At 35.5% G+C, this 57,671-nt stretch carries 43 protein-coding genes, 1 tRNA gene and 1 pseudogene (1 of these 45 running past the window's edge); 40 read left to right on the top strand and 5 right to left on the bottom strand.

What is annotated here, in order from left to right; translation table 11 throughout:
- From rfbC to IGL36_RS08945, 5 genes are all read left to right on the top strand, one after another.
- Positions 1-5, top strand: the final stretch of a protein-coding gene (rfbC, locus tag IGL36_RS08965) for a dTDP-4-dehydrorhamnose 3,5-epimerase (protein WP_002356893.1). Its footprint begins 568 nt before the window's first position; only the last 5 of its 573 coding nucleotides appear in the window; the start codon falls outside the window, past its left edge; the stop codon is at positions 3-5.
- A 24-nt stretch (positions 6-29) separates the two neighbouring features.
- Positions 30-1,058: a dTDP-glucose 4,6-dehydratase gene (gene rfbB / locus IGL36_RS08960; RefSeq protein ID WP_002359895.1), complete on the top strand. Its 1,029-nt coding sequence runs from the start codon at positions 30-32 to the stop codon at positions 1,056-1,058.
- Positions 1,059-1,150: 92 nt separating this feature from the next.
- Positions 1,151-1,993 (top strand): dTDP-4-dehydrorhamnose reductase, encoded by an 843-nt coding sequence (gene rfbD, locus IGL36_RS08955; protein WP_002370379.1) that lies wholly within the window; start codon positions 1,151-1,153, stop codon positions 1,991-1,993.
- 58 nt (positions 1,994-2,051) lie between these two features.
- Complete coding sequence (locus IGL36_RS08950) at positions 2,052-2,777, top strand: glycosyltransferase family 2 protein (RefSeq protein WP_002359897.1); 726 nt, start codon at positions 2,052-2,054, stop codon at positions 2,775-2,777.
- On the top strand, positions 2,777-3,127 hold the full coding sequence (locus IGL36_RS08945) for a DUF2304 domain-containing protein (RefSeq protein WP_002370376.1): 351 nt from the start codon (positions 2,777-2,779) through the stop codon (positions 3,125-3,127). The genes IGL36_RS08950 and IGL36_RS08945 overlap by 1 nt, the downstream gene beginning before the upstream one ends.
- A gap of 73 nt (positions 3,128-3,200) precedes the next feature.
- Here the strand turns inward: IGL36_RS08945 and IGL36_RS08940 are convergent, their stop codons facing one another.
- Positions 3,201-3,542 carry an EamA family transporter gene (locus IGL36_RS08940; RefSeq protein WP_002356899.1) on the bottom strand — a complete coding sequence of 114 codons (342 nt, stop codon included), beginning with the start codon at positions 3,540-3,542 and terminating at the stop codon, positions 3,201-3,203.
- A gap of 247 nt (positions 3,543-3,789) precedes the next feature.
- Between IGL36_RS08940 and IGL36_RS08935 the strand changes: the two genes are divergently transcribed.
- The 24 genes and pseudogenes from IGL36_RS08935 (at position 3,790) to glnA (ending at position 37,663) form a co-directional block, all read left to right on the top strand.
- Positions 3,790-4,584 (top strand): ABC transporter permease, encoded by a 795-nt coding sequence (locus tag IGL36_RS08935; RefSeq protein ID WP_002356900.1) that lies wholly within the window; start codon positions 3,790-3,792, stop codon positions 4,582-4,584.
- Between the two features lie 12 nt (positions 4,585-4,596).
- The gene (locus IGL36_RS08930; protein ID WP_002356901.1) at positions 4,597-5,814 is read left to right on the top strand and encodes an ABC transporter ATP-binding protein; all 1,218 of its coding nucleotides are present in this window, start codon (positions 4,597-4,599) and stop codon (positions 5,812-5,814) included.
- A complete protein-coding gene (locus tag IGL36_RS08925; protein WP_010717058.1) occupies positions 5,804-8,947 on the top strand; it encodes a glycosyltransferase in 3,144 nt (1,047 codons plus the stop codon). The genes IGL36_RS08930 and IGL36_RS08925 overlap by 11 nt, the downstream gene beginning before the upstream one ends.
- Before the next feature lie 11 nt (positions 8,948-8,958).
- Positions 8,959-11,100, top strand: coding sequence for a glycosyltransferase family 2 protein (locus tag IGL36_RS08920; protein ID WP_010717057.1), 2,142 nt, complete (start codon positions 8,959-8,961; stop codon positions 11,098-11,100).
- Complete coding sequence (locus IGL36_RS08915) at positions 11,101-13,104, top strand: DUF7657 domain-containing protein (protein ID WP_002398210.1); 2,004 nt, start codon at positions 11,101-11,103, stop codon at positions 13,102-13,104.
- 28 nt (positions 13,105-13,132) lie between these two features.
- Positions 13,133-14,434: an EpaQ family protein gene (locus IGL36_RS08910; protein WP_002378510.1), complete on the top strand. Its 1,302-nt coding sequence runs from the start codon at positions 13,133-13,135 to the stop codon at positions 14,432-14,434.
- A gap of 105 nt (positions 14,435-14,539) precedes the next feature.
- Positions 14,540-15,937, top strand: a complete 1,398-nt coding sequence (locus tag IGL36_RS08905) for a sugar transferase (RefSeq protein WP_002356909.1) — start codon at positions 14,540-14,542, stop codon at positions 15,935-15,937.
- Positions 15,938-16,071: 134 nt separating this feature from the next.
- Positions 16,072-16,830 (top strand): glycosyltransferase family 2 protein, encoded by a 759-nt coding sequence (locus tag IGL36_RS08900; RefSeq protein ID WP_002396066.1) that lies wholly within the window; start codon positions 16,072-16,074, stop codon positions 16,828-16,830.
- Between the two features lie 27 nt (positions 16,831-16,857).
- Positions 16,858-17,049, top strand: a pseudogene (locus tag IGL36_RS08895) (LicD family protein); the annotation flags it as partial.
- Positions 17,050-17,292: 243 nt separating this feature from the next.
- Complete coding sequence (locus tag IGL36_RS08890) at positions 17,293-19,749, top strand: DUF5776 domain-containing protein (protein ID WP_104846296.1); 2,457 nt, start codon at positions 17,293-17,295, stop codon at positions 19,747-19,749.
- Between the two features lie 1,440 nt (positions 19,750-21,189).
- Complete coding sequence (locus tag IGL36_RS08885; RefSeq protein WP_002398061.1) at positions 21,190-22,167, top strand: glycosyltransferase family 2 protein; 978 nt, start codon at positions 21,190-21,192, stop codon at positions 22,165-22,167.
- A 10-nt stretch (positions 22,168-22,177) separates the two neighbouring features.
- A complete protein-coding gene (locus IGL36_RS08880; protein ID WP_002398062.1) occupies positions 22,178-23,158 on the top strand; it encodes a glycosyltransferase family 2 protein in 981 nt (326 codons plus the stop codon).
- 25 nt (positions 23,159-23,183) lie between these two features.
- On the top strand, positions 23,184-24,389 hold the full coding sequence (locus tag IGL36_RS08875; RefSeq protein WP_002398063.1) for a CDP-glycerol glycerophosphotransferase family protein: 1,206 nt from the start codon (positions 23,184-23,186) through the stop codon (positions 24,387-24,389).
- Positions 24,390-24,417: 28 nt separating this feature from the next.
- Positions 24,418-24,819 carry a glycerol-3-phosphate cytidylyltransferase gene (gene tagD, locus IGL36_RS08870; protein WP_002356917.1) on the top strand — a complete coding sequence of 134 codons (402 nt, stop codon included), beginning with the start codon at positions 24,418-24,420 and terminating at the stop codon, positions 24,817-24,819.
- A gap of 45 nt (positions 24,820-24,864) precedes the next feature.
- Entirely contained in the window at positions 24,865-26,076 is a 1,212-nt protein-coding gene (locus tag IGL36_RS08865) for a CDP-glycerol glycerophosphotransferase family protein (RefSeq protein ID WP_002385799.1), read from the top strand.
- Between the two features lie 14 nt (positions 26,077-26,090).
- The gene (locus IGL36_RS08860) at positions 26,091-27,476 is read left to right on the top strand and encodes an O-antigen ligase family protein (protein WP_010717053.1); all 1,386 of its coding nucleotides are present in this window, start codon (positions 26,091-26,093) and stop codon (positions 27,474-27,476) included.
- Between the two features lie 47 nt (positions 27,477-27,523).
- Entirely contained in the window at positions 27,524-28,948 is a 1,425-nt protein-coding gene (locus IGL36_RS08855; protein WP_002385800.1) for a lipopolysaccharide biosynthesis protein, read from the top strand.
- Positions 28,949-30,589: 1,641 nt separating this feature from the next.
- Positions 30,590-31,540 (top strand): GDP-mannose 4,6-dehydratase, encoded by a 951-nt coding sequence (locus IGL36_RS08850; protein ID WP_002372081.1) that lies wholly within the window; start codon positions 30,590-30,592, stop codon positions 31,538-31,540.
- A gap of 132 nt (positions 31,541-31,672) precedes the next feature.
- Positions 31,673-32,653, top strand: coding sequence for a glycosyltransferase family 2 protein (locus IGL36_RS08845; RefSeq protein WP_002372079.1), 981 nt, complete (start codon positions 31,673-31,675; stop codon positions 32,651-32,653).
- A 119-nt stretch (positions 32,654-32,772) separates the two neighbouring features.
- On the top strand, positions 32,773-33,519 hold the full coding sequence (locus IGL36_RS08840) for a glycerophosphodiester phosphodiesterase (RefSeq protein WP_002374486.1): 747 nt from the start codon (positions 32,773-32,775) through the stop codon (positions 33,517-33,519).
- Positions 33,520-34,449: a tRNA (adenosine(37)-N6)-dimethylallyltransferase MiaA gene (gene miaA / locus IGL36_RS08835; protein WP_002395447.1), complete on the top strand. Its 930-nt coding sequence runs from the start codon at positions 33,520-33,522 to the stop codon at positions 34,447-34,449.
- Positions 34,450-34,452: 3 nt separating this feature from the next.
- A complete protein-coding gene (hflX, locus tag IGL36_RS08830; RefSeq protein WP_002398066.1) occupies positions 34,453-35,694 on the top strand; it encodes a GTPase HflX in 1,242 nt (413 codons plus the stop codon).
- A gap of 202 nt (positions 35,695-35,896) precedes the next feature.
- A complete protein-coding gene (locus IGL36_RS08825) occupies positions 35,897-36,280 on the top strand; it encodes a MerR family transcriptional regulator (protein WP_002388239.1) in 384 nt (127 codons plus the stop codon).
- Between the two features lie 42 nt (positions 36,281-36,322).
- Positions 36,323-37,663: a type I glutamate--ammonia ligase gene (gene glnA / locus IGL36_RS08820; RefSeq protein WP_002356929.1), complete on the top strand. Its 1,341-nt coding sequence runs from the start codon at positions 36,323-36,325 to the stop codon at positions 37,661-37,663.
- 25 nt (positions 37,664-37,688) lie between these two features.
- Here glnA and IGL36_RS08815 read toward each other — a convergent pair whose 3' ends face one another.
- Positions 37,689-39,191 carry a DUF6056 family protein gene (locus tag IGL36_RS08815; RefSeq protein WP_002391473.1) on the bottom strand — a complete coding sequence of 501 codons (1,503 nt, stop codon included), beginning with the start codon at positions 39,189-39,191 and terminating at the stop codon, positions 37,689-37,691.
- Between the two features lie 160 nt (positions 39,192-39,351).
- Between IGL36_RS08815 and nifJ the strand changes: the two genes are divergently transcribed.
- The 11 genes from nifJ (at position 39,352) to IGL36_RS08760 (ending at position 55,376) form a co-directional block, all read left to right on the top strand.
- Positions 39,352-43,083: a pyruvate:ferredoxin (flavodoxin) oxidoreductase gene (gene nifJ / locus IGL36_RS08810; protein WP_002398067.1), complete on the top strand. Its 3,732-nt coding sequence runs from the start codon at positions 39,352-39,354 to the stop codon at positions 43,081-43,083.
- Between the two features lie 196 nt (positions 43,084-43,279).
- The gene (cdaA, locus tag IGL36_RS08805) at positions 43,280-44,164 is read left to right on the top strand and encodes a diadenylate cyclase CdaA (RefSeq protein WP_002389035.1); all 885 of its coding nucleotides are present in this window, start codon (positions 43,280-43,282) and stop codon (positions 44,162-44,164) included.
- A complete protein-coding gene (locus tag IGL36_RS08800) occupies positions 44,161-45,324 on the top strand; it encodes a CdaR family protein (RefSeq protein ID WP_002405085.1) in 1,164 nt (387 codons plus the stop codon). Before cdaA ends, IGL36_RS08800 begins: the two co-directional genes overlap by 4 nt.
- On the top strand, positions 45,317-46,672 hold the full coding sequence (gene glmM / locus IGL36_RS08795; protein ID WP_002356936.1) for a phosphoglucosamine mutase: 1,356 nt from the start codon (positions 45,317-45,319) through the stop codon (positions 46,670-46,672). Before IGL36_RS08800 ends, glmM begins: the two co-directional genes overlap by 8 nt.
- Before the next feature lie 229 nt (positions 46,673-46,901).
- Complete coding sequence (locus IGL36_RS08790) at positions 46,902-47,453, top strand: ECF-type riboflavin transporter substrate-binding protein (protein WP_002356937.1); 552 nt, start codon at positions 46,902-46,904, stop codon at positions 47,451-47,453.
- Positions 47,454-47,553: 100 nt separating this feature from the next.
- On the top strand, positions 47,554-49,260 hold the full coding sequence (locus IGL36_RS08785) for an ABC transporter ATP-binding protein (RefSeq protein ID WP_002372067.1): 1,707 nt from the start codon (positions 47,554-47,556) through the stop codon (positions 49,258-49,260).
- Positions 49,257-50,090 (top strand): energy-coupling factor transporter transmembrane component T family protein, encoded by an 834-nt coding sequence (locus IGL36_RS08780; RefSeq protein ID WP_002356939.1) that lies wholly within the window; start codon positions 49,257-49,259, stop codon positions 50,088-50,090. Before IGL36_RS08785 ends, IGL36_RS08780 begins: the two co-directional genes overlap by 4 nt.
- 442 nt (positions 50,091-50,532) lie before the next feature.
- On the top strand, positions 50,533-52,341 hold the full coding sequence (gene glmS, locus IGL36_RS08775) for a glutamine--fructose-6-phosphate transaminase (isomerizing) (protein WP_002356940.1): 1,809 nt from the start codon (positions 50,533-50,535) through the stop codon (positions 52,339-52,341).
- 316 nt (positions 52,342-52,657) lie between these two features.
- Positions 52,658-53,896, top strand: coding sequence for an aminoacyltransferase (locus IGL36_RS08770; protein WP_002359935.1), 1,239 nt, complete (start codon positions 52,658-52,660; stop codon positions 53,894-53,896).
- A 48-nt stretch (positions 53,897-53,944) separates the two neighbouring features.
- Complete coding sequence (locus IGL36_RS08765) at positions 53,945-54,235, top strand: hypothetical protein (RefSeq protein ID WP_002356942.1); 291 nt, start codon at positions 53,945-53,947, stop codon at positions 54,233-54,235.
- 175 nt (positions 54,236-54,410) lie between these two features.
- Positions 54,411-55,376, top strand: coding sequence for a hypothetical protein (locus IGL36_RS08760; RefSeq protein ID WP_002364261.1), 966 nt, complete (start codon positions 54,411-54,413; stop codon positions 55,374-55,376).
- Between the two features lie 87 nt (positions 55,377-55,463).
- Here the strand turns inward: IGL36_RS08760 and IGL36_RS08755 are convergent, their stop codons facing one another.
- The 3 genes from IGL36_RS08755 to IGL36_RS08745 form a co-directional block, all read right to left on the bottom strand.
- Positions 55,464-55,643, bottom strand: coding sequence for a hypothetical protein (locus tag IGL36_RS08755; RefSeq protein ID WP_002383739.1), 180 nt, complete (start codon positions 55,641-55,643; stop codon positions 55,464-55,466).
- A gap of 212 nt (positions 55,644-55,855) precedes the next feature.
- Positions 55,856-57,346 (bottom strand): glucosyltransferase domain-containing protein, encoded by a 1,491-nt coding sequence (locus IGL36_RS08750; protein WP_002398069.1) that lies wholly within the window; start codon positions 57,344-57,346, stop codon positions 55,856-55,858.
- Positions 57,347-57,502: 156 nt separating this feature from the next.
- Positions 57,503-57,575, bottom strand: a tRNA-Thr gene (locus IGL36_RS08745).
- Positions 57,576-57,671 lie beyond the last annotated feature (96 nt).

Genomic DNA, 57,671 nt, shown 5'->3' with positions numbered 1-57,671 from the left:
TTTAAGAAAAAAGTAGGAGAGTTTCAATTATGAAAAAAATCATCGTAACAGGTGGAGCTGGTTTTATCGGCTCAAATTTTGTTCATTATGTTGTAAAGAATCATCCAGAAGTTCATGTAACTGTATTAGATAAATTAACGTATGCAGGAAATGAAAAAAATCTTGAAGGTCTACCAAGTGATCGCGTGGAATTAGTCGTAGGAGATATCGCTGATGCTGAATTAGTTAATCGTTTAGTTGCTGAAACAGATGCGGTCGTTCACTATGCTGCTGAATCGCATAACGACAACTCATTAAACGACCCATTCCCATTTGTACAAACCAATCTGATTGGGACGTACACATTGATCGAAGCTTGCCGTAAAAACAATGTTCGTTACCACCATGTATCGACTGATGAAGTTTATGGCGATTTACCTTTAAGAGAAGATTTACCAGGACATGGAGAAGGCGAAGGGGAAAAATTCACTGCCGAAACGCCTTACAATCCTTCAAGTCCTTATTCTTCAACAAAAGCAGGATCTGACTTGTTAGTCAAAGCGTGGGTTCGTTCTTTCAACTTACAAGCAACAATTTCAAACTGTTCAAATAACTATGGGCCATATCAACATATTGAAAAATTTATTCCTCGTCAAATTACCAATGTCTTAAGTGGCATTACACCAAAACTTTATGGTGCTGGTAAAAATGTTCGTGACTGGATTCATACAAACGACCATTCTTCGGCTGTTTGGGCAATTTTAACAAAAGGGCAAATTGGCGAAACATATTTAATCGGAGCCGATGGTGAAGAAGACAATAAAACAGTGATGGAATTAATTTTAGAATTAATGGGACAACCTGTTGATGCCTATGAGCATGTCAACGATCGTGCAGGACATGACTTACGTTATGCGATTGATTCAACCAGATTACGCGAAGAATTAGGTTGGGAACCAGAATTCACGAATTTCCGTGAAGGCTTGGCAGAAACAATCAAGTGGTATACAGAAAATGAAGACTGGTGGCGTGCAGATAAAGAAGCTGTTGAAGCAAAATATGCACAAAATGGTCAGTAATTTTTTCTGACATGTGAGATAACAGTCGAAAGGCGATGGCAAAGTACAAAAGCTACTTTGCCCTGCCTTTTTTTCAAGAAGGAGCGAAAAAAATGATTTTAATTACTGGTGGAAATGGCCAATTGGGCACAGAATTACGTCACCTATTAGACGAACAAGGAATTGAGTATGTTTCAACGGATTCCAAAGAATTAGATATTACTGATGCGGATAGTACGTTGGCAAAAGTGAAAGAAATTCAACCAAGCGTCATTTATCATTGTGCTGCTTATACAGCTGTTGATAAAGCAGAAGACGAAGGCAAGGAATTAGATGAAAAAGTGAATGTAGATGGCACACGTCATGTTGCAGAAGCTGCTAAAGCAGTGGGGGCGACACTTGTTTACGTAAGTACAGATTATATTTTTGATGGAACTAAAAAAGAAGGCGTCTATGCGATTGATGATCAACCGAATCCTTTAAATGAGTATGGTCGGACGAAGTTATTAGGTGAACAAGCGGTCCAAGAAATCCTGGACGACTATTATATTATTCGAACATCATGGGTATTTGGTCAATACGGTCATAACTTTGTCTTTACCATGCAAAAATTAGCGGAAACAAGAGACCAACTAACGGTAGTGGACGATCAGTTTGGCCGCCCGACTTGGACAAGAACGTTAGCCGAATTTATGGCATTTGTTATTGCAGAAAAAGCGCCATTTGGTGTTTATCATTTGTCTAATGAAAACAGCTGTAGCTGGTATCAGTTTGCTAAAGAAATTTTAAAAGATACTGAAGTGGAAGTATTGCCAGTGGATTCAACTCAATTTCCACAAAAGGCGCAAAGACCACAATATTCTGTCATGGATTTAAGTAAAACAGAAGCGTTAGGCTTTAAAATTCCTACTTGGCAAGAAGCCTTAGCACAAATGTTAGAAAATGTTCAACAATAAATTGTTTTGTGTAAGTGAGGGGTTTTGTTAGAGAAAAAGTGGAAAGGTGTTTCTCTTTATGAAGGTACTTTTGATCATTCCTGCTTACAATGAGGAAGAAAACATTTTGCGGACGATTGCTTCCATTGAAACATTTAAACAGGAAGTTACGCATTTTCAACATGAATTGGATTATGTGGTAATTAATGATGGCTCGACAGATGGAACCAAACAAATTTTAGAAGTCAACCAAATTAATGCCATTCATTTAGTGTTGAATTTAGGTATTGGCGGGGCGGTACAGACCGGCTATAAATATGCCTTAGAAAATGAGTATGATGTGGCGGTTCAGTTTGATGGTGATGGTCAACATGATATCAATAGTTTACCTATTTTACTGGAACCATTAGCAGAGGGTAAATGTGATTTTTCGATTGGCTCTCGTTTCATTCCTGGAAACGAAGCGGCTTTTCAAAGTACGAAAATGCGCCGTTTTGGTATTCGTTTGTTATCCTTTTGTATTCGAATGGCTTCTGGTAAAACAATTTATGATGTGACTTCTGGTTATCGAGCGGGAAATCGGAAAGTGATTGCTTTTTTTGCAAAGCGTTATCCGACAAATTATCCTGAGCCAGAATCGATTGTTCACTTAATTAAAAAACGTTTTGTGATTGTTGAAAGACCTGTCAATATGATGGAACGGCTTGGTGGTGTTTCTTCGATTCGTGCCTTGGCTTCTGTGAAGTATATGCTAGAAGTCGGCTCAGCAATTCTGATTGCTGCCTTTATGAAGGAGGGAGATTAATGCTACCAACCGTGTTATGGCTAGCTTTATTTTTATTTGCAATTGGCTTTTTCTTATACATTATTCGAGGGATTAATAAAAATATTTTTCTCCTAAAAAATGCTTTGATTTGGTTATTAATCTCAATTGTCTTAATTATTTTTGCTATTTTCCCGCATGTGGCAGAATGGTTAGCAATGGTCTTTGGGTTTGAAACAACATCAAACTTCTTATTATCAGCTGCGGTGATTGTCCTTTTAATTATGGAAATTAAAAATTCTGTGTTGATTTCAAAACACGAAAATCGCATTAAAACATTATTGCAAGAATTATCTATCATGAAATCTGAAGAAAATAAAAAAGATCGCTAATGTGTAGTGACCCTTAAAAGTTGGACCTGAAAGTCTAATATTTAAGGGTCAGCTCGATGAATAGCGATCTTTTTTATTTAAGATTCATAATCACAATGCCGACAATAATAACCACAGCACCAATAAGGGCATTCGTTGTGATTGTCTCTTTTAGAATAAGATTTGAAGCAATTAAAATAGCGATGTTTGTACAGGCAACGCCTAAAGGAACAATGTAAGAAACATCAGAACGACTAATAATTAACATCCATAAAATAAAACTAATTAAATAACAAAATAAACCTAATAAAGATATAAGTGAGATATTCATTGAAAAGATTGTTTGTTGGAGTTGGATGTTCAAACTGCTAGAACCTAGTTTAAATAAGACCAGACCAGCAGAAGACAGAAATACGTAAATAATAAAAAGAACCATAATTTCCCTTCTCTCAAAAATAGTTTCCGTGCAAAAAAATGCAAGACCTCCATTATTGTAGCATAATCTCCTAAAAATTGGACAAGTTTTTTTAATATAGCGAAATCAGTTAAATTTTTCTTTATAAAAAGGGGTCTACTATTGAAAAGCTAGGCGTTTATCGATAAAATAGAAATGTTGTTTAAAATGGCATTTTTGTATCCAAAAATTTTAGATAAAAATAGTTTATTACGGAAGGAATAAGTATATGTTTAAAGAAACATTTTCAATTTTCAAGAATATTTTTCAGAACAAAAAATTGTTATTACAATTTTCATTTAATGATTTTAAGGCCAAGTATGCTGGTTCAGCACTAGGAATTGTCTGGGCGTTTTTAACGCCATTAGTAACTGTTTTGACGTATTGGTTTGTCTTTTCTGTAGGCCTTCGTTCTAGAGCTGGCGACAATATGCCATTCATTGTCTATTTAGTAACAGGGATGGTACCTTGGTTCTTCTTTTCAGATTCGTTATTATCAGCCACGAATGTGTTTCGTGAATATAGTTATTTAGTTAAAAAAGTCGTGTTTAATGTACAAATTTTACCAACATCTAAAATTTTATCGAACTTGTACACCCACTTGTTTTTCATTCTAATTGGTTTTGTAATTACTACAGCTAACGGTTATTACCCAAGTCTGTACAGTTTGCAATTAATTTACTACTTAGCTTGTTTATTAGTCTTTTTAACAGCAATTACGTGGATTACTGCTTCAACACAACCATTTTTACCTGATATTATGCAATTTATCAATATCATTATGCAAACAGTTATGTGGACATTACCAATTTTATGGCAACCAACTGGAATGATTGCGACAATCTTAAAAATCAATCCATTATATTATATTGTTCAAGGATACCGCGAATCTTATTTAGGCGGTGCATGGTTCTGGGAACATTGGCAATATAGCTTATATTTCTGGGGAGTTACTATTGTTTTACTATTAATTGGCTCAACCGTGTTTAGACGCTTAAAACCACATTTTTCAGATGTACTATAAGGAGAGAACGACATGTCAGAATATGCAATCGATATCCAACATATTACCAAAACATACAACATGTATAAAAAGCCGTCCGATCGGTTTAAAGAAGCGCTTAGTCCAACCAAAAAATCCTACCACGATTTGTTTTATGCGTTAGACGATGTCACGATGCAAATTAAAAAAGGCGAGATGATTGGTTTTGTCGGCGAAAATGGCTCTGGGAAATCAACCATGTTAAAAATTATTACAGGAGTATTAACGCCAACCTCCGGGTCCATGGTGATTAATGGGAAAATTTCAGCGTTGCTTGAATTAGGTTCAGGTTTTAACCCTGAATATTCAGGATATGAAAATATTTTCTTAAATGGAATGGTCCTAGGTTTTTCCCGAGAAGAGATGGAAGAGCGTGTCCAAGATGTCATTGATTTTGCTGACATCGGCGATCATTTGTATCAACCAGTTAAAACGTACTCTAGTGGTATGTTTGTCCGCTTGGCATTTGCGGTAGCCATTAACGTGGATCCCGATATTTTAATTGTCGATGAAGCGTTGGCAGTCGGGGATTTAGAGTTTCAATTAAAATGTATGGAAAAATTTACGGAAATTAAAAATTCTGGTAAAACAATTTTATTTGTTTCTCACGATGTAAACTCCATTCGTCGTTTTTGTGACAGAACTTTTTGGTTGCAACACGGGAAAGTCGTTGAATATGGAGATACGATGGACGTGACGACCAACTACGAAAACTTTTTGAAAAAGAAATCAATTAAAACGGTTGACCGCGAAGCAACCATGAAAGATGAAACCCCAACGCCAGATATTATTGAAGTGGATCATGCGGAACTTTTAAATGCGGATTATGAACCATTAGAAATGGTAACGCAAGATGAAAAAGTGATTGTAAAAATTGAATATACTGTCAAAAATGACCAAATTAAGAAGCCTGTTTGTGGGGTCGCTATTCGAACAGTGGACAACCATTATGTCTGTGGCTTAAATACGTTATTAGATGGCGTGCAAATTCCTTGGAAAAAAGGACGGAATGTTTTTTATTTAGAATATGAAAAAATGTCATTATTAACAGGTGAATATTATTTTGATATTGCTTTCTTTGAGGAACATGCAACAGTCCCATTAGTCTACAAAACAAAATACGTGACGATGTTTATTACCGGTCGTTATGCCGGAGAAGGAATTGTCATCTTAGATCATAAATGGAAGGATACGACAAAAGATGAAGTATGATTTTGAAATGGAAACAGACGAGAGTACCAGTGTTGGGAAAATCGTAGCACAAATCAAAGAAAATAGTGATGTCTTGGAATTTGGTCCAGGTAATGGGCGAATGACTAGCTATTTGATGGAAGAAAAAAAGTGCCGGGTCTCAATTGTTGAATTAGACAAAGAACTTTATGATCATGTCAGTCAATTTTCAACAGATGCCTTTTATGGCAATATTGATGAAAATGATTGGGTCGAATACTTTGCTGGTAAGACGTTTGATTATATCGTTTTTGCGGATGTGTTGGAACATTTAATGAATCCTCAAAGCGCCTTAGCAAAAGTTAAACCATTTTTAAAACCAGGCGGTCAAATTTTAATCACGTTCCCCAATTTGGCGCATAATTCGGTCTTAATTGATTTATTTAATAATCGTTTAACATGGAATGAAACTGGGCTGTTGGATGCTACGCATAAATCATTCTATTTACAAGAAGGATTTGAAAAAGTTTTTGCAGAAGTTGGTTTGTACATTGCCAAAGAAGATTTTACATTTAATCAAGTTGGCTACAACGAAATTCCTACGACGTATGAAGCGTTACCTGTAGAAGTACAAGCAGCTTTTAAAGCGCGTCCCTTTGGCGAAGTGTATCAGTACTTTTTTGCCTTGACTGCTGAACCAGTAGAACAGCCAGAGCGAGTGACACCAGTAAATTCATACAATGAAAAAAACGTTCATATTTTAATTAATTGCGGCGAAGAAAAAGAGACTGAGTTGGATCAACCAGTTGATTTACAAAAACCTGAAACAAAACAGTTCCAACTGAAGATACCAGAAGACGTCCAACTGATAAAATTATTCCCAAGTTTAACGGGGGCAATTGTCAAATTATCCATGACGATAGACGGGGAGACAGTCCCAGTCGCAGCCACGAATGCTTTTCTGGTACAAGAGAATGTCTATTATTTCTTAGATACGCAAGTCCCTGTAATCGAAGTAACCGATGCACAAATGGCAGGCAAAGACCTGACAGTAGCCATTGATTATTTCTTTGAAGGCAACTATTCAGAACGTGAAAATACCTTTATTCATGCACTGTTAGATGAAAGAAATCAATTTTTAGAAGAAATGAATAAACAGACGGAGACTGCCCCTATGCCTACTGGAAAATATAAACGAATCACGTTAACTAAATTTGATAAAATGATTAATTTAACCATCGACGATATTGCTCGCGATGTAGAAAATAACGTTTCTGTTATCAGAGGGTGGGCGTATGACAAACAAACAAATTATCCGCTAAGATTCAGCATTGCAGAAGCTAGTGAATCAGTCACTTATACGGTGGAAACAGAATATCGTCGGGATGTTATTGATATGTTTGAATTAGAAGGCGATCAAGATTATGGTTTTATCATTACGATTAAAGACCCAGAAGATTTACCAGCCTACACGCTAAACATTGACACCAAATCAGGCCAGAAGGTTCAATACGTGGTGGAACGTCCAAACATGGTTCAACCAGGCACGAAATTTGATCGAGCATGGCGTTCGATTCAGACACGTGGTTTCATGGGCTCAGTGAAGTGGTACTTTAAACGACAAGAAAAAGCAGAAGCCCCTGTTGACGTGGAGGCAGTTTTAGCGGAAATTAAAACGTTCCAATTCCAGCCTAAAATTTCTGTCGCTGTGCCTGTTTATAATGTCGAAGAAAAATGGCTTGCAGCATGTGTCTCTTCTTTACAAAATCAGTACTATGAAAATTGGGAGTTATGTTTAGCAGATGATGCATCGCCAAGCGAACATATTAAGCCCATGCTAGAAAAATATAAAGAACTAGATCAACGAATCAAAGTTATTTATCGCGAAGAAAACGGACATATTTCAGAAGCAACTAACTCAGCTTTGTCGATTGCTACTGGCGATTTTGTTGGTTTCATGGATAACGATGATGAATTAGCGCCACAAGCATTATATGAAGTGGTCAAAGCTTTAAATACAGACCCAACGATTGATTTTCTTTATACTGATGAAGATAAAATTACAGAAAATGGTCGTCGCTTCAACGCGTTTTACAAATCGGACTGGAATCCAGAACTGATTTTAAACCATAATTACATTACACACTTTGTTGTTGTGAAACGTGATTTATTAGAAAAAGTAGGCGGATTGAACTCAGCATATAACGGTGCTCAAGACTATGATTTCGTATTACGAGCAACGGAACAAGCAACGAAAATCAAGCATATTCCTGGTATGATGTATCATTGGCGTGCCATTGAATCATCGACTGCTCTAAACCCTGAAAGCAAAGGTTACGCCTATGTAGCTGGTCAAAAAGCGGTCCAAGCGGCAACGGAACGCCGTGGCTTAAAAGCACAAGTAGAGATTGCCGAATTTTATGGTTCCTATAAAATTAACTATCTTTATGATCATGTGCCGATGGTATCATTGATTATTACGAATGATACAGAGAATATGAGTAGCTACTTACGTCAATTATTAGAAAAAACTGCCCATACAAATTATGAAATTCTATTGCCTGCACGCTTCGAGAATCAAATAAATATCCAAAATGACCGTCTTCGTTATGTTTTAACAGAAACTCGTCATGGCATGATTCAAGCTGCTAAGGGAGAATATGTGGCTTTATTAAATGCTGGATTGGTACCAACGAAAAATGATTGGTTAAAAGAGTTAATGAACATTGGTCAACAAGAGACCTCTGGTTTAGTGACTGGCCGCGTAGTTGACGCACGCTATCGCGTGGAAACAGTGGGAGTATCAGTTGATACAGACAAAGGTCGATTACTTTATCCTGAAAAAGGCACCCCTGGTAAAAGCTTAGGTTACTATTACAGAATTGCTTTACCAAGAAATATTCAAGCAGCAACTGAAGACTGCTTACTATTCAACAAACAACTTTACCTAAATTTAGAAGGAATTAACGAAAACTTAGGTAAAGAGTGGATGGGTGTCGATTTATCGTTACAATTTGCTAGCGCTGGTAAACGAAATGTATATGTGTCCTATGCAATTTTGAAAGCAGACGAAAAAATGCAAAACCATGATAAAAAAGGATCTTATAAAGAACTTGCGGAAAAATGGACCGCGGAAGCTTTAGTTGATCCCTACCGAAATCCGAAACATCTATAAGGAGAATGCACATGAATGAAGACATTAAGGTGATCTTTGATAGTATCTATCGCGACAAAACAACAAATAATTTAACCATTACAGGTTGGGCGTTAGATACAATCACTAAAGAAAGCCCAACTTTCACAATTAATAATGAAAACCAAGTGTCCGCTTATAACATTCAGCGCGTTTTACGTGAAGATGTTAATCAAATTTATCAAACAGAGCCTGCGATTGAAGCTGGCTTTGTTGTTACACTTGAAGGAATTAAACAAAAAAAAGTACTCCCTTTTCATTTTCAATCATCAGCACATGTTATAACGGTGGATTTTCCCTTGAATAAAAAATATCCAGTGATTCCAGGGACAGAAGATAAAGTAACTCGTCTTTGGATAAAAGCCAAAAAAGGATTTAAGTATATGGCTAAAAATGGTATTTCTCATACCATTCAACGAGCGAAAATTGAGAAACTAAGAAATCAAGCTTCGTATCCTAACTGGTTAGCTAGAAATGAAGTACTAGACATAGAATCGATGACGCAAGAAATCGCAACATTTCATTATCAGCCTAAAATTTCCATTGCGATGCCAGTGTATAATGTTGAAGAAAAATGGCTTCGGTTGTGCATTGATTCTATTTTGAATCAAGTCTATACTAACTGGGAATTATGTATGGCCGATGACGCCTCAACAGATCCTAATGTCAAAAAGATTTTAACAGAGTACCAGCAATTGGATGAGCGAATTCGGGTCGTCTTTCGTGAACAAAATGGTCATATTTCCGAAGCAACCAACTCTGCTTTAGCGATTGCTACCGGAGAATTTGTCGCCTTACTAGACAACGATGATGAATTAGCAATCAACGCTTTTTATGAAGTGGTTAAAGTGCTTAATGAAAACCCAGAACTGGACTTAATTTATAGTGATGAAGATAAGATTGACATGGATGGAAATCGTTCTGATCCAGCCTTTAAACCAGATTGGTCACCTGATTTACTTTTAGGAACGAATTACATTTCGCATTTAGGCGTGTATCGTCGGAGTATTCTAGAAGAAATTGGCGGCTTTCGAAAAGGTTACGAAGGTTCTCAAGACTACGATTTAGTCTTAAGATTTACTGAAAAAACGACAAAAGAACGCATCACACATATTCCAAAAGTTCTTTACTATTGGCGGATGCTGCCAACCTCAACAGCAGTGGATCAGGGCTCAAAAGGTTATGCTTTTGAAGCGGGGCTAAGAGCCGTGCAAGATGCGCTCGTTCGTCGAGGAATTAATGGTCATGCAACGCATGGGGCGGCGAATGGCTTATACGATGTTTATTATGACATTGAATCTGAAAAGTTAGTCTCAATTATTATTCCAACTAAAAATGGCTATAAAGACGTACAACGTTGTGTTTCATCGATTATTGAAAAAACAACTTACCAAAATTACGAGATTATTATGGCTGATAATGGAAGTACAGATCCAAAAATGCACGAATTGTATGCAGAATTTGAACAACAATTACCTGGCCGCTTTTTCGTTGAATCAATCGATATTCCATTCAATTTCTCAACTATTAACAATCGTGCAGCGAAAAAAGCGCACGGAGAGTATTTATTATTTTTAAATAATGATACCGAAGTGATTACAGAGAATTGGTTAACTTTGATGGTTTCATTTGCTCAGCAAGAACGGATTGGCTGTGTAGGTGCGAAATTATTGTATCCAAATAATACGGTCCAACACGCAGGCGTTATTTTAGGATTAGGTGGTGTTGCTGGACATGGTCATTATGGTTATCCCCATGGTGACTTAGGCTATTTTGGTCGGTTAGCTATTAATGTTAATTATTCAGCAGTAACTGCCGCATGCTTACTTATGAAAAAAGCAGATTTTGATGCAGTTGGTGGTTTTGAAGAAGCGTTTACTGTAGCTTTCAATGATGTTGATTTATGCCTGAAAGTCCAAGCTTTAGGACGTGACAATGTCTGGCTTCATGAAGCAGAGCTTTATCATTTTGAATCTCAAACTCGTGGATATGATGATAAAGGCAAAAAGAAAAAACGTTTTGAACAAGAAAAAGTGATGATGGAAGAAAAATGGGGACCTTTAATTGAAAATGATCCATTTTATAATCCTAATCTGACAAGGGATATTCCCAACTTTTCATTACGAATTGACTAGATGCAATTGCGGATGACGAAATGGAGCGAAAAGATGGAACAACAACTAACTACAAGAAAAGAAAAACAACCATTACGCAACCAAGCTGAGCAGAGCGCTCGCTTGGTTGATCATTTGTTACGCTGGCGCTATCTGCTAGCGGCAGTCATTTTTATTTTACTGGTAGCCTTTAAAGTCCATGGTAGTTCATTAAACATGTGGGATGCGTATGTTTCTGAATATGCGGATGGTCAAAAAAGTTCATTAATTGCTGGTGAACCAAGAGGTGTTCGCTCAGATGAATGGCTCGTTCAAACCCCATTTAGCCTCTCACAAACACAAACAGGTTTGAAAACACATAATGATGTGATTACGTTAAATGGGCAAGACATGGTGGTAGGCTATAATTCACCAGCGTGGAATTTGGCCACGTTAGCGAAACCTTTTACGTGGGGCTATGTACTATTAGGCAAAGAATATGGCTTATCATGGTATTGGAATCTTAAATTAATTGGCTTAATTTTATTTTCTTTTGAAATTGGCTTGATCGTCACACGGCGGAATAAATATTTAGCTTTGTTAGCAAGTGTTTGGATTCCGTTTTCTTCGGCCCTTCAATGGTGGTTTGTCTCGCCAGTTGGAGATTTAGTATTTTTTGGCTTAGGTTTTTTAGTGGGAATTTATAATTATTTCTATTATCATAGTAGTGTTCGACGTCGTGTAATTTGTGCGATAACGGCTGTTATTATGGCCTCAGGATTTGTTTTAGTTATTTATCCTGCGTTACAAGTACCACTTGGTTATTTGATTTTATTATTTTTAATTTTATTCTTTTTAGAATTTCGTAAAAAAATTAAGTTGGATAAGTGGGATGGGGTCCTGATAGGTGGGGCACTCTTGATTACGGCGATTATTGTTGGCGGATCGCTATATGGCTCATTGGATTCCTTAAAAGCAGTAATGGATACCGCTTATCCAGGAAAACGGGTAAGTTTAGGTGGAGATATGCCTAAACGCGATATTTTGTTATTTTTAACAAATTGGAAAATGCCGTTTCAAGATGTTCCATATTCAAATAATTCGGAAATCAGTAGTTTTTATCAATTATTTTTTGTTATTTTGCCGCTCTCACCATTTATTTTTTATAAAAAAATCAAAGAAAACATTTACGGTTTTGTCTTATTCGTGTATTGTTTATTTAACTTAGTTTGGATGAGCGTGCAATTTCCAACCATTTTTGCTAAGTTGACATTGTGGTCTTATGTGCCAGAACAACGGGCGATGTTATCCTTTGGGTTTGCCGCTGTGTTGTTAAGTTTATGGTTCATCGATTATTTATGGAATCGCCAAGCAAAAATTCCAATGATGGCCTGGTTAGGGGCGCTAGGATTAAATGTTGTTCTGTATTTCTTTGTTTTATATACGGGCAATTTACGGTTATACGTTACACGAATGGACATCATTGGTGTCTTGGTTGTCGCTACCGTTTTAATTGTTGCTTTATTTAAACGTTGGCGCACGTTATTTGTCCTTGTCTTATTAGGAATCATTATGGTTTCTGGTGCCTTTGTTAATCCAATTTCTCGAGGCGTTTCTGCTGTCTATGGTAAAAAATTAGCGGTAGAAGTGGAAGAAATTAACAAAAAAGACCCCAACCAATTGTGGGTGGGCGAACGCTTGATGTATGGCTATTTGCCAATGTTAGGTGTGCATACATTTAACGGTGTTGCTTTTACGCCTGACTTAGAGGCTTGGAAACCATTAGATCCAAAAGGAAAAGACACATTTATTTATAATCGCTATGCGCACATCAATGTTGAAGTAGGAAATCAGGCCCCTGTTTTAGAGTTGATGCAAAAAGATGCGATTATTGCTCGTTTATCTCCAGAAAAATTAAAAGAATATGGGATTAAATATGCGGTCGTTTATAAACCATTAGAACCGTTAGACACACCAACGATTCATTTTGAAAAATTATATGGACCTGATCAGAACGGGGCATATATTTATCGAATAAACGACTAGTGATTCATTCATGGAATGAGGTTTGAATATGGGAAAAGTATTGAATAGAATCGGTCGACTTATTTTATTAGTTACAATGATCGGCTCGTATACGATGTGGGTCGTAGGAATTGATGCGCCAGTCACAAAATATATGTATGCCAATAGTTCAATTTTATTATTAATAGCAGTAATACTTGTACTGCTATTAAATTGTACGAAATTAAAATTTATTGACTGGCTAACCGTTGCGTTGGCGTTAGCCACCTGGCTCTTGTTTCACTTTACGGAATCAATCCGTCATAGCACAATGCAAACAGATACAATGATTCCTTTAATTATTTTGTTGGTCCTTTGTTTTAAAGTTTGTGTCTTTGACCGTGTGGATCAAACGCTTTTATTAATTGTCTCTTTAGTTGCTTTGAGTGCGACTTTGTATCGGATGTCCGTGGAGTTGCCTCAGTTGATTCCAGCAGACGAAATTTTTAAAGAATCAAATAAACTAGAAAGTATTTGGATTAATACCAATACGATTGGTGCAACGTTGATGTTTTCAACAATGATGGCCAGTAGTTTGATCAAAGCATATAGAAATAAGGTTTTTAACCTACTACTTTTACCTGTATACATTGGTGGTGTTTTAGGTACATGGGTCAGTCAATCCAAAACCTCTTTTGCCATTTTAGTTGGTTTTATTCTGGTGGATAATCTTTTACCAAAACGTTTCTTGCAACGTTCGAAAGTTTGGCTATTTGGTTTTGTCGGAGTAGCTGCATTGGGACCATTGTTATTTTACTTATGTGCGGAATCGGATACTGTTGATTTATTTACAGGAAGAGAACGGATTTGGCATGAGTTTTTTGCTAAATGGTTATCTGATCCTCAACATATTAAAGTCGGTATGGAACCTTTTGTGGCCTCATGGAAACCGCTGGGGACACATAATGCTTTTCTATTTACGTTAAGTAATTTTGGTGTCATTGGCTATCTGATTTTATTTGGTTTTTTAGTCAGTATGATTTTATTGATTGGTTTCCGCAAAAAAACATTGGATCGTTTGCAAGTTAGTTTACTTTTAGGCTTCCTTTTAATCTGGATTCATTCATTTATGGAAGATATTTTATTAGCGCCTCATTGGATGCCGATTGTTTATAGTTTCCTTGGGCTAGCCTTCTACTTCCGGCCAGAGAAAAAACGAGGAAGACATGAAAGACCAACGACACCTAAAAGAAGAAAACGAGTGAAACAAACAAGTCCTGTTAGCAATGAAGAGCGCCCGATAGCACCTGTTGACGAAGAGGGCTGGGATCAACCTGAAGAATTAAGTCGTGTCCAAAGACATCGCAGATAATTTTCATCCTATAGAACTTTCTTGTCCGCTGACATTATGGTAATATAGGGGTTGCATGTTATTACAAATAATGTAATTACTGGAAGTGAAGAGAGGAAGTTTTTAATGACATCAAAAAGTGAATGGAGTAATGCAAGACGGATTGTAATTATTTTAGCAGACGTTTTGCTCTATAATTTATCAATCATCTTAGGGTTTATGGTGAAATTTGGCCGAGAAATTCCTTCATTTAACTTTGTGGCTTATGAAAAATCTGCAATTTACATTTCAATCTTTTTTATCTTTTTGAATTTGTTGTTAGGTGCGTATATTTTTTATAATCGCAAAATTAGTGACATCATTTTTGTCACGGTGATTGGTCAAATTTTAATGACTTTAACGATTATGATTGTGACATTTGCCGGACGTTGGTTTACGTTCCCGCGTTCTGTTTTAGGATATTCCTTTATAATCGGAATTATTGTTCTAAGTCTTTGGCGAATTCTTGTTTATTATCTTTACTTAAAGGTCAGCAATGAGCGAAAAGTCGTTTTACTAGGTAAAGAAAATCAAGTTATGCGGTCAATTCAAAACTTTATGTCTGATAAAAATAACAAGCATAAAGTAACGAGCGTTGTTGTCAGCAATTACTATGAAAACTTAAAAAAAATTATCGATGAAATCGATATTGTTTATATTTCAAGTAATGTTGATGAGAACGAAAAAGTAAAATTGTATCAATTAATTGTCAAACACAAGAAAAAAATCTTTTTAGATACAAGTTTTGAAAATCTAATTATGTTAAAACCAAACATGATGAACTTTGAAGATGAAAGTATTATCGAAGTCTCAAATTTTGAAATCCAACCAGAAGAGAATTTTATTAAACGTTTATTCGATATTTTAGTCTCTGTTTGCCTATTTGTGATTACCTCACCCTTAATGCTTATTGCAGCGATTTTAGTCAAAGCAACCTCACCGGGACCAGTGATTTACAAACAAACTCGGATTACATTAGATCAACGTGAGTTCTCGATTTTAAAATTTAGAACGATGTCGGCAACAGCGGAAGCAAAATCAGGTCCAGTCTTATCTACAAGTAACGACAGTCGCGTCACTACAGTTGGTAAATACTTGCGCGCTTTACGTATTGATGAGTTGCCACAACTAATCAATGTTATTCGCGGGGATATGTCCATTGTCGGACCACGTCCTGAACGACCATTCTTTGTTGATCAATTTAATCAGGAAAACCCGAATTACTATTTACGTCACAATGTACGTGCGGGGATTACTGGCTATGCCCAAGTTTATGGGAAGTATGCTTCTGACTACAATAGTAAATTGAACTTTGATTTACTGTACATCAAGAATTATTCATTGCTATTGGATATGAAAATCCTGCTTCAAACCATCAAAATTCTCTTTGATAAAGTATCATCAAGAGGATTGGATGAGTCTGAAGAACGTGAAGAATTGACGATGGATTATTGTAAAGAGAATGCTATTAGAATTTACCGTTAAAAGTTTGAGACATAAGTTATTTAAGCTTATGTCTCAAACTTTTTTTGGAAACAAGGAACGTTGAAATAATAAAAGAGCTATGCGATAATATAAACTGTTACATTCTTACATAAAATGCAACGAGGAGTGAACAAATGGAAACAGCACTTGTTTCAATTATTATGCCCATGTACAATGCAGGCAAATTTTTATCAAAATCTATTGAAAGCGTTCTGGAACAAACCTATCAGAATTGGGAATTATTACTCATTGATGATGGAAGTAAAGATAATTCTATTGATATTGCACTTGCCTTTATGGAAAAAGATTCAAGAATCTTTTTACTGAAAAATGAACAGAACATGGGTATTGCAAAGACCAGAAATAAAGGAATTGAAGCTTCAAAGGGACAATATATTGCCTTTTTAGATAGTGATGATTTATGGCTTCCTAATAAATTAGAAGTTCAAATCAAGTGGATGGAAGAAAAAAAACTTTTATTTACATGTAGTTCTTATTTTGTATGTAATGAAAATGGCAACATTACTCATGAGCGTAATTTTAGTGAAGGACCACAAACCTATCAAGATCTTTTAAAAACAAATACTATCGGCTGCTTAACAGTCGTAGTCGAATCTAATCTGCTTAAACGCCATTTAATGCCGGATTTAAAACATGAAGACTATGCTACTTGGTTAAACATTTTGAAAGAAATAAATACGGTCTATTTTATTAACGAAAAATTAGCCATTTATCGTAAGCTAACCACCTCTACATCTTCTAACAAATGGAATACAATCAGTTGGGTTTGGAAAATTTTGCGTCAAAATGAACAGTTTTCAGTTATTAAAAGTTCATTCTACTTAATGCGTTTTTTATTCTATACAACATTTAAATATGCAAAGAATGAATAGGGAGGAAAAGGAAAAGTGGAACAAATAGCAGATTTTAAATCTGCTATTTTTGTTCCGTTTGAAGATACAAAAATGCCAATACCAGTGGACTACAAGCGCTACTTAACACAGGTTTTTGGGGATTATATGCAATTGCCACCAGAGGAAGATCGCCAACCCCATCATGAAGCGCTAATTGTTGATGCTAAAAAATCGTACACAGAATATCTTAAAAAATAAATAAAAGATGAAAACAATCGATTAAAGATCTGTTTTCATCTTTTTACCATTTAAAAGTAAAAAATTGATATAGGAATGTTAAAAAAGCGTAATTGAATTTGAAATAAAGGTATGAGATAATAATTGGTGTTAGTTTTAAAATGTGAAAACAATTAGTTGAAGGTTATAGGATACACATTTTTCGAGAGCGAATGGCAAGTGTTTAAGAAAGATACATATTATTAAATATATAAGGAGAGTTTCATGAAAAAAATCATTTCAGGTATGTTAATTTGTACTGTATTATTAAATAGTTTTAGTGTGATTGCATCAGGAGAAGAGCTTGTAAAAACAGAAACAACGGGGGAGACTGGCTTGGTCACTCAAGCTACGTCAGAAACAACGACTAATTCAACGGAGGATACATCTTCTGTTACAGAAGAAAATACCTCTGAAAGAGATAGTTCTACTTCAAGCACAAAAGAAGAGTCTCTTGATTCTTCAACAAATAGTACAACGGAAGAACATTCTTCTGTTTCAGAAACAAACACAACAGATAGTAAAACAGAAGCATCACAAAGCTCTGAAGTAGAAAAAAAGACCATTGACCAAGATGAAGCGGATTATCAAGAAGCAGCACGTGAAGGAACGAACCATAAAAAAGGAACATATGCTATGAAAAACGGCCTTTCTTCTAGGGTAGCGCGAGCAACAGTTGCGAACGTCTATGCGAATGATCCTAATTTGCCTGGCAAGAATTTTATTGACGTTTCTAGTTGGAATGGAGACATTTCAGTAGCTGAATATCAAAAAATTAAAAGCTATGGTGTAACAGGTGTCTCGGTTAAATTAACAGAAGGAACTTGGTATGTTAATCCATATGCTGCGGGCCAAATTAGAAATGCCAAAGCTGCGGGCTTAAAAGTTTCAGCATATCACTATAGTATGTATGTCTCTGCTGCGACAGCACAAGATGAAGCAAGATATTTTGCTCAGGCAGCGGCTAACTCTGGCTTAGATAAAAATACCATAATGTTTAATGATGCGGAAGATCCAACGCTTACAAACAATGGGCGAAACGCCCATGCTAATTCTGTTGCGTTTAACCAGCAATTAAAGGCACTAGGGTATAAAAATGATGCGTTGTATGTTGGCAAATGGTGGTTAACAAATGGCTATATCGACACCTCCGCCTTCGGAAGAGACAGAGTATGGGTAGCGCAATATCCATATACTCCAGATAGTTCCATGCAGTGGAATAATGACCATGGTGCTTGGCAATGGTCTTCGCAAATGTATTTCCCTGGTTTAGCTAATTATGAAGGGCGTCCGTTTGATATTTCCATGACCTATAGTAATTTTTTAAATATGGGTAATAGTAGTGGGCCTGACTTAAGTAAGTATTACACAACTAATCCAGGTCGAGTAGTAGTAATGAAAGATGAAACATTTTATAACAACGCCGACTTTACAAGCAAAGGTGCCGCAGTGAAAAAGAATACACTAGTAGAAGTGCAAGGGATTGAGTACTCATCAACTGGGTACCCCCGTTTGGTAACACCTCAAGGATATTTAACGGCAAGAAAAGATATCGTTTTAGCGGCAATCAGTAATATTGATAAGTATTACACAGTTAATCCAGGTCGAGTAGTAGTAATGAAAGATGAAACATTTTATAACAATGCCGACTTTACAAGCAAAGGTGCCGCAGTGAAAAAGAATACACTAGTAGAAGTGCAAGGAATTGAATATTCATCAACTGGGTACCCTCGTTTGGTAACACCTCAAGGATATTTGACAGCGAGAAAAGATATCGTTTTAGCGGCAATCAGTAATATTGATAAGTATTACACAGCTAATCCAGGTCGAGTAGTAGTAATGAAAGATGAAACATTTTATAACAATGCCGACTTTACAAGAAAAGGTGCCGCAGTGAAAAAGAATACACTAGTAGAAGTGCAAGGAATTGAATATTCATCAACTGGGTACCCCCGTTTAGTAACACCTCAAGGATATTTGACAGCAAGAAAAGATATCGTTTTAGCAGCAATCAGTAATATTGATAAGTATTACACAGCTAATCCAGGTCGAGTAGTAGTAATGAAAGATGAAACATTTTATAACAATGCCGACTTTACAAGCAAAGGTGCCGCAGTGAAAAAGAATACACTAGTAGAAGTGCAAGGAATTGAATATTCATCAACTGGGTACCCTCGTTTGGTAACACCTCAAGGATATTTGACAGCAAGAAAAGATATCGTTTTAGCAGCAATCAGTAATATTGATAAGTATTACACAGCTAATCCAGGTCGAGTAGTAGTAATGAAAGATGAAACATTTTATAACAATGCCGACTTTACAAGCAAAGGTGCCGCAGTGAAAAAGAATACACTAGTAGAAGTGCAAGGAATTGAATATTCATCTAATGGATATCCCCGCTTGGTAACAAGAAAAGGATATTTAACGGCAAGAAAAGATATCGTTTCAGCAGCAATCAGTAATATTGACAACTACTATACAGAAAATCCAGTAAAAATTGTAATGCTTGTCAATGATCGTTATTATACTGATTTAGAATTTAAAACACCTGGATCTCCAGTAAAAAAAGGAACTACTATTAGAGTGCAAGGAATTGAATATAGTAAAAATGGTTATCCAAGATTAAAAACATCACAAGGGTATATCACTTCAAATAAACGTTATGTACAAAAAGTGAATTAGTTAAGTAACTTAAAAAGACTCTTTGTCAAATAATATCGGGAAAGAGGAATTATAGAATCGTGTCAAATCCAGAGGATAAAATCCTCTGGATCTTTTCTATTTGAACGTTTTCCCGCACAGACAGTGGAAAACGATTAAAATAACGTTCTAAGCAAGGCAGTTGTCGGTTTTCAACAATATCAAATAATTTTCTTGTTTGCCCATTAAAAATTAGGAAACTCATGGCATCAGACACATGACGAACGGATAAAAATCCGTAAAAGTGAAGAAGTTGGTAAGAGCGTTTAGTTATTTGTGAGAAAAAAAACGGCGAATGTCACCTAATACACCAATAATGAGTCCTGCAGAGAGTTTACTAATTCCTAGAATACTTTCGAATTATTCCGTCTGTTTGGCTGCTTCAACTAGCAGTTTGCTTAATTGTTCTAGTGAAGGAGACTGTTTTTTTGTGTGGGGCTCGAAGTCAAAGAGGCTATGTTCGGTCATCCTTTCACTTACAACTCTACGCTTAAAAGAGCAATAGAGGGGAAATTCATCCGTCAATGCATTTCCCCTCTAATCTTAGTATGTTTTTATTACAGAGAGATAAAACTGTGGATAATCATTATAAAAGATTAATTGAAATATATGTATGCGTATGAGATAATATGGGGTGTTATTTACCTAGTAAGCAATAAAGTAAGAGCAGGGGTGAATGGATGGAAAAGATACTTGTATCAGCTATTATGCCTGTTTATAATTCCAATATATATCTTGAATGCGATAGAAAGTATCGGAAAGCAAACTTATAAAAATTGGAAATTAATAGTTAATGAGAATGGTAGTAGAGATCGATTGATTTTTGTTACTAACAAGTACATTAAAAAAATAAGCATATCAAGTTGATAAAGAATAATAAAAATCTAGGGATTGTAAAAATAAGGAATTATAGAGTTGAAAAAAGCTACTATAGAATGTATTGCTTTTCTTATAGTGATGATGTTTAGTATCCCGAAAAATAAACATTCCAGATAACGTTGATGCAAGAATAAAAACTTAATTTTTCTGGTACAGCGTGTTCCATAGTCAATGGAGAAGGACATAAAGCTGGCCCGCGATTATTAAAAGAAAGCTATAAGATTTATTAAAAATTAATTTTATAGGCTGTTTGACAGTTATAAGGAATTACTATGACTATACCATATACCAGAAGTCAAAAACAGATGCTATGTATCTTGGCTTATGTTACTAAAGAAGATTATAAAGTTTATGCAATTAATTAGGAACTATCTATTTATATCATGAGAGAATTCAATATCAGCTAATAAATATAATACAATTAGACGAGCTTGAAATATCTATAGAGATATTTTAAAGATCTATTGTGCTCAATCATTTTGTACATGTAAATTTCCTTGAGCATGAGAACGTTAAAATATATTAATAAAATGAGGGAAAAGTGTGGAAAAAGAAAATTTAAAGTTAAGCGTGGTTATTCCAGTATATAATGTGATGACCACGTTAACTCGTGCAGTAACTAGCGTTTTGAACCAAGATTTATCAGTTCCTTATGAAATAATTTTGGTTAATGATGGTTCTTCTGATGACAGTGGCAAATTAGCTGAAAAATTAGCAGAAGAACATAAAAATATAAAAGTGTACCATAAAAAAAACGGTGGACTTGCTTCTGCAAGGAACTATGGTTTGAAGTATGCCGAAGGTACCCTTATTGCCTTTTTAGATAGTGATGATTATTTTTTACCAAGCATTTTAGATAAAGCGGTCCAAGCTTTTGATTCTCCTGAAATAGATGTAGTAGTGTTTGGTCTGATAAAGGGTAACGAAACCAAAGAAATTTCTTTGATTCCTAAAGAGCAAATAATTACTGACAAAGAGGCAATCATCCGCTCTCTCTTTGTTGATAAAGGAATAGATTTTTACGCTTGGAATAAGATATACCGCAATCACCTTTTTGATGAAGTACGTTTTCCTGAAGGTAAATTATATGAAGACATAGTGCCTACCTATGAGGTTATGAAACGAGCCAAAGCCGTTAATTACTTAGCCATGCCAGGGATTTATTATTACCAAAATCATTCGAGTATAGTACATCAAAAATTTAACGAGAAACAATACGATAATGTTACTCAACGGGAGATTTTGTTAAATAAAATAGTAGAGGAGTATCCTGCTTTATCGTCACTAGCTTTAGATAAAGTATTAGATGGATATTTATCTACAGGATTTAAAATAACAAGTAAACCTAGAGGGGAAATCAATAAAAAATATCTGGATTTTTCTAGAAAAAGGATTAGAAAAAATCTCGTTGAGTTAATGAAAAATACTAAAACAAGTAGTGCCAAAAAAATGGGTTTACTTCTATATTTAGTAAATGGTCCATTATATAATTTTATGTATCGAAAAATTTTAGGGAAGTAAGGAGTTAAAGATGTCAGAAATTAGTATAATTGTTCCTGTTTATAATGTCGAAAATTATTTGAAAAAATGTGTTGAATCAATACTTTCACAAACCTTTACTGATTTTGAATTATTATTAGTAGATGATGGTTCTACAGATTCATCAGGAGAAATGTGTGACGAATTAAAGAGATTAGATGAGCGGATAAAAGTAATTCATAAAGAAAATGGTGGATTAAGTTCTGCACGAAATGCAGGGATTGATGTTGCTAAAGGGAAGTATCTAACTTTTGTAGATAGTGATGACTATATTGATACACATATGCTAGAAGTATTGTACAAAAATATGATACAGGAAGATGCTGATTTATCCATTGTGGGGGTAACAAGTGTTTATTCTGGTCAAGAGCCTGAGATAACTCCTTCTGAAAAATATGTAGTTACCCAAAAAGAAGCAACTAAAATGATTTTAATCGGTAAACAAGCATCTGTTTATGCGGTGGCTAAACTATATAAGAGGAATATATTTGATGACTTAAGATATCCAGTTGGTAAGGCCCACGAAGACGTTTATGTAATTATGGATGTTTTAAATCAATGTAAAAAGGTAGTTGTAGATACTGCTAGTTATTATTTTTACGTTCATAGAGAAGGAAGCATTACCGCTTCTAAGTTTAATATTCGAGACTTAGAAAGTATTGATTCTTGGGAACAAGCATGGCATACTATTCAAGAAATTATGCCAGAATATAGCGACCTTGCATTCAAACGTGTATGTGCGGCTAATTTTTATGTTTTGGACAAGATGATGAAATCAGACAGTGAGTCAGAATACCCTGAGATAACTAAAAGAATAGTAGGCTTTTTAAAAGAAAATCAAAAGTTTATTTATGCTAACCCCTATTTTACTAAAAATAGAAAATTAAGTTTAACATTTCTTCGAATACACCCAATGCTTTATAAAGTTTTTCCTAAAATGCAACAGAGGTATTTAAGAAAGGTTAATAAGTAGCTATACTGAGAGGTGGATTTAATAAGTGGTCTTAAAATTAAAGGATAAGTGGCTTTATTTGAAAACAAGGGTCTTTTCAAGAATATTTGCAAATAGTATATTCTATTTACTGTATCCGATTTTAATTTTTTTTCCAATTAAAAAGAATAAAATTGTAGTCAGTAACTTTAATGGTAAAGGCTATGGGGATAATGCAAAGTATATATGTAATTATTTGTTGGAAGCTAAGGCACCGGTTGATATAGTATGGTTAATTGACAAACATTGGGTTAAAGAAAACGGTGGTTGTCCAAATAGTGTTCGTACTGTTCATGTTCGATCATTTCAAGCATTATTTGAAATGTTTACTGCAAAAATTTGGATTGACAATTGTCGAAAAAGTTTTTATCCCCCAAAAAGAGCGAATCAGTTTTATATTCAGACCTGGCATGCTGGCTTTACATTAAAACAAATTGAAAAATATGTTGAAACTAAATTGCCATCAAGGTACGTAAAAACAGCAAAAAAAGATTCTCAAATGTGTGACTTACTATTATTTGAAACTTCTAATATGATTCCTGATGTACAGGATACATTTTGGTATGAGGGAGAGACTTTTAGAAACGGTCTTCCTAGAAACGATTTGTTAGTAAACTATGATAAGCTCATTATCGAAAAAGTATATAGCTATTTTAATATTGATTCTTCAAAAAAAATAATTATGTATGCACCTACTTTTAGGCAAGAGTATGATTTAGAAATGAATAATGAATTACTTTCTAAAATTATTCAAGTCTATTCTAAAACATTTAATCAAGATGCTGTAATGTTGATTCGCTTGCATCCAAATGATACAGTAAACAAAAATCGTATAATTGGCGAAGGACTTCCTACAGGAATGATAGATGCTTCTTCGTATGATGATATGCAAGAATTATTATGTGCAACAGATACATTGGTGACAGATTATTCTTCAACTTTAGGAGAAATGTTGATTATGGAAAAAAAATGTTTTATTTATGCCTATGACTATGAAGAATATCTAAAGGATCGGGGATTGTTGATGGATTTTAAAGAGCTGCCCTTTCCGTTTGCTTTAACAGAAAAAGAGTTGCTTAAATCTATCAAAGATTTTTCGGCCTCTGATTATGTAAAAAAAGTCCGTGATTTTAAAAAAGAACATAACATTTATGAGACGGGACATGCGAGTCAAGATATAGGAAATCGTATTTTATTAGAAATGAAAAAATAACTGAGACTAGAATAGAGGAGAATAGATTATGAAAAGAGTAATAACATATGGGACATTTGATTTATTGCATTACGGGCACGTAAATCTTTTAAAGAGAGCTAAGTCAAAAGGAGATTATTTGATTGTTGGTTTGTCTACAGATGAATTTAATCTCAATAGTAAAGACAAAGTCTGTTATTTTTCCTATGAAGAACGGAAATCTATACTAGAAGGCATCCGTTACGTTGACTTAGTTATTCCAGAAGAAAACTGGGATCAAAAAGTAAAAGATATGAAGTTATATGATATTGATACCTTTGTAATGGGGAACGACTGGGAAGGTAAATTTGACTATTTAGCTGAAGAAACGGGTGTTGAAGTTGCTTATTTAGAAAGAACTCCTGAGATTTCAACTACTCAAATAAAAAAAGAACTAAAAGATTTTAAATAAGGAATCTTGTTATTTCATCCGATAGCAAAGAACTGGAGTGCTAAAATGAAACAAAAGTATAAAAATGAAATAAACTACTGGCGGAAAAGAGTAATTCCCAGAATTATTAGGACAACCTTTTTTTATATCTGTTATCCTGTTTTGTTTTTTGTTCCAATAAAAAGAAATAAAATTGTTGTTAGTAATTTTAACGGACAGGGGTATGGAGACAATCCAAAGTACATTTGTGAATATTTACTTAGTCAAAACGAAGCATTAGATATTGTATGGCTTATTGATGAAAAACGGGTGAAGAACGCGCAAGCTTTTCCATCTTCTATAAGGTTGGTATCCTTGACTTCATTTAGAGCATTGTATGAGCTACATACAGCAAAAATCTGGATAGATAATTGTCGTAAAAATATATATCCTAAAAAGAGAAAGAATCAGTTTTATATTCAAACATGGCATGCAAGTTTCTCTCTGAAAATGATGGAACGTTTAGTGGAGGATAAACTACCACCTAAATATGTCAAACGAGCAAAAAAAGATTCTAAGATGTGTGATTTATTGATTTTTGAAAGTGCCAATACGATTTCGGATGTTCCGTATAATTTCTGGTATGAAGGTGAAATGTTTAGAAATGGTACACCACGTGGTGATATATTTATTAACTATGATGAGAGACTGGTCCGTAAAGTCTATGATCACTACAATATAGATTATCATAAAAAAATTGTGATGTACGCACCGACATTTCGTCAAGGATATGATTTAGAAGTGGACATAACATTTTTGGAACGACTAACGCAAACTTTTGAAAAGAGATTTAAAAATTCCTATGTAATGCTAGTGCGTTTACATCCCAACGACACAAAAAATAAAGAAAGAATTTTAGGGGGAAGCCTTCCTCAAAATATTATCGATGCATCTGATTATGAAGATATGCAGGAACTTTTATGTGCTACAGATACATTAATAACTGATTATTCTTCTAGCTCAGGAGAAGCACTGATTTCAGAAAAAAAATGTTTTATTTATGCGTATGACTATAAAGAGTACTCTAAAGATAGAGGCTTACTGATTGATTTGGATAATTTACCTTTTCCAGTTTCAACAAATCAAGAAGAATTAATAAACCAAGTTTATAAATTTTCTAATAGTGATTATCTTGAAAAAGTTGAACGCTTCAAAAAAATATATAATGTTTTTGAAACTGGTCATGCAAGTCAAGATATAGGGGATCGAATCCTTCAAGAAATTGATCAGGTGAAATGATAGGAGGAAATTTAATGAAATCAAATGTGCAAAGGTTTAATCAGTTAAGTAAAGAGTATTATATTCTTTTTATGTTAATTCTGTTGATGTTCAGAGCAATAGGGCCATACAGTTTATTGCCATCTATTGTTGATAATCTTCTATATGCTGCGGGTGCAATTTTTGGTAGTATTATAATATTAATTGATTTAGTCAACATTGTACGTGGTAAAAAGAAGTGGAATTATAATTGGTGGTTAATTGGTTTTTTGGTTGTAATATTTATTTCTTCAATTGTTAATAGAAGATATGGAATTACAGGAAATATTAAATTGTTAGTTTGGCAATCTATTTATTTTTTAGTTGTTTACGAAGTCGCACAAGACAACGAAATTTTTCCAAGATTAATCAAAAAATTCACTTGTTTACTAACAAGTGTATGGTTTGTCTTAGCGTTAGTTTCTTTAATAATGTTTTTCTTTCAATATAGTTATACTGTTCACCTACAAACAAGATCTCGTTTCCTACGTATAGGTTTCTATGAAGGCCGACTGTTTGGGGTTTTTGAAGACCCTAACTTTGGTTCAACTGTTTGTGTGGTTGTTATTATACTCTCTTTTGCATATCTAGTCAGAAAAAGTTATGGAAATAAATGGCTTGGTTTATTACTGAAAATAAATATTATTTTACAGTTCTTATATATTGTGTTGTCAGGATCTAGGACTGGAGTGTTAGTCTTAATATCTGTTTTCTTCGTTTATTCCTTCTTTAAAGTTTTTTATTCTAAAAGAATAAACAAGCAGCATGTTCTTGTGAAATTTTTATGTGCAATTTTGTTATCTTTAGTAGGTTGTGGAATAATCTATTTATCTGTTGATTTGTTTAAATGGATTCTTTCTTATATTCCTGAACTATTTAATGAAGTGAAAACAAAAAATCCAGTCAAAGAAAAACCAGTTGATTTAACTCGTCCAGATGTTGAAAATAACGATGATATTTCGAATGGGCGTTTGGCACTTTGGAAAAGTGGTATCGAATTATTTAAATCAAGTTGGTTAGTAGGGGTTTCTCCTAGGAACATGTTACCTTACGCATCAGATATGTTGCCACAAACGTTTATTGCTAAAACACAAAAATATACACATAATTCATATATTAATTTGTTGGCATCTACTGGATCTTTAGGAGTTGTAACTTTTGTTAGCTTTTTTGTATCGAGAATTATTGAAATTGTAGCTTTTTCTTTTAGTAAAGTTAATAATTTCTTTCAACAAGGGTATGCTACCTATGTATTAAGTGTTTTAGCTGTGGCAGTTTCAGGAATGTTTTTAAATGACATTATTTTAGTAAACTCCATCGGTTCCTTAATATTCTGGTTATTTTTAGGAAGAATTGTCTATCTATCAAAAGAATTTAAATAAAGGTATTATTTAGGGGTAGTTCAACAAGGTAGCTATTCCTTTCTATAATGGAGGCATTGATTGCTATGGGAAAATATAAGAAGCTTGCTGGGAACTCAGTTGTTTTTGCTGCAGGTAATTTAGGAAGTAAGATGATTTCATTTATCTTGGTTCCTCTATACACATACTATTTAACTACTACAGAGTATGGAATTGTAGATTTGGTTACAACGACGACTAGCTTGTTACTGCCAATTGTTTCTGGTGGAATTGCTGTAGCAGTTTTACGATTTACTTTAGATAAGAATGCAAATAAAAGTATTGTAGTGTCAAACTCAGCTGTGATTTCATTAATAGGAATCGTCTTATCCTTTGCTTTATATGTTGCATTGTCTTTTTTTAATGTTTTGGAAAATGCGTTAATCTATTTTGTTTTATTATTATCTCTACAAATTTTAACACAGATTTTAGCTCAGTTTGCTAGAGGAAATGGACAAGTAAAAGTATTTGCATTCAACGGAATGTTAAAGACAGCAGTTATTGGCGTTACTAACATTCTCTTTTTAGTTAATTTTCATATGGGCTTGCAAGGGTATTTACTTGCTTTAGTAGTGGCAGAAATTGTTTCTTTAATATATCTGTTAATAACAACACCTTATTTTAGTTATTTAAAATTATCAGCTGTAGATTTTACGTATATGAAAGATATGTTGATTTTTTCATTGCCTACTATTCCAAATGATGTTCTTTGGTGGTTTGTTAACAGCTCAAGCAGATATTTTATTTTGTTTTTTTTAGGTGCAGGTGCAAATGGTCTTTACGCTGTAGCTAACAAAATTCCCTCTCTAATTTCTATGATTCAATCTGTTTTTTCTCAGGCATGGCAAATTTCATTAGTGGAAGAAAAAGATTCTAAAAATAAACACGAATTTCACGGACAAATATTTAAGGTATATTCATTTCTGCTATTTACAGTGGCTTCAGGAATTCTTGTCTTTTTAAAATTTTTTACAGCCAATTTAGTTGCTAAAGCTTATTATGATAGTTGGCAAGTAACGCCTTTACTATTATTATCTGCTATTTATTCAGGATTCATTGGATTTTATGGTCAATTTTACGTTGCCGAGAAAAAAACAAAAGGTTTAATGAATACATCTATAATATCAGGTATCTTAAGTATTATTTGTAATTATATTTTTATTTCAGCATTTGGCTTAATGGGTATCGGGATAGCATCAGCCATCAGTCTCTTCGCTGGCTGGATGGTAAGAATTTATGATACTCGATCATTTGTTCATATAAAAATAGATTGGTCAAGGCTAATAGGCAATCATATGATTTTACTTATTCAATTTATTTTGTTGTTTTTAGTAGATGCCGGATTATTAATGGTTATTGAATTTATAATGTTTATTGCATTAATGTTTTTTAACAAAGATATTGTTTCAAATTTTATCGAACAATTCATAAAAATAATTAAGCGAAAAAAATAATTTGAGAAAATGGAGAATTTTTCTGATTTAATAGAAAAATTTTTCATTTTTTTTAAATAAAGTATTGAATTTGAATAAATAAAATATACTAGTTCTTGACCGTTCGATAAAAGTGTTAGAAAATCACTACAGTAACAATAGGTATAAAAAAGAAATCAAAATTACGGAGTAGAAAGATACAAAGATATTTACTTAAATAAAAAATCTGTCAATGGACACATTATTAATGGTAGGAGCTCTGTTTTCAAATACTCGTATTGCTGATTTCCGTAAGTCCCATAAAAAAGAGATAGAACATTCAACAGTTATAAAAATAAATTTTTCATAAACTACAGAGAATTCAAGTGAGCTACATCAGCAGATAATTACGTAGAACCGTACTAAGAAGTTACTACGACTGAAATGAAAGAAACAAATTTAAGTGATAACGAATTGTTAACAGCCATTGAAAAAACTACCGAAACTTTGTTTATATCTGAAGAGCTTTCAAGTTTAGGAAACTCTTCAAATCAATAGAAAGATACTGATTTAGAAAATGAGCTAAGCTTCAAGTTAAATGAAGATATGCTAATGGGAAGTAGCTTAAAAAGCAAGAGCTGATCATTCTATAGAAAGATGTACTTATGGGGCTAATTAATGTAACAGGACTAATAAACCACCCAAAATTTTGTCGATATGTATCCACGGAACATATATTTAACTGCAAACTATGAAGAAATATAGTGTGAAGGAGGAGTGGGCTGTTAAGATTAACCAAAGCAATCATTATTATGAGAGAAACGGCTTCAACACAAATTAAAAATGCACAAGAAGTTAGATTAGAGATTTCTGGATATTATTTTAGTGTATTTGCTAATCAGAGCCAAGCCACTCGAGAAGTAAACTGCTTTGTAGATGCAGTAATTTAAAGATACGATTATGGCAAACGATGCAGAATATACTACTATGAATGATGGACAGTTAGCGAATAACTCAATCACTTTTGTGAATCAGTTGAAAGCTAGGGAATACTTTAATGTTAGACACTATTTCCAACCACTTTGACTTACTCAAACAATGCTTTCTCCTTCTCATCTAGGGTGAGGCTCATAAGGATAGCTATCTTTATGAGCCTGTTGCAAAGCAAATATGATTAGCTATTTATATAGCATAGAATGAATGGAGCGCTTTTTAATGTTAAAGCTGATTATACGGGGAGTGTTGCAAATGGGAATAGCGCTCTTAACTACGACATAATCCTTGAGTCGCATAACTATAACTGATCAGTGAAAATCAAACGTAGGGTAAATATACGAGTAGTTGTTTAGAGCGTGCCAAAAATAATGGTTAACAGTAAAATATTAGGTTGGATGGACAAATGAGGGTTAAACGAAGCTTTGTATACAGCAAATTTGAAAAAAGAAAACAAGATAGCTGTTATTAAAATTTCAAATAAGTAAAAAACAGCATGTCATATATTTAAAACCATCAAAGACAATAGAAAATGTGGTAAAATTAGGTTGAAGATCTAAATATGCCAACCAACAAGCAAAAGTTATTAAATCAGCAGAACTGTCGAATTGTTTGATGGTGTATCAATTTTAATTAAATAATAAAACTATTGGGTATATTTAACTAAGATAGTAAGGAGTTATTAATAAAGTGGAAACATTCCTAATCACAGGCGGCGCCGGCTTTATCGGCTCAACCTTAGCAAATTATTATAGTAAAGACAATCAAGTTGTGGTCATTGATGATTTATCAATGGGCCAAACTGAAAATTTAAACACATCTGAAAATATCACGTTCATTGAAGGTAGCGTGATTGATCAACAATTAATGGAAAAAGTACTGCAAGAGTATCAGTTCGATTACATTTTTCACTTAGCAGCGATTGCTAGTGTAGCAGATTCAGTAGCACGTCCAGTGGAAACACACCAAGTCAATTTTGAGAGTGTGTTACAATTACTGGAATTAATTCGGAAATACCAGAAAGATTTAAAACGTTTGGTGTTTGCTTCTTCTGCAGCGGTTTATGGTGATGAGCCAACTTTACCAAAACAGGAAGAATCAGTAATTCGTCCATTAACGCCTTATGCAGTGGATAAATTTGCTTCTGAAAAATATGTGTTAAACTATTGTCATTTATATGATGTTCCAACAAGCGCTGTTCGCTTCTTTAACGTTTACGGGCCAAACCAAAATCCTAATTCCCCTTATTCTGGCGTTATTTCGATTGTGATGGACTCTTACAAACGCTTATTAGCCAATCAAGAAGTGACATTCAATATCTTTGGCGATGGAAAACAATCCCGTGATTTTGTCTTTGTTGAGGACGTGGTTCAAGCGTTGAATCTTGTCGCTCATTCTGACCAATCACTTGGGGAAGTGTATAATGTCGGGACTGGGAAAGCAACCGATTTAAATGAGTTAATTTCTTCTTTAAATGATATTATGAAAGTCACTTTGCCAGTTGAATACAAAGAAGCGCGAGCTGGGGACATCAAAGATTCCTTAGCGGATATATCTAAATTACGTGCCATTGGTTATGAACCGAAATATAGTATTCAGTCCGGTTTGGATAAATATGTTAATTATGAATTAAAAGAATAAATAAAACTTCTTGAGAACTATCAGCTCTCAAGAAGTTTTCAAGTAATTTGTACGAAGTAGTCATAGATAAAAAAAGTTTAATATGGTATGCTAAAATTTGTATGCAAGTATTAAATTTGGGGGATTTAACCTGTGAAAAAGAAAATTTTAATTTCAATACCCGCGTATAATGAAGCAAATAATATACGTCCTCTATATAAAAAATTAAATGAAACTTTAGAAGAAAAAAGAGATGAAGTTGATTTTGAAATACTATTCATTAATGATGGAAGTAAAGATAACACTGTAAGTGAAGTTTTATCATTAATTGAGCAAACGGACAATGTTTCTTTAATTGATTTGTCCAGGAATTATGGAAAAGAGATAGCAATGAGTGCGGGCTTTGATTATTCTACACATGATGCTGTTATTACAATGGATGCTGATTTACAACATCCGCCAGCTACAATTATTGATATGATTGATCTTTGGCAGCAAGGTTATGAAGATGTCTATGCTAAAAGAAATCAACGCAAAGGGGAGTCATGGTTTAAAAAAACATCCTCTAAATGGTTTTATAAAGTATTAGGAAAACTAGCCAATACGCCTGTTTTGCCAGATGCAGGAGATTATCGCTTACTTGATCGCAAGGTAGTAGAGGCGCTGAAGCAAATGAGAGAATCTCAACGTTATACGAAGGGGTTATATAATTGGGTAGGATTCAAAAAGGTTGCAATTGAATTTGATGCGGATGAGAGATTACATGGTGAAACAAAATGGAGCTTTGGCGCATTATTGAAATTGGCAATTGAAGGAATTACTTCTTATACAACGGCTCCTTTAAAGATTTCAATGTATTTTGGCTTTTTAGTTTCTTTTGTTGCGTTTGTTTACATGATATATGTATTAATTAAAACATTGATATTTGGTGCGGATACTTCAGGCTTCCCTTCACTAATGATTATGATATTATTTTTAGGTGGCTGCCAATTGATTTCTGTAGGGATTTTAGGGGAGTATGTTGGCCGTGTATTTTTAGAGACTAAGAAACGTCCCTTGTATTTTGTAGAAAATATATACAGTTTGCCAAAGAAAAATGAGACTAAAGAATCAGAGTTAAAAGAGATTGATTAATGAATATATTCATTTTACTTATAAAAAACGAGGTAGTAGTCGAATGGCTGTATCTCGTTTTTCCTATATTTGAACCCACCTCACTCCAATGGTACAATAAACAAGATTGGAGTGAGAGCATGACAGATATTATTGCACATCGAGGAAGTAAAGGCACCCATCCTGAAAATACGTGTATTGCTTTCAGAGAGGCTGTTCGTGTTGGTGCTGAAGGAATTGAATTAGATGTTCATCTTTCTAAAGATGGTTATTTAATCGTTATGCACGATGAAACGGTGGATCGTACGACAGATGGTCATGGTGAAATCCAACAGTTAACATTAAACGAATTAAAACAACTAGATGCTGGAAGCTGGTTTCAGAAAAATCCTTCTGTTCAATGTGTTCCAACATTGGAAGATGTTTTAAATTGTCTTGTAGAAGAACAATTCAATGGTTTTTTGAATATTGAACTTAAAACGGACATTATCCATTATGAAGGAATTGAGAAAAAAGTCGTCCAACAAATGAAGCAAAAAAACTGGCCGTTTCGTTATTTATATTCTAGTTTTTATTTTCCGAGTTTAGTTAAATTAAAAAAAGCTGATCCTAAGACAGAAATTGCCTTTATTTATGAATCTGCAGAGGATTTAAGTCAAGCGGGACCGGCATTCGCGCTTGTCGATAGTTTACATCCAAAAATGTCTTGGGTGTTGGCTCATGAAAAAGAACTTATCACAATTGGGAAACCGCTGCGGCCGTGGACTGTTAATCGGATGGAAGAAATGGAAAATTGTTTTCAGCTAAAATTGGCGGGTGTTCATACGGATTTTCCTGAAGAAGCAAAATTTGCTCGTCAAAATTGGCAAGAAGAAGGAGAAACATAATTGGAGAAAGTATTAGTTATTGTAGGACCCACTGCGGTGGGGAAAACAGCATTAAGTATTGCTTTAGCAAAAAAATTTAATGGTGAAATTATTAGCGGTGACTCCATGCAAGTTTATCGCTCGTTAGACATTGGCACCGCTAAAGTCACAGAAACAGAAAAAGAAGGAATTCCTCACTATTTAATTGATTGCCGTGAAGTCAGCGAAACATATTCTGCCGCTGATTTTCAGAAAGAGGGTCGTCAAAAAATCAAAGAAATTACTGAAAAAGGGAAACTACCAATTATCGTTGGAGGAACAGGTTTGTATATTCAATCACTCCTTTATGATTTTCAACTAGGAAGTCGTGAGATAGATGACTCGCCTGAAATTAGAGAAACGTACAATTTATTTGCGGAAGAAAAAGGGAATCAAGCCTTATGGCAGTTATTACAACAAAAGGATCCTCTAGCGGCTAACAGCATTCATTTTAATAATCGTAAAAAAGTGATTCGTGCGTTAGAGGTCTTTGACAAAACCGGTTATAGTATTTTGACCCCAAAGGAAAAACCAGCTCGTCTCTATGATTATTATTTGTTAGGTTTGGAAACAGATCGCGCTTTATTATATGAACGTATTAATCAGCGGGTGGATCAAATGATGACAGAAGGGCTGTTGGAAGAAGCAAAACAGATGTTTCAGCAACCACATGCACAAGCAGCTCAAGGTATTGGCTATAAAGAATTTTTCCCGTATTTTTCCGGTGAACAATCATTAGAGATGGCGGTTGAAACAGTCAAACAGCAATCGCGGCGATATGCCAAACGTCAATTGACTTGGTTTAGAAATCGAATGGCTGCGCATTGGTGGGATTTGGTTCAGCAGCCAACAGATTTGCCCAAGTTGGAAAAAGAAGTAGCGGAATGGCTACAACAGAAGGAGAGTGAGTAGGCGATGACCACTCATGAAAAAGTGATTCTAGTAGGAGTTGAGACGGAAAAAAATTATCAGACATTTTCAGCATCAATGGAAGAACTGGCGAATTTAACGGAAACCGCTAATGGAGAAGTAGTGTTTGTTTTAACGCAAAAACGACCACAAGTTGATCGACAAACCGTAATCGGTAAGGGGAAATTGGAAGAATTAATTCAATTAATAGATGCCTATGAAGCGGATCTTGTGATTTTTAATCATGAGCTCACACCGCGCCAAAATCAACTGTTATCTGAAGCATTAGCTGTGCGAGTAATTGATCGTGTACAATTAATTTTGGATATCTTTGCTTTGCGTGCGCGCTCCAAAGAAGGAAAGTTACAAGTTGAATTAGCACAATTGGATTATTTATTGCCTCGCTTGGCTGGCCAAGGAAAACAGTTGTCCCGACTTGGAGGAGGTATTGGGACACGTGGGCCTGGTGAAACGAAATTAGAGTCGGACCGCCGCCACATTCGGAATAAAATCTTAGGCATCCGTCGTGAGTTAAAAGAAGTCACTGCTCATCGTGAACGAAGCCGCCAGAAAAGACAAAATTCAGAACTATTTCAAATTGGCTTGATTGGTTATACCAATGCTGGCAAATCAACCATTCTCAACATGTTGACAACAGCAGGAACTTATTCAGAGGATCAATTGTTTGCAACGTTAGATCCTTTAACTAAAAAATGGCAATTGCCTCAAGGCATGGAAGTTACTCTGACAGATACGGTTGGCTTCATTCAAGATTTACCAACACAACTGATTGAAGCCTTTCAGTCGACATTGGAAGAAAGTCGGACGATGGATTTACTGCTCCATGTGGTGGATGCAAGTGCGCCAGATCGGTTACAACATGAACGCACGGTTCAAACATTGATGAAAGAACTAGCATTGGAAAATATTCCGTGTTTGACGGTTTATAATAAAAGAGATCAAGTGGACAGCAAAGAATTTGTCCCAACCTTATTTCCCAATGTATTGATCTCAACTAAAATTCCTGAAGATAAAGAACGACTGGTTCAAGCTATCCGTGCCCAAATGATGGAATTACTCGAGCCTTATCAATTAGAAATTAGCCCAACTGACGGACAACTATTAAGTGAACTTCGCAGGATGACACTAATGGTTTCAGAAGAATATGCTGAAAATGAAAATCGGTATATCGTGAAAGGCTTTGCAAAAAAAGAGTCTAAATGGTTGGCTGAATCCGAAAAAGAGTAAAAAATGGTAAGTTGATTAGAAATGATTTGTAAAAACAAATCATTTCTATTTTTTTGGTTAGCAGGAGAAAATCAGCCATGAAAAGATGGGAAAGTCCATATTTATCAGGTTTTTTGTTTTATGTTAGAAAATCTAACATAAGTTCTTGACAATTTGTCATTCTATTGTTATTCTAAGAAATAACTAAGAGAGGAGGATGGAGATGAGAGAAAAAGAGTTACGCCGTTCCATGTCAGTTTTTCCAATTGGTACAGTTATGAAACTAACGGATTTGACCGCTCGACAAATTCGCTACTATGAAGAACAGGGATTGATTCATCCAGAACGTAGTGAGGGCAACCGACGCATGTATTCTTTAAATGATATTGATGTTTTGTTAGAAATTAAAGATTATTTATCTGATGGATTGAACATGGCAGGGATTAAGCGTGTGTATGAAATGAAATTAGAAGAACAAAAAAACACCGCCGAGGCAACTCGTCCGTTAACCGATGCAGATGTTCGTCAGATTTTATACGACGAAATCCTTTCGCAAGGAGGACTTACTCAGCAAAATCCGTTCCAATCGAATGTACCAAGGCTTTAACGTTTCAGCAGCCAATAAAAATGAAGGATGGGGATCAGACCGATGACAAGAAAAGCCAAAACGGCAGAAGAGATTAAACATATTGCAGAAGAAGAAAACGTACGTTTTTTACGACTAATGTTTACCGACATTATGGGAACAATTAAAAATGTTGAAGTTCCTGTGAGTCAGCTAGATAAAGTATTAGATAATAAAATGATGTTTGATGGGTCATCCATCGAAGGATTCGTTCGTATCGAAGAAAGTGACATGTATTTATACCCTGATCTATCTACATGGATGATTTTTCCGTGGGAAAGCGACCATGGAAAAGTTGCGCGCTTAATTTGTGATATTTACAATCCTGATGGTACCCCTTTTGCCGGAGATCCCCGCGGTAATTTAAAACGCGCCTTAGCAGATATGAAAGAATTAGGCTTTACTTCTTTTAACTTAGGACCAGAACCAGAATTTTTCCTATTTAAATTAGATGAGAATGGTGAAATTACCACTGACTTGAATGATAAAGGTGGCTATTTTGATTTTGCGCCAACCGATTTAGGTGAAAATTGTCGCCGTGATATTGTTTTAGAGTTAGAAAGTTTAGGCTTTGAAGTGGAAGCTTCGCATCATGAAGTAGCACCTGGTCAACATGAAATTGACTTTAAATATGCTGATGTAGTTGATGCTTGTGACAATATTCAAACGTTCAAATTAGTTGTGAAAACTATTGCGCGCAAACATGGCTTGCATGCAACATTTATGCCAAAACCTTTGTTTGGAATTAATGGTTCTGGCATGCACTGCAATATGTCATTATTTAATGAAGAAGGTAATGTTTTTTATGACGAGTCAGGAGAGATGGGCTTAAGCCAAACTGCGTATCATTTCTTAGGTGGTTTATTAAAACATGCCCGTGCCTATACTGCGGTATGTAACCCAACAGTGAACTCTTATAAACGCTTGGTACCAGGTTATGAAGCACCTGTTTATGTAGCTTGGAGCGGCAGAAATCGTTCACCACTCATTCGAGTTCCTGAATCTCGTGGTTTATCGACTCGTTTAGAATTACGTTCTGTCGATCCTTCAGCGAATCCGTATTTAACAATGGCAGTCTTATTACAAGCAGGTTTGGATGGTATTCGTAATGAACTTACGCCACCGCCAGCGGTTGATCGTAACATTTATGTGATGAATGAGGAAGAACGTCAACATGCACAAATTGAAGATTTGCCATCAACCTTACACAATGCCATCAAAGAATTACGTAAAGATCAAGTAATGATTGATGCATTAGGTCGTCACATTTTTGCCAATTTTGTAGAAGCGAAACGAATGGAATGGGCAGCCTTCCGTCAAACCGTTTCTGAATGGGAAAGAGAACAATATTTGGAGTTGTACTAAAAAAAAGAGCCTTATGGCTCTTTTTTTATTTTGTTTCCATCGGCACGAATGTAATCGTTATTTCTTGTGGAATGTTATAAAATGTTTTGTAACGGCGTATCCAATATTCTGAGGTTGTTCCTTTCTCCCAAAAGTATTCTCCATTTGGTAATAAAGGTAATTTTACGGAAGTTTCTTTATTAGCGATTGCCTCATCTATAATTTCTTTTCTCTGTTGTTCTACCCTGTAGGTATATGCAAACATCAAGGTATAAAAGGTTAATAAGATAAGAATTCCTTGTTTAAGAATTTTCGTTATAAACAGTATTTCATGGTTGTTTTCTGCTTCACTTTGTAAATTAAAATAATAAGCGATAAATTGCAAAATAAGTATAATCCAAAAAACATACGTAATATAAAATGACCGGGGACCGATGGGCTCAGCAATGAAAAGAGGCCCAGCTGTACATACGATAGATAAGAACAAGAAAAGTAGTTTTGCTTTTAAATTACCTTTAAATTGAATGAGTATAAATATAAATATTGAAAGGTAGTATAGTAAAGCTAATAGTGCAGTGAAATCTTGACTGCGATTATAGGATATTGTGAAATAAGGATAAATAAAGACAGAGAAAACCGTATAAGTACTTATAAAAAATAGAGCTCCTTTATTTATCAGCTGCGTTGCCTTTGATTGTAAAATATCTTTATCTTGTTTTTTAGAGATTAATAAAGTTAACGTTGCTATACAAAGATTAATGAAACGATTTTGATGAAAAATATTTTCTGCCATCGGTCCTATTGTTTTATAGTAAAAATATGAAAGCGATAAATTAATTTTTTTATAGCCATCAGTATTATTGGCAGCATTTAAGTAAGCTGGATTAATTAGCATAATAATCAAACTAAGGAAACTTGTAACTAGAAAAGCAAGTAAGAACGAATCAATCATCTTTCTGGTTTTCCAAGAATAAATACATAAAGCAATTGCAAGGAATGTGATATAAACGCTGATGTTTTCAGAAAAAAATTGAGTCCCGAGACTTAAAACAATACCTGTTAGAACAGGGTGTTTTAAATTAGCTGTTTCATTAGTAAATAAGTAATTCACTATTATGAAAAAAACCACTAAACTAATAACAGGAGGAACGAAGTTCACAAAGGCTGCCGGCCATCCATAAGTTTGTTGAAAAAGTTTTGTGGGAATTAATATAAGTAGAGCTAAGCCAAAAATCAAAAGAAATTTTTTATTTGTAGTTGTTTTTCTATCTAAACTTAGTTTAGTGAATTTTGTTAGTACTGTAAGTAATAATAGAATTGTGCCGCTCATAAACAAGCTTTTAATTAAAACACTACGAGTAATAATTAAAGCGAAGATATTTCCAAAGTAGCGTCCATTATATCCTTGAAAGCCGTTTTTTAATAAATCAAGCCCTTCTTGACTTCCCCACATCCATTCATCGTGAGCGTAAGGGATAAAATAAAAAATGATGGTTAGTAGTAAAAAAGCAAGGATAATAAATTTATTTTTTTGAAGAGTTTTCAACATATTCTCCCTTTCTGTAGATCGTTATTTTCAGTTGTTATTATAAACTAATTATATATAAAAACATAGAGATAATTTGTAACTGGAAAAGGAAACTCTAAAGAATGTTTGTGAAAAATGTTTCAAATGTTTGGTTTTTACGCTATAATAAACAAGAATATGCGTGCAACTATTCTATTTTTTAGATATAAAGGATGAGAAAAACATGCGGAAAATGAAAACAATGGATGGGAATGCAGCAGCAGCTTATATTTCCTATGCTTTTACAGAATTAGCAGCCATTTATCCAATAACACCAAGTTCAACGATGGCTGAACTTGTTGATCAGTGGTCGGCCGAAGGTAAGAAAAATATCTTTGGTCAACCTGTGAAAGTAGTCGAAATGCAATCGGAAGCTGGTGCTGCCGGCGTGGTCCATGGCTCTTTAAAAACAGGCGCGCTTACCACGACCTATACGGCTTCACAAGGGTTACTTTTAATGATTCCTAATATGTACAAAATAGCTGGAGAACTATTACCATCTGTTTTTCATGTGGCGAGCCGAGCTTTAACTACGAATGCTTTAAATATTTTTGGTGATCAAGGAGACGTAATGGCCGCACGCCAAACAGGCTTTGCTATGTTGTCAGAAAGTAGTGTGCAAGAAGTGATGGATTTGGCACCAGTGGCTCACTTGGCTTCGATTGAAGCGAGTGTTCCATTTATGAACTTTTTTGATGGCTTTAGAACAAGTCATGAAATTCAAAAAGTGGCAGTTCTTGACTATGAAGAATTAGCACCCTTAGTAAACCAAGAAAAATTAGCCGAATTCCGTCGTCGGAGCATGAATCCGAATCACCCTTCCGTTAGTGGAATGAACCAAAATCCAGATATTCACTTTCAACAACGAGAAACAATAAATCCTTATTATGAAAAATTACCTGGTATTGTTCAAAAATATATGACAGAAATTAATCGGTTACGGGGAACCAATTATGATTTAGTGACGTATTATGGCGCAGAAGATGCAGAAGAAGTGATCGTCACGATGGGTTCAGTTGCACAAACAATTGAACAGACGGTTGATTATTTACAAGAACAAGGAAGAAAAGTTGGCTTCCTTAATGTCCATCTTTATCGGCCATTTCCAGTTGAAACATTTCTTGAAAAAATACCACAATCAGTTAAAGCAATTGCTGTCTTGGATCGGACGAAAGAGCCCGGTGCTGGTGGTGAACCGTTATTATTGGATGTCCAAAGTGCGATGTATGAAGCGGACATTCGCCCAACAATTATTGGTGGGCGCTATGGTTTAGGTTCTAAAGATGTGCTGCCAAATCAAATTGTTGCGGTTTTTGATGAATTAATGAAAGAACGTTCTGCCATGAAGAAGCGTTTTACAATTGGGATTGATGATGATTTAACTTATACTTCATTAGAAGTTGGCAAACCACTTGATTTGACGAATCCGAAAACCTATCAAGCTAAATTTTGGGGCTTTGGTTCTGATGGGACAGTAGGGGCGAACAAGTCAGCAATTAAGATTATCGGTGATCATACAGACAAGTATGCACAAGGATTTTTCTATTATGATTCAAAAAAATCAGGCGGGTTGACCGTTTCTCATTTACGTTTTGGCGAGACGCCTATTCGTTCAACGTACCTCATTGAACATTCTGATTTTGTGGCTTGTCATACAGCCGCTTATTTGCATACTTATGATTTAGTAAAAGGGTTAAAAAAAGGCGGTACTTTCCTCTTAAATACCATTTGGAATGATGAACAACTAGCACGATTTTTACCCAATCAATTAAAACGGTATCTAGCTGAAAATGAGATTCAGTTTTATACAATCAATGCAGTGAAATTAGCTAGTGAAGTCGGACTAGGCGGGCGAATTAATACCGCGATGGAAACAGCTTTCTTCAAATTAGCGCAAATTATGCCTTTTGAGCAAGTGTTACCAATTTTAAAAGAAGAAGCACTGAAAAGTTATGGTCATAAGTCTATGAAAGTTGTCGAAAAAAATATTCAAGCAATCGATAAGACCGTTGAATTGTTGCATCAGGTACCTGTTCCAGCAGAGTGGAGAACGCTTGAAGTTCAACCTCGAAAACGTTCAGAAAATGTTAGTGATTTTGTTCATGAAATTGTTGAACCGATTAATCGTCAAGAAGGCAATGCGTTATCTGTTGCGACACTAGCGAAAAATGGGATGACAGATGGGCGGATGCCTTTGGGAACTGCGGCAGTTGAAAAACGTGAAGTTGCATTAGAAGTACCTGAGTGGATTAGCGATCGATGTACTATGTGTAATGAGTGTGCCTTTGTATGTCCTCATGCGGCGATACGACCATTCTTAGCCGATGAAGAAGAAATGACTGAAGCGCCAGAAGGATTCATTGTGCGTGATCTACGTGGTGCCGACGGCTTGAAGTATCGTATCCAAGTCTCAGTCAAAGATTGTACTGGCTGTGGACTTTGTGTTGAAGCCTGTCCAGCTAAAGGCAAAGCTTTAGTAATGAAACCTTATGACGAAGAAAAAGAGCAGGCTATGAATTGGGCGTTTGCTATGACGTTACGTCAAAAGGAAAACCCAGCAAAACCGAATACTGTTTTAGGTTCGCAATTTAATAAACCTTTATTAGAGTTTTCTGGTGCTTGTTCTGGTTGCGGCGAAACGCCTTATGTTAAATTATTGACGCAAATGTTTGGTGACCGAATGCTGATTGCTAATGCAACAGGTTGCTCATCGATTTGGGGTGCTGCAGCGGGTGTGACACCTTACACTACTAATGAACAAGGACAAGGTCCAGCTTGGTCAAATTCTCTTTTAGAGGATAATGCCGAGTTTGGTTACGGCATGTTGTTAGCAACGCAAGCGCGTCGCGAACGTTTAGCTAGTAAAATGACCAAAGCTTTTTCTGTAGCTAGTGATTCTTTACGTTTATTGATGGAAGATTGGATAGCACATCTGTCCGAAAGTGAAGGTACGCAACAACGTGCAGCTAAATTACGTGCAGCTTTGCTTGAAGAAAAAACGAATCAACCTTTATTGGAAGCAATTTATGACGATCAAGATCTTTTTGTTAAACCAAGTCAGTGGATGATTGGTGGAGACGGCTGGGCTTACGATATTGGCTACGGCGGTATTGACCACGTGTTAGCTAGTGGCGCGGATGTGAATATGTTAGTTCTAGATAATGAAGTCTATTCCAATACAGGTGGCCAAACTTCCAAAGCAACTCCGGCATCAGCGATTGCGAAATTTGCTGCCAGTGGGAAATATGCTTCTAAAAAAGATTTAGGGATGATGGCAATGACTTATGAAAATGTCTATGTCGCTCAAATTGCCTCAGGTGCAAACCAAATGCAGACGATTAAAGCTTTTGAAGAAGCAGAAAAATTCCCTGGACCATCGATTATTATTGCTTATACACCATGTATTACACATGGTTTAGCAGGTGGGATGAGTCAAACGTTGAAAGAAGCGAAAGACGCAGTTCATTCAGGTTACTGGTCTTTATATCGCTATAATCCATTATTGCGAGAAAAGGGCAAAGAACCAATGACATTGGATTTTAAAAAACCAGATTTTTCATTAATGAAAGAGTTTATGCGCCAACAAGTTCGCTTTGCATCCTTAGAATCTAGTCAACCAGATACAGCGGAATTGTTATTTAATAAAACAATTAATGATGCTAAGAGACGGTTCTATAATTATGCTCGTTTAGCTGGTCAAGAAGAAAAAATTCGAGCAAAACTAGAAAAACAAAGTGAACCAGAAATAACTGCGCCAGAGAACGAGAAGCCACGAGTGAAAAAAGAACGCGTAGTTGATCCGGAAGCGGAAGCAAGAAGGGCTGCCCGCCGCGCAGAACGAGCAGCCAAGAGAAAACAACGTGAGCAAGATTAAATAGAAATCAAAAAAACGTGTCTGAGCTTTTTGCTTGGACACGTTTTTTAGTTAGAAATGCGATTTTTTGATGAAAAATTTCAAGTTATTTGAAAAAGTTCCTAAATTTTTTTGATGTTTCCGCTTGCGTTCTGTGATGAAAGAAAATAATGTGGTATACTTGTTAGGAAATCTTGAGAGAGAAGTGAGGGGTATGATGTCGTTTCAATTGAATCAATTATTAGATTTGAATTATTGGCAACAAGTCATCTCAACGGATTTCTTATCTAAGGATTTTGTTATCAATATCATAGATATCCTAGTCGTATGGTACCTCGTTTACAAATTAATCATGCTTGTTCGTGGAACAAAAGCAGTCCAACTATTAAAAGGTGTCGCTGTTTTTATCATTATCCGCATTCTAAGTGAGATAATTGGTCTACATACATTATCTTGGTTAATGAATCAAGTCATCATGTATGGTGTAATCGCCGCGGTTGTTATTTTTCAACCAGAAGTGCGAAGAGGGCTGGAACATCTAGGGAGAAGTTCGTTTTTCCGCCCGAATAAAGGTGCGCAACAAGAAGATGAGCGTATTATTCAGGCCTTTGACAAAGCCATTCAGTACATGTCAAAACGGAAAATTGGTGCTTTGATAACCATTGAACGCAATACCGGTTTAGATGAATACATTGAGACAGGTATTGATTTGGATGCCGATATTACTGGTGAATTACTGATTAATATTTTCATTCCAAATACACCACTACATGATGGTGCAGTGATTATCAAAAATGAAAAAATTGCTGTTGCTAGTGCGTATTTACCGCTATCAGAAAGCAATTTAATTCCAAAAGAATTTGGAACGCGCCATAGAGCCGCAGTCGGTATCAGTGAAGTCAGTGACGCCATTACGATTGTTGTTTCTGAAGAAACTGGTGACGTTAGTTTGACATTGAACAATGAATTAATTCCTGGTCTAACGCAAGAAGAGTATTTAACAATTTTGCGTAAGGAGTTAATTTCGGAATCATCGGAAGATAAAAAAAGTGCTTTGCAGCATTTTATCGATGATGTAACAAAGGGGGTTAAACGCAAATGAGAAAAGCCTCCCAAAAAAGCTGGTTTAATGGTTTGCTTTCATTGCTGTTTGCATTGTTGTTATTTTTTAATGCCAATGCAACAGGCAATAATCCCTCCAATTCAGGTTCAAGCCAAACGTATAGTGAAACATTGAATAATATTCCTGTCCAAGTCCAATACGATAAAGACAAATATTATGTCTCTGGATTTGAAGAGAGTGTAAATGTTCATTTACGTAGTGCGAACCGCATTCAATTAAACATGGAATCAAATGCTGACACACGAAATTTCCAAGTGGTCGCAGACTTAACCAAATTGCCATTAGGGACTTCGGAAGTGCCTTTGACAGTTCGGGGACTAAGTTCAGCTGTTACAGCTGAAATTGAACCGAAAACAGTGACTGTAACGATTGAAAAGAGAGTAACAAAAAAATTCGATGTAGAAGCACAACTTTCTGATAACATTGAAAAAGAAGGCTACAAAGTAAAAAATATTTCTGTAGATCCAAAAACTGTAGAAGTAACAACTGGAGAAGAAACAGCGAAAGCAATTGACAAAGTGATTGCGCCAGTCTCAAGTGCCAAACAAACAATTGATACGATTAAACAAACGGTAAATGTTCAAGCGCTAGATGCCAAAGGTCAAGTCCTAAGTATCGAAAATCCAGCACCACAAGTCAAAGTAACAGTAGGCTTAACCGCGCCAACGAAAGATGTACCACTGAATGTTAGTATGACAGGTACGCCACCTGCTGGGATCGCTCATTACAATTATAGTTTATCGACGTACCAAGTTAGGGTCAGTGGCCCGCAATCAATTTTAGATACGCTAGAATCAATTGAGGTACCGGTAGATATTTCTGATATTCGCAAAGAAACAAAACAATCAGTGACTATTCCCATTAATGGAGAATACGTAGTTACACCAGATGAGGTTGACGTTTCTTTGAGCCCCGTGTACAATCAACAACAGTCATCAAATACAAATGAAACTTCAGGGGAACCTGCAAGTTCAACAACGGTTGGCTCAGGTAGCCAAGCAGTACAACCAAGTACATCCAGTCAAGTAGAATCAAATACTTCTGAAAAAACAAGTGAGGGATCAACAGTAGAAAGTACAACTGCTGGTTCAACTGAAAATACAGAGAATCAAGTGACTAAGGAGAATCAAAATGGGTAAATATTTTGGAACAGATGGTGTAAGAGGAATTGCAAATAAGGAGTTAACACCTGAATTAGCTTTTAAATTAGGGCGTTACGGTGGTTATGTGTTGAGTCAACATGAAGATAGTTCAAGAAAACCTCGTGTTCTCGTAGGGCGCGATACACGTATTTCAGGTGAGATGTTGGAACAAGCATTGATTGCTGGATTATTATCAGTCGGAATTGAAGTTTTCCAATTAGGGGTGATTTCAACACCTGGTGTAGCATATCTTACTCGTTTACAAAAAGCATCCGCTGGCGTAATGATTTCAGCTTCACATAATCCTGCGGAAGACAATGGGATTAAGTTTTTTGGGGCAGATGGCTTCAAATTAGTAGACGATCAAGAAGCAGAAATTGAAGCATTGTTAGACGCAGAAGAAGATACCTTACCAAGACCTTCTGCAGAAGGCTTAGGCTCGTTAGATGAATTTCCAGAAGGCTTACTAAAATATTCGCAATTTTTAGTTCAAAGTATTCCTGGCGATTTAGCAGATATGACTGTTTGTTTAGATGCGGCCAACGGAGCAACTGCAACAGCAGTCAATCGTGTCTTCGCGGATTTAGAGACAGATTTCTATACAATGGGAACAAGTCCTAATGGATTGAATATCAATGATGGTGTGGGTTCCACTCATCCTGAAGCTTTGGCAGAAATGGTTGTTGAAAAAGGCGCAGATGCTGGTTTGGCTTTCGATGGCGACGGCGATAGAATTATTGCGGTCGATGAATTAGGACGAATTATCGATGGTGATAAAATCATGTATATTTGTGCTAAATATTTAGCTGAGAAAAAACGTTTGAAAAAAGATACAATCGTTACAACGGTGATGAGTAATCTAGGTTTCCATAAAGCTGTAGAAGAAATTGGCTTAAAAGATGTGGTAACGCAAGTGGGTGATCGCTATGTTGTAGAAGAAATGCGTAAAAATGATTACAATTTTGGTGGCGAACAATCTGGTCACATGATCTTTTTAGATTACAACACAACAGGTGATGGCATGCTTTCAGGGATTCAATTGTTGAATGTTATGAAGCAAACGGGCAAAAAATTATCTGAATTAGCGGATGAAGTGACGATTTATCCACAAAAATTAGTCAATATTCGTGTCACAGATAAAAATGGTGCAATGGAAGTTCCGGCAATCAAAGCAGTTGTCGAACAAGCAGAAGCAGAAATGAATGGCGAAGGTCGTATTTTGGTTCGTCCTTCTGGAACAGAACCATTGTTACGTGTGATGGCTGAAGCGCCGACACAAGAAAAAGTTGATTATTACGTTGATAAAATTGCCGAAGTAGTACGTGCAGAAATCGGCGTTGAATAAGAACCAATTAGAAACCAGACACTTAATGCTAGCTTGCGTTAAGTGTCTGGTTTCTTTGTTGGAAATCAAAAAAAGAAAATAGCTAATAAGCTACGTCTATCATTGACATAGAGCGGTTAAAAGGGTACTATTTTAGAAGTAAGATGCACCGCGTATCTTCTTTTTTTATTTGATAAAATCAAGAAGGGAGCGGCTGTAAATCAATGGAGTTATAGAATGGAGGAGCGAAATGAAAGAAAAAATGTCCGTCAAGACAATTGTAGCAATTGGAATTGGCTCTGCAGTTTTTGTTATTTTAGGTCGATTCGTTGTAATTCCAACTGGGATTCCTAATACGAACTTAGAAACGTCGTATCCATTTCTTGCTTTAATGTCAGTTGTTTTTGGACCAGTAGCTGGAGGGCTAATTGGTTTGATCGGTCACACATTAAAAGATTTTACCACGTATGGTAGCGCTTGGTGGAGCTGGATTATTTGTTCAGGAATTATTGGTATTATTTTTGGCTTCGCTGGTCGTAAAATGGATCTTCAACATGGTGAATTTACAACAAATGACATGGTGCGTTTCAATATTTTCCAAGCCTTTGGCAATATCGTCGTTTGGGGCTTAATCGCGCCTAGCTTGGATATTTTGATTTATAGTGAACCCGCAAGTAAAGTGTTTACACAAGGCGTATTCGCGACTGTTTCAAATATTGTCGCTGTGGGGATTATTGGAACATTGTTGATGAAAGCTTATGCATCAACAAGAACAAAGAAAGGCAGTTTATCAAAAGATTAAGAAACTGTCGAAATAATTTAAATGGTTAAGGGTCTGCCCTAGTAATTACTTTGCTAATGCTCAGACCCTTTCTTTTATGGAGAAACTGAGGTGAGGCCGAATGAAAAAACCAATCATTACTTTTAATAATTTTTCCTTTCAATATCATAGCCAATCTGAACCGACATTAAAGGGGATTCAATTAACCATCTATGAAGGAGAAAAGGTTTTAATCGTTGGGCCTAGTGGTAGTGGCAAATCAACATTGGCGCAATGTATCAACGGGTTAATTCCCAATATTTATGAAGGTGAGATTCAAGGCACAGCTACGGTTGCTGGTAAAAATATCCAAGAAACAAGTCTATTTGATTTGTCTTTTGATGTAGGAACTGTTTTGCAAGATACCGATGGGCAGTTTATCGGTTTAACGGTTGCTGAGGATATTGCTTTTGCTTTAGAAAACGATGCAGTTGAACAAGCAGAAATGAAAAAAGCGGTCCACAAATGGTCCGAGATTGTTGAGCTGAATCAGTTATTGCAACACCGTCCACAAGATTTGTCAGGTGGTCAAAAACAACGTGTATCTATGGCGGGCGTTCTAATTAACCAATCAAAAATTTTACTTTTTGATGAACCTTTGGCTAATCTTGACCCACGAGCGGGTCAAGAAACAATGACTTTGATTGACACCATTCAACAAGAAACAAAAGCGACTGTTTTAATAATAGAACATCGCTTAGAGGACGTTCTTTGCGAATCAGTTGATCGAATTATTGTCATGAATGAGGGCACAATTATTTCTGATACAACGCCAGATGAATTGTTACGTCAAGATACGTTGACCCAACAAGGGATTCGTGAACCTTTGTACGTTACAGCCATGAAATATGCTGGGATTGATTTAACACAAGTTAGTCATTTAGACAAATTAGCCGAAGTATCAGGCGAAACAGTTTTGCCCAAAATGACACAGTGGTCTGTCCAACCTAGTTCAGTTAGTGCGGTCAAAGGAGCTGAACTATTACGTTTGGAACAAGTGTCCTATCAATATGATCGTCACGGTGAAAAAGTGTTAGATGACTTCTCAGTAACTATTCATCATGGAGAAATGATCAGCATTGTAGGAAAAAATGGTGCCGGGAAGTCTACACTTTCTAAAATAATTTGCGGGTTCATCACGCCTCAATCGGGCAAGATTTTATGGGAAGGACAGGATTTTTCCAATTATTCAATCAAAGAACGTGCAGATAAAATTGGTTATGTGATGCAAAATCCCAATCAAATGATTTCTAAAAAAATGATTTTTGAAGAAGTAGCTTTAGGATTAGTTTTACGAGATGTGCCACAAGCAGAAATTGAGGAACGTGTGACGAATATTTTACATATTTGTGGGCTGTATCCCTTCCGGAACTGGCCGATTTCTGCGTTGAGTTTTGGGCAGAAAAAACGGGTAACTATTGCATCAATCTTAGTTTTAGAACCTGAATTATTAATTTTAGATGAACCAACAGCTGGACAAGATTTTAAACATTATACAGAAATGATGACATTTTTAGAAGAATTGAACCGCTTAGGTGTGACTATTTTAATGATCACTCACGATATGCACTTAATGTTGGAATATACAACACGTGCGTTAGTAGTTTGTGATGGACGTTTACTAGCAGATGCGACTCCAGTTGCTGTTTTAACAGATGAAAAATTAATTCAAGCAGCTTCTTTAAAAGAAACGAGCTTGTTTACCTTTGCTAAAGCGTTAGGCTTGGAAAATCCCTTGCTATTTACGGAAAAATTTGTTGCTTACGATCGTGAGGTGCGTTTTGGATGAGTGAACGACAAATGTTAGGCTATCATCCTGATTCAACCTGGATTCATCGCTTAAACGGCACAAGCAAATTAGTCTTTTTAATCGTTGTCTCTGTGGCTTGTATGACCACGTATGATACTCGTTATCTGTTAGGAATGTCTGTGGTTTCGCTTGTTTTGTTAAAATTATCAAATATTAAATGGCATCAAATATCTTTTGTTATTAAATTTATTGCTATTTTTTCTTTGTTAAATATCTTAACGGTTTACCTTTTTGCACCTGAATATGGGGTTGATTTATATCAATCACGTACCGTGATTTGGGAAGGAATCGGACGGTTTACTTTGACACAAGAAGAATTATTTTATGAATTTAATTTAGTTTTAAAATATTTCTGTACGATTCCGTTGGCATTAATCTTTTTATTAACAACAAATCCTAGTGAATTTGCCTCCAGCTTGAATCGAATTGGTGTGAGTTATCGGATTAGTTATGCAGTAGCGCTGGCTATTCGTTATATTCCCGATATCCAAGAAGATTTTTTTAATATTTCTTTAGCACAACAAGCGCGAGGTTATGAGATGTCTAAAAAGGGACGGTTAGGCCAACGAATCAAAGGCGTAGCACAAATCGTTTTACCCTTAATCCTATCTAGTTTAGATCGAATTGAAACTGTGAGTACCGCTATGGAATTAAGGCGTTTTGGTCAAAAGAAAAATCGAACGTGGTATGCGCAACAACCTTTTCATCTGCGTGATTTTTCGGTAATGATACTTGCCTTATGCTTATTAGGAATCAGTTTCTGGTTGTTCCATGTGAATGGTGGCCGGTTTTATAATCCATTCCAATAAATAACAAATTGATAAGGTTCTATAAATAGAACGGATATTTTTTTATTATTAAGAATCTAGTACTTTCGCTTACTATGAGTGTACTAGATTCTTTTTTTACAACTTTAAAGAACTAGACCAATTTCCGGTTTTTAGATTTTTGTTGACAAGTACCTACTTTTAATTGTATGATTGTTTATGTTTCTACGGAATATATTTACAAAGGAGGTATATAGACCAATATCGGATAGCGCCAGACCTGAACGTTCAGGTGACGAGGAGAGAGCTTATCGAAGATTCGGCGGGTGGCTCTAGGGACTGCACTCTACAGATAACAAAGAAAAACTAATTGTGAAGTTAGAACAAAGCGGTTATCACGCAGGTAGAAACATATAATGGGATTTGCTAGTTAAACAGGACCTAGTAAATACAGAATTTCAATTGGAAAGTAGGAATTAGCATTATGTGTGGAATTGTCGGAATGATTGGAAAAGAAAATGTCACGGAAAGTTTGATTCAAGGATTAACAAAATTGGAATATAGAGGTTATGATTCTGCTGGGATTTGTGTGAATGATCAAAGCCAACAGCCCCATGTAGTTAAGGCAGTTGGGGGCATTGCCGATTTAGCAGCAAAATTAACGCCAGAAATCGATGGAACAGTTGGTATTGGTCATACTCGTTGGGCCACTCATGGCGAACCAACTGTCGCCAATGCACATCCCCATGTTTCAAGCGATCAACGCTTTGCATTAGTGCATAATGGTGTCATTGAAAACTTTGAAGAATTAAAAGAACAATTTTTAAGTGGTGCTCACTTAATTGGTGATACAGATACTGAAATCGTCGTTCAATTAATTGCTCATTTTGCTGAAAATGGTTTTTCAACAAAAGATGCTTTTAAAGCGGCTTTAGCCGAAATTAAAGGTTCATACGCTTTTGCATTAATGGATAAAATGGACCCCAATACTATCTATGTAGCGAAAAATAAAAGCCCGTTACTTATCGGTCTAGGTGAAGGCTTTAATGTTATTTGCAGTGATGCGATGGCGATGATTAAAGAAACCAATCAATTTGTTGAGATTGTTGATGGTGAAATTGTAACTGTTACAGCGGACAAAGTAGTAATCGAAACGCCAGAAGGACAAGTAATCAACCGAGAACCTTTTGAAGCGCAATTAGATTTAAATGACATTGAAAAAGGAACATATCCGTTTTATATGCTCAAAGAAATTGATGAACAACCTGCAGTGATGCGCAAAATTGTTCAAGCGTATACTCAAGGTGAAAAAGTGACTTTAGATGAGGCGTTACTTGAAAAAATTAATCAATGTGACCGAATTTACATTATTGCTTGTGGAACAAGTTATAATGCAGGTTGGGTCGGAAAATCTTTAATTGAAACGATTGCCAGTATTCCTGTGGAAGTTCATTTATCAAGCGAATTTGGCTACAACATGCCTATTTTATCTGAAAAACCGTTCTTCATTTTCTTAAGTCAAAGTGGTGAAACGGCAGATAGCCGCCAAGTACTGGTACAGGTTAATGAATTAGGGCATCCATCACTTACATTAACAAATGTTGCTGGCTCAACATTATCACGTGAAGCGGACGATACCTTGTTATTACACGCAGGACCAGAAATTGCTGTCGCTTCCACCAAAGCTTATACTGCTCAAATCGCTGTCTTAGCTATTTTAGCAAAAGCAATTGGCGAAGAACGCCAAACATTAGCAGCCGTCTCATTTGATGTGGCTCACGAATTGAGCGTGGTAGCAGCTGTCATGGAAACCTTGATTGATGAAAAACAACAAATGAAAGCCTTAGTGGAAGATTATCTGACGTATACTCGAAATGCCTTCTATATCGGGCGAGGAGTCGACTATTATGTGTCGATGGAAGCGGCCTTGAAGTTGAAAGAAATTTCCTACATTCAAGCAGAAGGCTTTGCGGCAGGTGAATTGAAGCATGGAACGATTGCCTTAATTGAAGAAGGAACACCTGTGATTGGGATTGTGACAGATGCCAAAGTCGCAGCCCATACAAGAGGCAATTTAAAGGAAGTCGAAAGTCGTGGAGCAAGAAATATTGTGATTGCCTTGGAATCCTTGGCAAAACCACAGGACCAACTGATTATTCCAGATGTTCATCCGTTACTTTCTGCCTTAGTTAGCATTGTTCCAGGTCAATTATTAGCGTACTATGCAACCTTACAAAGAGGCTACGATGTTGATAAACCAAGGAACTTGGCCAAAAGTGTAACTGTTGAGTAAATCAAGAACCTGAGAGAAAGATGTTTAACGGGTTCTCATAAGTTTTTGAGCGTGGAGCAAAAATCCAAAGTGATTTTTGTCCCACGCTCAAATATTTTTTATAAAAGAAAGATATTCAGTCAAAAATGAAAGATTCCAAAGAAATTCTTTTTTTCCGTTGAAAACTGTTTGCATTTTAGCAAAATTAGATATAATTAATAAGAACCGAAAAATAAGAATTAGCCAGTGAGGTAACTTTGTTTGAAAGAAAGCAAAAATTAGGTTAAGCTGAAAAGTGCTAATTTATTTAACAAAAAAAGATTGTGAGTTGTTTGATATGGATCAGTTTAGTACATTAACTGAACAAGAATTTACTACCTTTGCAATGACACATCCTGCAGGTAACTTTTTAGAAACACCCGAAATGAAACATTTATTGGAACGACGTGGCTGGCATTGTGAATACGTTGGCGTCAAACGAGAAGGTCAACTAATTGCTGCGTGTATCCTAAGCAAGAAAAAAGTCAAAATTGGTTATGCTTTCGACATTGACGGCGGAATTTTGATGGATTATACAGATAAAAAATGTGTAGAAGCCTTTTTCACAGGCTTAAAAAAATATGTGAAAAAAAATGATGGCCTTTATTTAACCTTTACTCCAAATAAACAAATTTGTTTACGTGATTTTAATGGCGGTGAAGTTGAAAAGGTCAATCAAGAAACATTTGACTATTTCACATCAATTGGTTTTGAACACCAAGGGTTTGATGTGCACAATTTTGATGGCGCGCCACGTTGGCTGTTTGTCAAAGATATGGCTGGATTAACAGAAGAAGATCTTTGGAAATCTTATGGAAAAGATGCTAAATATGACATCAAGAAAACATGGGAATATGGAGTAACAACCCGAGAACTTCGTTACGAAGAGTTACCTCTCTTTAAGAAATTAACGGAAGAAACAAGTGCACGACGTAATTTTGAAGATAAGGATTTAGCTTATTACCAAGCTGTTTATGAAGAGTTTGGCGAACGAGCGAAATTTATGGTGGCGGAACTAAACTTTGCTACTTATTTAGAAAATCTTCATGAGAAATTACGCAAATTACAAGAGACGCTCAACGAAGTCAATGAAGCGTTAATTGCCAATCCTAAAAGCCGTAAAAAAAATAACCAGAAACGTGAATTTGAAGATGAAGTTCGTACCGTGCGCAAACGGATTGACGAAGCTAAAGAAATGAAAACATCAGATGAACCTGAAATTTTAGCAGGCGCCTTATTCATTGTTCATCCACAAGAAGTTGTTTACTTGTTTAGTGGTACGTATGAAAAATATAAACAATACTATGCACCGTATTTAATTCAACATAAAATGTTAACTTACACAGTAGAAAATAACATTCCCAAATATAATTTTTATGGCGTTGACGGTGTCTTTGATGGAAGTGATGGGGTTCTTAAATTCAAACAATCCTTTGGTGGTCATGTCGAAGAATTAATGGGCAATTTCCAATGGAAAGCCAAACCAATGAAATATGCCTTATATCACGCATTAAAAACAATTAAAGAAAAAGTCTAAAATTAAAACTCAATCCTAAAAAAGGAATGGAAAAAGTGAGGCGTTTAAATGGAAAATCAAGTCGAGGTTATGACGTATGCACAGTTAAAAGAAATTATGCAGGTGTTAGAAGCAAACGAAGCGATTACAGAAGATACAAAAGTCTTTATTGATACAGGCTGGGATAGCGTGCAAGAAGTAGCACCAGATGCAGTCAGTATTGAAAAAGTTGCTAAATTTACAGTAGCAGATGTTTTAACAAACGAAAGTTTTGCTGGGTATAGTTTAGAAGAAAAGGCGGAGAAGATGAACGCTGAAGGCGACCTAGAAACGGCAATTATTATTCGTAATCTTTACTAAAAAAGTCCGTTTGAATAGTTAAAATCGAGGTCGGGACAGAAGTGTATAGCTCCGAGCAACGCGTAGTGTTGGTTCTATTCCCGCCGGTTATCAGGTTTTGAGCCTGGAGCAAAAATCCAAAGTGATTTTTGTCCCAGGCTCATCTGCTTTAAATAAGAAATAAAGGAGGTTAGATATGAGTACCATTCATGAATTTCCCAAAAACTATGAACGTTTTATTGCACAAGGAGAAGAAGCACTTGTAGAACATAATCAGATCGCCGCTTTAGAAAATTTTCAACAAGCCTATCAGCTACAACAAACGCCGCCAGTAAACCAAAAAATTGTCCAATTATTGTTGGAAATGGGTGAAGCTGACGAAGCACTAGCATTGGCAGAAGCGTTCCAAGAGACTTATTTTGAGAACCTTGAAACAGCGGCAATTTATATGCAAATTTATAGTCAAAGTCGTCGCTTTATTGAAGGGTATATTTTATTGAAGCAATTACTTCAAACTAAAAAAATAACGCTAGCACAACAAAAAACGTTAGAACAGCAATTAATGCAAGTGGAAGAGGCGTATCAACAATTAGAAACGCAGCAAATTCAAGCAATTAAAAGGAACTTGTTAGTAAGCGATCAATTGCCCGTTTATCAACAATTAGCGAACATTAAAACCAGTTTATATTTGCCTAAACCAGTATTTGTGGAAGTCGCAAAAGATTTAGTTATGAACCAAGCACTTAGTTATTTTGCTCGGGAATGGTTCATTGAAGAATTAGCACTGTTGCAATTTTCAGAACCACTGACTTTTCTTTGGTATGACAATCAGCCTCAGACAGTTTTACTAGAAGGGAAAACCGGACCGTTAAATACGCCGATCTATTCCAAAATTTGTACTGAACTTAGGAATCGTTTAGAAAATGATGATCCAATTATGCTGCAGCATTTGGAAGAAGAAATTCGGTTGCATCTTGCCTATTTGTATCCATTAGCAGAGACGGTTATTTCAGATCCAACTATCTGGGTCTTGGGTTATTTGGCAACCTACTATCCTAAATATATTGAAAAAGAATTGACTGAAGCCAAAGGTCATCAAATCGATGCTGTTCAAAATGTTCAACAGGCGATACGAACGGCATTTACACAAATAATGCTTTAAAAAATGGCACGTCCTAAAAGCGAGGACGTGCCATTTTTTCGGTTTCAGAAATTTGCTGAATCTGCTCTAATTGCTTTTCTTGACTGATTATTGCGGATAATAGAAAAAAGCAAGACAGAAATAAGTAAAAAGAATTCCTTGAATCAAGCAAATCACAACGAACAATGGCGTTGCTCCTGGAAAAGAATCAGAAATCCGTGTAATTAAAAATTCAACTAACCACAAAATCATTGAAAATAAAAATAATTTTTTCTGACGAGTTCTCATAGTCCGCAACAACCTTTCTGGTGATTTTCACTTCTCTATCATAACATAGAAAACGAGCTGTTTTTTCTCAAAAATTTTGTTACTTCATAAGAAAAATGGGAAATAAGCAAGTTTCAGGAAGTACTAGCTTTACCGAAAAGAATACTTAATCCATCTTAATCAAACCATACAGTCACGTTTATTGCAAAAGAAGTGTTTTTGGATGAAACAAATTATTTCATAAACACAAATATTTCTTTGTTGTTTGTATAAATGTCATAAAAGTGATTACTTACTACTTTTTGATTTTTAGACATATCCGTATCGGTCAGTGGTACCATCTCTACTCCTAAATTCGATGAAGTATTGAACCAAACGTAATTAGGGAAGTATAGACCGTCATTTGGTGGCACAATTTTTGAAAGAATTGGGTAGTTTCGACTTGTATTAGCATAAACAGTTGAATTTTTGAAAAACGTATTTAAATAAACTTGTTTTCGTTCGTTTGTTACAACATTTTTTAAATCATCTGTTAAAACAGCTGCTTGGCGATTGAATGCTTCTTTTTGATAGTTTAATGTGGAAGAATACACCAAAACAAACGATAAAATATAATAAGATAACAAGCTGGCCACAAGTAACGAAGTTAGATAAATTGCTTTCACTTGTCGATTGTTAAATAAACTTAACATGCTGATTGTAACAAAAACAGCAAATCCGTAAATATAGCGAGGCGCATCACCAGCGATATTTCTTGAATAGACAATAAAAATACCAAAACTTAAGAGAGAAGCAAGTCCTAAATACAAGATACAATAAAGGAAACTTAGGCCTAAGTTGATTTTGCTATTTGATAGATGACTAATAAAAAATAAAACAAGCAGCAGGAGCAGTAATAAAAGCCATAAACGATTACTTTGATTCAATAGCTCTGAAAAATAATGGTAACTATTTTGATAAGCCACACTGGGAATATCGTGCAAACTTGGTAAGGCCTGACTGCCCCCAATGTTGTTTGTTGCGGAAGGTACAAATTTTAACTCGATAAGGTAGCTGACTATAGAAAGTAGATAAGCGATAGCAGCAAGTGCGACTTTTTTACAAAGAGCAATGAAATTTTCTCCAGCAAGTAACTGCTTGAAAGTAAGGAATAAGACGATAACTATATAAATTCCTGACGAGGCTTGGTAAGTATTAAACATAACAAACAGTGAAAAGACAGAAACCAAGAAAAACGTAAAAGAATTACGCTGCCACCAATAAAAAGGAAGAAACGAACAAAAAATACTCAATGCCATATAGGGACTATCAAACCTGAAACTAAGACATTGAAGGAACCAAGGATTGAGGCCAATTAAAGTAGCTACTAAAGAGGAACCCCAGCTAATTTTTTGGTCATTGATGATATAAATAGCCAGTATGCTTGTGAGAGATAAGATAAGACCTGTTAGAATCGGTGTGGTCAAGCCCAGATCTGTCAAATGACGACTTCCTTGAACAAACCATGAGAGAAATTCACTGCCCCAACGTGCGTAAGTCGTACCAAAATCTGTCATTCCAGCGACTTGGCGAGCATTATCATCTAAGTAAGGGAAATTGATAATGCCGATGGATAAAACTGCCACTTGATAAATTAAAATGATCAATAGAAGATAGGCTTTATTTTCAATACACCAATTCTTTAAATCAAATTTTTTTGATTCTGTAGGTAATTGTTTCATCATTGTACTCCACTCCAATAATTATTTAACAATTAAAATATACCATAACGAGTGGAATGAAGAAATTGCTTTTGTTATTTTCTCATCTTGACAGAACACTAAGTGTAGGCAAAACAAAAAATCCCAACTCTTTATTAAAGAGTTGGGATTTTACCAAAAAGCCACCTGCCGGGCTTGAACCGGCGACCCCCACCTTACCATGGTGGTGCTCTACCAACTGAGCTAAGGCGGCGTTTTCAAAGGCTAAACTAACTCGAGGATTGCAACGAAGTGAAACCCATAGAGTTCACTTTCAAAGGCTACACTGCGACGAGTAATCGTCAAAGTT

The sequence above is a fragment of the Enterococcus sp. AZ011 genome (assembly GCF_050548355.1).
In the GTDB taxonomy this organism is placed as follows: domain Bacteria; phylum Bacillota; class Bacilli; order Lactobacillales; family Enterococcaceae; genus Enterococcus; species Enterococcus faecalis.
The sequence above is the reverse complement of the archived record's forward strand: the minus strand, read 5'-3'. Positions and strand labels throughout refer to the sequence as shown.

What these genes read in the sequence shown, in the direction of transcription:
- rfbD (WP_002370379.1), top strand. Translation starts at nt 1,151, where the DNA reads ATGATTTTAATTACTGGTGGAAATGGCCAATTGGGCACAGAATTACGT.
- IGL36_RS08800 (WP_002405085.1), top strand. Translation starts at nt 44,161, where the DNA reads ATGAGAAAAGCCTCCCAAAAAAGCTGGTTTAATGGTTTGCTTTCATTG.
- IGL36_RS08910 (WP_002378510.1), top strand. Translation starts at nt 13,133, where the DNA reads ATGGGAAAAGTATTGAATAGAATCGGTCGACTTATTTTATTAGTTACA.
- IGL36_RS08790 (WP_002356937.1), top strand. Translation starts at nt 46,902, where the DNA reads ATGAAAGAAAAAATGTCCGTCAAGACAATTGTAGCAATTGGAATTGGC.
- hflX (WP_002398066.1), top strand. Translation starts at nt 34,453, where the DNA reads ATGACCACTCATGAAAAAGTGATTCTAGTAGGAGTTGAGACGGAAAAA.
- IGL36_RS08890 (WP_104846296.1), top strand. Translation starts at nt 17,293, where the DNA reads ATGAAAAAAATCATTTCAGGTATGTTAATTTGTACTGTATTATTAAAT.
- IGL36_RS08780 (WP_002356939.1), top strand. Translation starts at nt 49,257, where the DNA reads ATGAGTGAACGACAAATGTTAGGCTATCATCCTGATTCAACCTGGATT.
- glmM (WP_002356936.1), top strand. Translation starts at nt 45,317, where the DNA reads ATGGGTAAATATTTTGGAACAGATGGTGTAAGAGGAATTGCAAATAAG.
- cdaA (WP_002389035.1), top strand. Translation starts at nt 43,280, where the DNA reads ATGTCGTTTCAATTGAATCAATTATTAGATTTGAATTATTGGCAACAA.
- IGL36_RS08900 (WP_002396066.1), top strand. Translation starts at nt 16,072, where the DNA reads ATGGAAACAGCACTTGTTTCAATTATTATGCCCATGTACAATGCAGGC.
- IGL36_RS08760 (WP_002364261.1), top strand. Translation starts at nt 54,411, where the DNA reads ATGAGTACCATTCATGAATTTCCCAAAAACTATGAACGTTTTATTGCA.
- IGL36_RS08770 (WP_002359935.1), top strand. Translation starts at nt 52,658, where the DNA reads ATGGATCAGTTTAGTACATTAACTGAACAAGAATTTACTACCTTTGCA.
- IGL36_RS08915 (WP_002398210.1), top strand. Translation starts at nt 11,101, where the DNA reads ATGCAATTGCGGATGACGAAATGGAGCGAAAAGATGGAACAACAACTA.
- IGL36_RS08815 (WP_002391473.1), bottom strand. Translation starts at nt 39,191, where the DNA reads ATGTTGAAAACTCTTCAAAAAAATAAATTTATTATCCTTGCTTTTTTA.
- IGL36_RS08940 (WP_002356899.1), bottom strand. Translation starts at nt 3,542, where the DNA reads ATGGTTCTTTTTATTATTTACGTATTTCTGTCTTCTGCTGGTCTGGTC.
- IGL36_RS08755 (WP_002383739.1), bottom strand. Translation starts at nt 55,643, where the DNA reads ATGAGAACTCGTCAGAAAAAATTATTTTTATTTTCAATGATTTTGTGG.
- IGL36_RS08765 (WP_002356942.1), top strand. Translation starts at nt 53,945, where the DNA reads ATGGAAAATCAAGTCGAGGTTATGACGTATGCACAGTTAAAAGAAATT.
- IGL36_RS08825 (WP_002388239.1), top strand. Translation starts at nt 35,897, where the DNA reads ATGAGAGAAAAAGAGTTACGCCGTTCCATGTCAGTTTTTCCAATTGGT.
- IGL36_RS08925 (WP_010717058.1), top strand. Translation starts at nt 5,804, where the DNA reads ATGAAGTATGATTTTGAAATGGAAACAGACGAGAGTACCAGTGTTGGG.
- IGL36_RS08860 (WP_010717053.1), top strand. Translation starts at nt 26,091, where the DNA reads ATGAAATCAAATGTGCAAAGGTTTAATCAGTTAAGTAAAGAGTATTAT.
- IGL36_RS08855 (WP_002385800.1), top strand. Translation starts at nt 27,524, where the DNA reads ATGGAGGCATTGATTGCTATGGGAAAATATAAGAAGCTTGCTGGGAAC.
- IGL36_RS08880 (WP_002398062.1), top strand. Translation starts at nt 22,178, where the DNA reads ATGTCAGAAATTAGTATAATTGTTCCTGTTTATAATGTCGAAAATTAT.
- IGL36_RS08935 (WP_002356900.1), top strand. Translation starts at nt 3,790, where the DNA reads ATGTTTAAAGAAACATTTTCAATTTTCAAGAATATTTTTCAGAACAAA.
- IGL36_RS08945 (WP_002370376.1), top strand. Translation starts at nt 2,777, where the DNA reads ATGCTACCAACCGTGTTATGGCTAGCTTTATTTTTATTTGCAATTGGC.
- IGL36_RS08785 (WP_002372067.1), top strand. Translation starts at nt 47,554, where the DNA reads ATGAAAAAACCAATCATTACTTTTAATAATTTTTCCTTTCAATATCAT.
- glmS (WP_002356940.1), top strand. Translation starts at nt 50,533, where the DNA reads ATGTGTGGAATTGTCGGAATGATTGGAAAAGAAAATGTCACGGAAAGT.
- IGL36_RS08865 (WP_002385799.1), top strand. Translation starts at nt 24,865, where the DNA reads ATGAAACAAAAGTATAAAAATGAAATAAACTACTGGCGGAAAAGAGTA.
- IGL36_RS08905 (WP_002356909.1), top strand. Translation starts at nt 14,540, where the DNA reads ATGACATCAAAAAGTGAATGGAGTAATGCAAGACGGATTGTAATTATT.
- IGL36_RS08920 (WP_010717057.1), top strand. Translation starts at nt 8,959, where the DNA reads ATGAATGAAGACATTAAGGTGATCTTTGATAGTATCTATCGCGACAAA.
- tagD (WP_002356917.1), top strand. Translation starts at nt 24,418, where the DNA reads ATGAAAAGAGTAATAACATATGGGACATTTGATTTATTGCATTACGGG.
- IGL36_RS08930 (WP_002356901.1), top strand. Translation starts at nt 4,597, where the DNA reads ATGTCAGAATATGCAATCGATATCCAACATATTACCAAAACATACAAC.
- glnA (WP_002356929.1), top strand. Translation starts at nt 36,323, where the DNA reads ATGACAAGAAAAGCCAAAACGGCAGAAGAGATTAAACATATTGCAGAA.
- rfbB (WP_002359895.1), top strand. Translation starts at nt 30, where the DNA reads ATGAAAAAAATCATCGTAACAGGTGGAGCTGGTTTTATCGGCTCAAAT.
- IGL36_RS08950 (WP_002359897.1), top strand. Translation starts at nt 2,052, where the DNA reads ATGAAGGTACTTTTGATCATTCCTGCTTACAATGAGGAAGAAAACATT.
- IGL36_RS08840 (WP_002374486.1), top strand. Translation starts at nt 32,773, where the DNA reads ATGACAGATATTATTGCACATCGAGGAAGTAAAGGCACCCATCCTGAA.
- IGL36_RS08750 (WP_002398069.1), bottom strand. Translation starts at nt 57,346, where the DNA reads ATGATGAAACAATTACCTACAGAATCAAAAAAATTTGATTTAAAGAAT.